Below are 57,671 nucleotides of genomic sequence, written 5' to 3'. Positions count from 1 at the left end.
AGAACTTGGCAAACATCAGCGACGATGCTGGCCGGCCCTTGCCGAGCTGCGTCAGTTCCTGAGTCGCCATGTTGTATACCCAGTAGTCACCGCGGGTGTCAAAGCGCCACACTTTCTTGGTGTTGGTATTAAGCAGCGCCAACTTTCCATCCTCGGAGAGAGCGAAGCGGCTCACCTCCAGCGGAGCCGTTTGGCCGGCCGGAATGAGCTGCTTTTTGCTGATGACGGTGCGGGCCTTGGCTGGCTCGCGGGCATCGAGCTGCACTACCGAATCCTGCTGCACCCGCAGGTAACTGTAGCCGTCTTTGGTCCATTGGATGCCGGGGCCTACCTGCGCTTGTGCAGCACCAACGACGAATAAAACGGCCAGGGCTGTGCCCGCGCGGCGGACAACTTGCTGAATCATAATGAAGGAATAAGGAATGAATGGGCTGAAATTAGCCCTGCTTGATACATTCGACGCCGAATTTATTTCTGCCGCGCCGCCCAGGCGTCCATGCGGCGCTCGGCTACGGCCAGGGGCATCGCGCCACCGGCCAGCAGCTCGTCGTGAAAAGCGCGCAGGTCGAACTTCTTGCCCAGCTGCTTCTCGTAGCGGGCGCGCCATTCCAGGATTTTAAGCTGGCCAATTTTGTAGCTCAGGGCTTGGCCGGGGTTGCTCATGTAGCGTTCAACCTCAGCCGTAGCCAGCTGCTCGCTGATGACTTCGTTGTCCATCATGTACTTGATGGCCTCTTCCCGGGTCATTCCTTTGGCGTGCAAACCCACGTCGACCACCAGCCGAATGGCCCGGTGAATTTCGCCACCCAAAGAGCCCGCGTACTGGTATGGGTCGGTGTAAAGCCCCAGCTCTTTGCCCAACGATTCGCAGTAAAGCGCCCAGCCTTCGCTGAAAGCACTATAGCCCCCGAAGCGCCGGAACTTAGGCAGGGCGGTGTTTTCGTTTTGCAGCGAAATCTGGTAGTGGTGCCCCGGAATGGCCTCGTGCAAAAACATGTCTTCCATCGGCGGCAGCGACGTGACGTTGTACTGGGTAGCGTCGAGAATGGGCACGTAGAAAACGCCCGCCCGGCTACCATCGGGCGAACCTGCCATGTACTGGGCGCTGGCCGAAGCGGCGCGGTACGCCTCGGTCTGGCGTACTTCAAACGGGGTCTTGGGCGTGCGCCCGAACATCTTTTTCAGGTTGGGCGCCATGCGCTGGTGAATGGCCTCGAACCCGTCGAGCACTTCCTGCGGCGTTTTGTAGGGCCGAAACTTGGGCTCGTTCTTCATGTAGGCGAAGAAGGCGGGCAGGTCGCCCTGGAAGCCAACCTGCTTTTTCACGGCTTCCAGCTCGGTGCGCAGGCGCTTCACCTCGCTCAGGCCGGTTTGGTAAATTTCTTCCGGTGTTTTGGCGGTGGTGGTCGAGTACTTCACGGCGTAGCGGTAAGCCTCCGGGCCGTTGGGCAGGTCGCCAAAGCCGGAGGTGGTCCGGGCCTTGGGCAGGTACTCGTTTTTCAGAAAGCTGCTCAGCTTTTGGAAGGCGGGCACCAGCTCCGTGAGGATGGCCTGCTGGTAGGCATTCGTCAGCCGGGTTTTGTCGGCCGCGGGCAGTGTGGCGGGTAGCTTGGTGGTGGGGCCGTAAAACAGGCTTTTGGCGGGGTCGCTGACAATCATGGCCTCCAGCTGCGGAATCATTTTCACCACCAGCGCCTTGGGCAGCACCACGCCGCTAGCCATGCCCTGGCGGAAGTTGGCAATGGCCGAATCGGTCCAGGCCGTGAAGCCGTGCACCCGGCTCAGCCAGTTGTCGTAGTCTTTGGCGGTCTTGAACGGTTGCGCCGCCATGCCCGACCCGAACTGAGCCATAGCTTGCGGCAAGCCGCCGGTTTGCCCAAAAGGCATCAGCCACCGCTGTAGCTTCAGCTGCTGGCCTTCCAAGCTGGTTTCCAGCTGGTAGCGAAAAACGTCGTAGCTGACCTGGTCTTCAGCCGAAAGCTTGGCCCGGTCGAACTTCTGCAGCGACGTCAGGTACTGCTGGTAAAACCGTTGCTGCTGCTGCCGGAAGGCGCGGGTCTGGTCGTTGGGCAGTTGGTCGTTGTAGCGGCTATCGCCCTGCGCCGTGGCTGCAAACGGGAACAGGCTGGCCTGCTCGTCCCAGTACTTTTCAAACAGCGCGGCCAACGGTGCCGATGCCGAAACGCCCGTGGCTCTGGGCAAATCAGGGGCTTTGCCGCCTTGAGAAGCTTGCACCAACGCAAAGGCGCCGGGCATCCATAAGCCGGCAAGTAGCGCAATAGAAGTACTTTTCATTCAATGAATATTACTGTGCGCGGCAAGCTACAACTATCCCCGCGAAAAGCTAAACCAATTTAATGCGGCCAAAAAAAGGGTCGTGCTAGCACGACCCTTTTCCAGTTACTTCTTGCGGCACAGCGCTACTTCTGCTTGGCTGCCCAGGCGTCCATCTTTTTCTCCAGCACCGCCAGCGGCATCGAGCCGTCTTTCAACAATTCGTCGTGGAAGCTGCTGAGTTTGAACTTGGAGCCAAGCTGCTTTTCGTACTTGGTGCGCAGCTCCCGAATTTTCAGCTGGCCGATTTTGTAGCCCAGCGCCTGGCCCGGAATGGCCATGTAGCGCTCAATGGCCGACGTGGCCTCGTCGCGCGTGGTGCTCAGGTTGGCCAGCAGGTACTCAATGGCCTGCTCCCGGGTCATCTGGCGCGAGTGCAGGCCGGTATCAACTACCAGGCGCACAGCGCGCAGCATCTCATCGCCCAGGGCGCCCATGCGCTGGTAGGGGTCTTTAAACAAGCCCAGCTCCGGCCCGAGGCTTTCGCAATACAGGGCCCAGCCTTCGATGTAGGCGTTTTGGCCGCCGAACCGCCGGAACTTGGGCAAGTCGGTGCTTTCCTGCTGCAGCGAAATTTGATAATGGTGGCCCGGAATGGCTTCGTGCAAAAACAGCGACTCCATGCCCGAGGTGGTGGCAAACGTGGTGGCGTCGGGAATGGGCACGTAGAAGATGCCCGGCCGCGAGCCGTCCGGCGAGCCCTGGTTGTACTCGGCCGACGCCGACGCCTCCCGAAACTTCTCGGTTTGGCGAATTTCAAACGGCGTTTTGGGCGTGCGGCCAAACATCTTTTTCAAGTTGGGCAGCATACGCTGATGAATGTTCTCAAAAGCCGCCAGCACCTCTTCGGGCTTTTTGTAGGGCCGGAATTTGGCGTCGGTGTTCAGGTATTGGAAGAAGGCCGGCAAGTCGCCCTTGAAACCCACTTCGTTTTTAATCTGCTCCATTTGGGCCCGAATGCGGGCTACCTCGCTTTGACCGGTTTGGTAGATTTCGGCCGGGGTCTTGTCTGTCGTCGTGAGGTACTCTACCAGGTAGGCGTAGATGTCTTTGCCGCCGGGCACCGCGTCGATGCCGCTCGTGGCGCGGGCTTTGGGCAGGTATTCGGTGCGCAGGAACGTGCTGAGCTTCCTGTAGGAAGGCACTAGCTCGGTCAGTATCGCCCTCTTGTACTCGTCGGTCAGGCGGGTTTTGTCGATGTCCGAGAAGTCGGCCGGGAAACGCGTAATGGGACCGTAGTAAAGGCTCTTGGTGGGGTCCGATACCACAATGTCCTCGGCTTGCAGCTGCGGAATCATGCGCTCTACCAGCACGCGGGGCAACACCACGCCGTTGCGCATGCCCACCCGAAAGTTGGCAATGGCCGAGTCGGTCCAGGCCGTGAAGCCGCGCACGCGGCCGAGCCAGTTCTCGTAGTCCTTCACGGTTTTAAACGGCTGGTTGCCCTGGCCCGAGCCGTACTGGCCCAGGCTAATGGGCAGGCCATAGAACTGGTTGGCCGGCATCATCCATAAATTCAGCTTGAGTTCCGCCAGGCCGTGCTTCATCTCGTATTCAAAGATGTCGTAGCTGATTTTGTCATTGTCGCTCAGCTTTTCGCGGTCAAACTGCTGCAGCTGCGTCAGGTAAGTTTGGTAGAACGTGCGCAGTGTATCCCGGTAGGCGCGGGTCTGGTCGTTGGGCAGCTGGTCGTTAAAGCGGTTGTCGCCATAAGCTGTGGCATCCAGCGGGTTCAGGCGCGAGTTCTGCTCCCAGTAGCGGTTGAACAGGCCCGACAGGCCCGTGGTGGTGTCGGCGGCCGCTCCAGAAGCCGCGTTCTCATTGCTGGCAGATGAATCAGTGGTTTTGGTCTGATTGCAGGCGGAGGTGAGCGCCGCGGCTAAGAGGCCGGCAAGGGCAAGTTTTTTCATGAAGAAAGTAAAGCAGGGGTAAGGGTGCCAGATGGGAGCAAATAACGCGAAAATCCGGGGTAGGCTGCGTGGCGCAGGGGGCGCTTCCTGGGCTCAACATGTTTTGCAAAACAAAAGCCCGGCGTCCTTGAGCAGGACGCCGGGCTTTCGAATACGTTTCAACGGGTACTACTCGCGTACCACGCGCTGCATGGTGCTTTCAGCAGCACCCTTCAGCTCCAGGAAGTAGGTGCCTTTGTTGAGGCTGGTCAGGTCGAGGCGGTCGTTGCCGGCGGCTTTGCCGCGCAGCATGGTCTGGCCCAAGGCATTCAATACGCGGTACTGCACCTGGCCCACAGTGGCGGGCAACACCACGGCGTCGGCGGTAGGGTTGGGGAAAACCGTTACCTCCGTGCTGGTTTGCACCGCTACCACGGGCGAGAACGCGCTAGTGCCATCGGTGTCGACCTGGCGCAGACGGTAGTACGACTGACCCGCGAGCGGACGGCTGTCGGCATACGAGTACTCCCGCGCGCTGCTGCTGTTGCCCTGGCCTTTCACGCTGCCAATGGTTTGGAACAGCTGGCCATCGGCGCTGCGCTGTATTTCGAATCGGTCGTTATTCTTCTCGGTAGCAGTGGCCCAGTTTAGGGTTACGCCTTGCTGCTTGGCAGTCGCTTCGACGCGGGTGAGTTCAACGGGAAGTGGTGAAGAACCTGAAGCCAGCGTGACGTTGTCTACTACAATAGCATTCCTTCTCGAAGTAATGAGTGTTATCGTAACCGTTACGTTGGTTCTTTGAACAAAAGAGGGAAGATTTATAATAAAGCTTGAAATTCCAGGACCGTTAATAGGAACAACCCTAGTTTGTAGGGTCGTACCATTGGTGGTAATCATTTCAGATGTGGTTCCAGTTTGGCCAACAGTGTACACCGGACCGGAGTTGTTGCCATTAGAACTCAATGCAGCTGAATTTATAGACAGAACATTGGCAGTAGTGGCGGCTGAGGTTATGGTATTTACCAGAGTTAGTCCTACAATAACTTGACTTTGGTTGCCGAAGCCTTCATTGTTTGCACCTATTGCTGGGCTACCAATCTGAAATGAGAGTCTATTACCTGTGGAGCCCGCCTGAAAAGTTTGGGTGTCAAAAGTTAGTGTAGTATTCAGTCCAGTAATACCATTGCTGTTATTCTGAACGCCGTAAGTTCCAAAGGTTTGTGGAGCAGTTTCGCTAAAGTAACCCACCAACTCAGGGGCGTTGTTGGTGGTCGAAGAAGCGGAGAAACCTAATACGCTCCCAGTAGCAGGGGGAGTATATGCTGCGTTAAAGTTCTGAGTCTTGGTAAAAATTTGTGCAGAAGCATCAGCAGAACCCAAAAGGACAGCAAAGCCCCCTAAGAACATGGCTTTTCTGCAGTAATTCTTTAAGGAAAGAAGTATGATTGTTCGCATGAGAGCAATAGGTGTAGTTGATATGGAAAAATTTCTTTTAAGTGCTTAAAAAGTGCTGTTAGGCAGCGGTTTCGAACATTGTTTCTCTTCGGTTACTGCTTGCCAGAAATTGACATAGCAGAACACAAGTGAGTTTTAAATAACCAAGCCCCAGTTTTGAGTTAAAGAAAAACACGGAATAGGCTAATTTTTCGCAAGGTACCAATTCTTAGAGAACCATACAAAACCTTGCGAGCAGAAAGCCGTAGCGGCAACCGTATCCGAAACTTGAATAATGTAAAAATACGATATTTACTATTCGATTGGGCGATAGAATGTGGGTTTACCCTTGTCTTATTTGAAGAATAAACTATTTGTTAATTTTTTAGCGCAAACCTGTTTTGTAGCGTCGAAGCTTTTACCTCGGCCTTATAAGCGGCATTTGCCAAGAACAGTATGTCTTATTAGTATACCAATGAGTTCGCAGCGCTAAGCGCTACTTTCGCATCTACACTCAGCCTTTGCCCTTGTCATCCCTCAAGTCCTTTACGCTGCTGGCGCTGCTGTTTGTCGCGCCGCTGCTAGCTCCGGCCCAACGCCGGGCAGTGCCCGCGCCAAAGCCCTCGGTTTCCCGCCCGCAGAACCGGAACAAAACCCCGAATGTGGTCAAGAATGCTCGCCCCAAAACAGTGGCCGGCAAGAAGCCAGCCATGGGGGCGTTGCCGCCGGGCGCACCTGCCTTCACCCAATACCTGCACTCGCCCTGGGTCGATAGCCTGATGCGCGCGCTCACGCCCGACCAGCGGGCGGCGCAGCTGTTCATGGTAGCAGCGTATTCCAACCGCACTCGCGTTGATGAAGACTCCATTTCGGCCCTTATCAAGCAGTACGGCATTGGTGGCCTGATATTCTTTCAGGGCGGGCCGGGCCGGCAGGCCCGCTTGCTGAATCGCTACCAAAGCCAGAGCCGAGTGCCCCTGCTGGTGGCCATGGACGGCGAATGGGGAGTAGGCATGCGCCTCGACAGCGTGGTGAAATTCCCCTACCAAATGAGCCTGGGCGGGGGCATCGATACCTTTCTGCTATATGACATGGGCCGCGAGGTGGCCCGGCAGTTCAAGCGGCTGGGCATGCACGTCAACTTTGCTCCCGTGGTGGATGTGAACAACAACGCCGCCAACCCCGTCATCGGCTTCCGCTCCTGGGGCGAAAACCCGGCGGCCGTGTCGCGCGACAGCCGCCAGTATATGCGCGGCATGCAGGACGCGGGCATTCTGGCCGTGGCCAAGCACTTCCCCGGCCACGGCGATGTCGACGCCGACTCCCACTTGGCCCTGCCGACGGTGCGCGTCGACCGCCGCCGCCTCGACACCCTGGAACTGCCGCCCTTCCGCAGCCTGATTGCGGGCGGGCTGGGCGGCATGATGGTGGCCCACCTCAACGTGCCCTCGCTGGACACGGTGCCGGGTCCCAGCACCTTGTCGCGGCCCATCGTGACGGATTTTCTGCGCAAGGAAATGGGCTTTCAGGGGTTGGTTTTCACCGATGCCATGAACATGAAGGGCGTCATCACGAAGTATCCGCCCGGCGAGGCCGACGTGCGGGCCCTGATGGCGGGCAACGACATACTGGAGTTCAGCAAGAACGTGCCCCTGGCCATTAGAATGGTGCGCGCTGCCGTGGACAGCGGGCGCATTTCACAAAAGGAAATCGACGAGCACTGCCGCCGGGTGCTGGCCCTCAAGCAGTGGTCGGGCCTGAGCCGCTACCAGCCCATCGAAACCAAAAACCTCCACGAAGACCTCAACTATCCGCACGCGCAGTACCTGAGCCACCGGCTCACGGAGCTAAGCATTACGCTGCTGCGCAACCAAAAGAACCTGCTGCCGCTGCAGCGCCTCGACACCCTGCGCATAGCCACCCTGGTGCTGGGCGGCGGCTCCAATACGTCCGACTTCCAAAAAACCGTGGCCGACTACGCGCCGGCAGCCCACTTTCACGCCACCTCCACGCCCACGCTGGACGAGTTGATAAAGCTGCGCGAGGCGCTAAAACCCTACAACTTGGTGCTGGTAGCAATGCAGGGCCTGGGCCGCCTGCCCGCCACCAACTTCGGCATCTCGCCCGAAACCAACCTGCTGCTGCGCGAGCTGATAAACCAGAAGCAAACGCTGGTACTGAGCGTCTTCGGCTCGGCCTACGCCGTGGCCAAGGTGCGCGACCTGGACCGCGCCGCTGGCGTAGTGCTGGCCTACCAGGAAAGCCCGAATGCCCAGAGCCTAGCCGCCCAAGCCATTTTTGGTGGCATAGGCACCACGGGCAAACTGCCCGTCACGGTATCGGACCGGTACGCCCGTGGCTTCGGCCTGCGCACGGCCGGCAGCCAGCGCCTGGCCTATGCCTACCCTGAGTCGGTGGGCCTCGACGGCCGCCTTGAAGCGCGGGTAGACAGCCTGATAGGCCGGGCCCTGGCGGCCCAGGCCTTTCCCGGCGCCCAGGTGGTCATTGCCCGGCGCGGCACGGTGGTATTGCGCAAAAGCTACGGCAACCACACCTACGCCGGCTTTGGCAATGGGAGCGAAGAAGAGGAGATGAGCAGGGACCAGAAGCGCAAGAAGCGCGACCAGGCCGCGACCTCTACTACCGTAGCGCCCCCGACTACAGTACCGCGCCCGGTGCGCGACGGCGACATCTACGACTTGGCCTCGCTCACCAAGCTCATGGCCTCCGCGCCCGCGCTGCTCAAGCTGCAGGAGCAGGGCAAGTTCAGCCCGGACAGCACCATGGGTCAGTACTTTCCCTTCCTGCGCGGCACCAACAAAGCCGACCTGCGCATGCGCGACGTGCTCACGCACCAGGCCCGCCTGAAGGCCTGGATTCCGTTTTGGAAGGAGCTGACGAAGAAAAACGGCCAGCTGCGCCGCCGCTATTTCCGCGCCGATTCATCGGCCCGGTTTCCGCTGCCGGTGGCCGATGAACTGTGGGCGCGCAAGACCCTGCCGGCGCGTCTTTACAAAGAGATAGGGGAGTCGCCGCTGAACGAGAAGCCGGGCTACGTGTATTCCGACCTGTCGTTTATTCTCTACCCGGAGCTGGTGAAAGCCCGAACCGGGCAGACGTTCGACGCCTTTTTGCAGCAGCAGGTGTATGGCCCGCTGGGCGCCAGCACCATGGGCTTCCGGCCCACCCACCGCTTCCCGCTGCGCCGCATTGTGCCCACGGAAGTGGATTCGGCGTTCCGCCGCCAGCTGCTGCACGGCACCGTGCACGACGAGGGCGCGGCGCTGTTTGGCGGCCTGTCGGGCCACGCCGGCTTATTTGGCAGCGCCACCGACGTGGCCAAGCTCGCCCAAACCTATGCCTGGAGCGGCCGCTACGGCAATCAGCAGGTATTCAACAAGGAACTGATGGCCGAATGGACCCGCTGCCAGTTCTGCCCCGACAACCGCCGGGCCTTGGCCTTCGACCGGCCCGCCGCCGACCCTACCGTGAACTCAGCCAAGAGCGTTTCCCAGAGCAGCTTTGGCCACACGGGGTACACCGGCACCTATTTCTGGGTTGACCCCAAAGAGGAATTGGTGGTGGTGCTGCTCACCAATCGCGTGCACCCGACTCGGAACAACAATAAGCTGACGGAGATGAGCGTGCGCTCGAGCCTGCTGCAGCTGGCGCTGGAGGCGGTGCGGAAATAAGCGGTTTGGGGGAGGAGACAGGTAAATAATTCGGGGAATACAAGAACCTTGGCCTGCTGTTCGGTTCATATTTCAATATCCTGAAATATTGGCTAGCTTGGAAGCCTGCTTCTCCCGCCCACCCTTACCCCGACGACCCCATGCAAGGACTAATGATGGCCGACCAGCTGCGCGTAGCTGGCATTCTGGAACACGCCGCCAAGTGGCACGGTGATACTGAAGTGGTTTCGCGCCTACCCGAAGGCGGCATTCACCGCTACACCTACGCCGAGGCGCACCAGCGCAGCAAGCAACTGGCCAACGCCCTGCTGAAAATTGGCGTCGCCGACGGCGACCGGGTGGCCACCATTGCCTGGAACACGCACCGTCACTTCGAGCTGTACTACGGCGTGGCCGGCATCGGAGCAGTGTGCCACACCATCAATCCGCGCCTGTTTCCGGAGCAGCTCGTCTACATCATCAACCACGCCGAAGACCGGCTGCTGTTCTTCGACCTGACCTTTCTGCCACTGGTAGAGAAGCTGGCGCCCGCCTGTCTCAAGGTTGAGAAATGGGTGCTGATGGCCGGCCCCGAGCACCTGCCCGCCGCCTCGGCCATGCCCGGCCTGTGCAGCTACGAAGACCTGCTGGCTGCCGAAAGCGCCGACTACGCGTGGCCCATGCTCGACGAAAACACGGCCTGCTCGCTCTGCTACACCTCCGGCACCACCGACGAGCCCAAGGGCGTGCTTTATTCCAACCGCTCCACGCTGCTGCACGCCATGGCCATTTCGCTGCCCGACGCGCTCAATTGCTCGGCGCTGGACGTCATCATGCCCGTGGTGCCCATGTTCCACGTCAATGCCTGGGGCTTGCCGTATGCGGCACCGCTCAACGGCGCCAAGCTGGTGCTGCCGGGCGCGGGCATGGATGCCGCCAGTTTGTATGAGCTATTTGAGAGCGAAGGCATTACCTTTTCGGCGGGCGTGCCCACCATCTGGTTGGGGCTCCTGCAGTTTATGCGGGAAGGCAAGCGGCGGTTTAGCACGCTGCACCGCACGGTGGTAGGCGGCTCCGCGTGCCCGCCGGCTCTGATGAAGGCGTTCGAGGAAGAGCTGGGCGTCACCATCAAGCACGCCTGGGGCATGACCGAAACCAGCCCCTTGGGCACCGCCGGGCACCTGAAGTCGAAGCATGCCCACCTTAGCCCGGCCGACAGCCAGGCGGTGCGGGTCAAGCAAGGCCGGGTGGTATTTGGCGTCGACATGAAGATTGTGGGCGACGACGGCGAGTCGCTGCCGCACGATGGCGTGGCCTTTGGCGACTTGCTGGTGCGCGGCCCGTGGGTGGTGGGCGACTATTTCAACAGCGGCACCCCCGGCGAGCTCACGGCCGATGGCTGGTTCCGCACTGGCGATGTGGCGACCATCGACGCCGACGGCTTCATGCAAATCACCGACCGGTCAAAGGACGTCATCAAATCGGGCGGCGAGTGGATTTCCAGCATCGACCTGGAGAACCTGGCCGTGGGGCATCCGGCCGTGGCTGAAGCTGCCGTCATCGGCGTGCCCAGCGCCAAGTGGAGCGAGCGGCCCTTGCTCGTTGTGGTGCGGCGCCCGGGCATGGACGTATCGGCCGAGGATTTGCTCGCTTTCTTCAAAGGGAAAGTGGCCCACTTCTCCGAGCCCGATGCGGTGGAATTCGTGGACCAATTGCCGCACACCGCTACCGGTAAGCTGCTCAAAACGCAGCTGCGGAAAGATTTTGCTGGCTATTCCGTGGCTTAATACTTTCTCGCTGAGGTTCGCTGAGCTGTTCATGCAATTCTTATGACAACTCAGCGAACCTCAGCGGTTACCTCCGCGAACCTCAGCGAGAACTACTACAGCATTATTTCCCCAGCTCCTCGGCGCGGTTGCGGGCGGCCCCGGCGCCGGCCATGAGGCCTTCGCGCACTTCCCCCGCCCCGAAAGCCTTCATCGCGGCCTCGGTGGTGCCGCCTTTGGAGGCCACTTTGGCAATCCAGTCGGTGCAGCTCAGGCCCGATTGGGAGTAGAGCTCCACGGCACCGCGGAAGGTTTGGCTCACCAGCAGCTCGGCTTCGGCGGGGGAGAAGCCCATTTGGGTGGCGGCGGCCATCAGGGCATCCATGCAGTAGTACACGTAGGCGGGGCCGCTGCCCGATATGGCCGTGGCCGCGTCAATGGCCGATTCCTGCTCCACGTAAACGGTTTTGCCGGTGGTCGAAAGCAGGTTTTGCACTTGCACCAACTCGGCGCGGGTTACTTCGTCGGTGCTGGTGAAGGCCGTCATGCCCATGCCAATTTGGGCGGGCAGGTTGGGCATGGCCCGAATGATTTTGGGCGTACCCAGGGCTTCGCGTAGCGTGGCAATGCGCACCCCGGCCATGATGCTGAGTACCACTTGCTGCGGCTGCACCAGGCCCCGCAGCGTTTCGAAGAGGGCTGGCGAGTCCTGCGGCTTCACGGCCAGAATCAGGATATCAGCGCCCGGCACGCACTCGCCTGGGTGGCCCCACACGGTCCCGATTTCGTGGATGGCCAGGGCCGGCACCCGCTCGGGCGAGCGGGCCAGTAGCCGCAAATCGAGCCGCGAGGTGATGTGGGCCCGCACAAAGCTGCGGGCATAGGTCAGGCCCATGTTGCCGCCACCGATGATGAGAATTTTCATAAAGTTGAATCGAATTCAAGTGTGAGAAGGCCCTCTTTGGCATCGGGAAAGAGCAGGCCGCAATGACGGACTCCGCAGGGCTGCGGGCATGCAATCAGACCTTCAGGATAAACCTTTTTTTATACATCCAACTCAATATTCCCAGCCAGATAAGCACCAGCAGCACTGCCCCCACCAGCGAAGCCATGCGCGGGTCGGAGAAAAAGGGCACGATGCCCCACTCGTACAGCCATTCTTTGAGTCCCCCCGTTTTGCCATTGGGGCGAGGCAGGCTAAACAAGGCGAAAGTGCGCGAAAGCAGAGCCGAAAGGCAAAATACCAAAATGGCATTGACGCCGTACACCAGCGCCGGCTGCGTCCAGGACCGGTAGCCCTGCACATCGCAAATCCAGTAGAGCGCCGCCAAGCCGGCCATGGCCAGGCCCCCGGTGTAAAGCACATAAGAGCTGCTCCACAGCGCTTTGTTGATAGGAAACCACGGCGCCCAGCACAGACCCAGAATGATAATGGCCCCCGCGGCCACGAACAGCCACGCCACCTTGGCGGCAGGCTCGGGCCCCGGGCGCCGCAGCCACTGCGCCGTGAGTGCCCCCAGCAGCCCCGTGCCGAGGGCGGGCAGCGTGCCGAGCAAGCCTTCAGGGTCCCAGGTTTTGCTTGATTTCCAGAGATGAGCTTCGGTGAAAATGAGGCGGTCGAGCCAAGCGCCGAGGTTGGTGCTGGGTTCCAGATTGGCGGGCCCAAAGCCGGGCACGGGCACCAGCTGCATCAGCACCGCGTAGCCCACCAAAAAGACCACCACCAGCCATGCCTGCGTGCGCCAGTTGGTCTTCAAAAAGATGATGCTGCAGCCCAAAAACACTAGGGCAATGCGCTGTAGCACGCCCATTATCCGCACCGTAGTAAAGTCGAACTTTGGGTAAAGCGACAGCAGCAGGCCCAGGCCAAACAGCACCGCCGCACGTTTGAGCACCCGCAGCAGAACGGCGCCTTGCGGCTCGTTGCGGCGCTTCACGCCATCCAGCGCATACACCAGGCTCACGCCCACAATGAATAGAAAGAATGGGAAAATGAGGTCGGTGGGGGTGCAGCCGTTCCATTCGGCGTGTTCCAGCAGCGGGTAAATGTGGCCCCAGTCGCCGGGGTTATTCACCAGTATCATGGCCATGACGGTGAGGCCCCGGAACGCATCCAGCGAGATGAGCCGGCCGGGCTGGGAGGCCTCGGCCAGGGGCTGGGCGCCGGTGGTGGCCACGGCGGCTTGCGTAGTGGTTTGCATGGGTCGTGTGCGGCTATTGGGAAGGTGCGCGAGCACCAGCGGAATGGCTAAGGTCGTTATTTCCCTGCGCAACTGAACGCGTGCGGCGCAGGCTTAGGTAAATGAAAAGCGCCCACTCCATCTCTGGGGTGGGCGCTTGCGCTAATGCTCCCAAACAGTGGTCAACTGTGACGGTGCCGAGGGCTAGATGGTCGGGTCGTTGGGGGTGCTGGGATTGTTCACCCGCTCCTGTTGGGGGTAGGGGTAGAAGTTGCGGGTGCGTTCCAGAAGTCCCGGGGTTGGAGTGGGCGTGGGCGTCGGTCGCCCAAACCGGCGGCTGTCTTCCAGGCGTAAGCCACTAAGGTAGAGCTCGCTGCTGCGCTGCTTGTATACCTCGGTGAGCAAGGCCGGCACCGTGACCGGACCCGAATACGCTGGCAGGTTGGCGTGTACGCCAAAGGGGTCGCCGGAGCTTTGGGTACGCACGGCATTGATGTCGGCCAGCGCGGCAGTAAGGTCAGGCGTGGCTTGACGCAGGTACACTTCGGCCCGAATCAGGCGCATCTCATCGGGCAGGTAGGCAGGAATGGCAGCAGTCTGCGACGTGAAGAAGCCGGCCAGGTTGCGTAGGTTGTCGGGGCCGCCGTTGTTGCGGTCCACCACCACGGGGCCACTGAGGTAGAAGCCCAGGCGGCCGTCGCCTGCTTCAGCTAAGTTGGCGGGCAGGCCAAAGAAGTCGCGGGGCTTAAAATTGCCCACCTGCGTGGTAAAGGTGAACACCGGATTCGGGTTCTGGGGCGAATAAGTAAAGGCCGAGCGGGTGGATAAATTTACCAGGTTGGCGGCGGTCAGGGCGGCCGCATAATTGCCCGCTATCAGATTGAAGCGCGCCCGATAAGCTTGCACGGTATTGGGCAGGTTGAACTCCGTGCCTTGTACCTGGGTGTTAAAATCAGGCGAGGGAGGATTGGCGGCCAGCTCTTGAGCAGCCAAATCGAGCAGGCGCACGGCTTCGGCCAGTAGTTGCGCCCGGCTCACAAACGGCGTGGTGCCGTTGCCATCGGGGTTGGCCGTGAGGGGGCCTTGCTCGAAGCCCATAGCCACCGCGCCCAGCGCGGCCGCCTTGAACAGGTAGGCATGGGCTAGTACCCCGCTCCGGGTGCGCTCGTCGGCCGCCAGCACGGCGGGAGCGGCCGCAATAATTTGGTCGGCCACGTTGACCACCCGGTAATTGCGGGAAAACAGCGCCGTCGTATTGGCGTTGTTGGGCGAAAGCTGCGCGCCGCCTTGCTCCAGCTCAATCACATTGAAAAACGTGGTTACGCCCTTTAGCTCGCGGGCAGTGGTGCCCGTGGTAATGATGATGGGTTCGAGGGCAACCGTGGAATAGAGCTGGCGCAGCCCCACGCTCAGCGCCAATACGCCTTCGCGGGTGGTAAGGGTCTGTTGCTCGGTAGCGGCGTTGGGGTTTACCAAGTCAAGGCTGCAAGAGGGCAGGCCCAGGCCCAGCACGCCCACCAGAAGCAGCGCACCCAGGCGCCGCGAGCAAAAATCTATGTTCTTTTTCATATTTAGGTCCGACGATAGTTAAACCAATAAAAACTTAAAAATTGGCCGTGAAGCCCACCGAGGCAGACCGGGGAATTGGCACCTCCACAAAGTCGAAGCCCCGCACGGCGTTGCTCTGGCCGGCGGCGTTTACCTCCGGGTCGTACCCGTTGTATTTGGTGAACACCAATAGGTTGCGGCCAGCCAGCGAGAAGCGCAGGTCGCGCAGGCCCAGGAACTTAGGCTTAAGCTGGTAGCTGAGGGAGGCCTCGCGCAGCTTCACGAAAGAGCCATCCTGCACCCATTTGTCGAAGGTGGTATACTCGTTCACGCTGGTGCCTTTGGGTACCTCGCCCCGCAGCTCGGCCTCGTAGATTTTGAGCCCGCCAAACGTCTCGCGCGAGCCCACGCGCTGGGTGAAGTTGAACACCGAAACGTCTTGCTGGGTGTCGAACTGCAGGCGCAGCGTGAGGCGGTTGTTGAGCACGCTCACCTCGTTGATGAGCGAAGCGATATAGCGCGGGTTGGGGTCGCCAAGTACGTCGTTGAGCAAGGTGCCCGAGGGCTGGCCATCGGCCCCGCGCTGGGGCGTATTGGGGCGCCCAAAGGTGCCTTGAATGCCGCGTTCGCGTTGGGGCAGCCCATCGGGCGTGAGCAGGAGGGAGCCGTCGGGTCTGCGGGCCGAATAGGTGCCGTAGTACGTGCCCAAGGGCCGGCCCTCTACCGCCGCAACCAGCCCAAAGCCGTTGGGGAAGGTGACTAGGCCGCCCGGAATGTTGGTAATGGCGTTGGTGTTGTGCGTGAACGTGCCGGTGACGTTCCAGGTCACGGCCGTGGTGCGCACCGGCGCAACGCGCAGCAACACCTCCACGCCCCGGTTGCGCATGTTGCCGATGTTGTCGAAGCGGGACGAGAAGCCCGAGCTCAGCGCCAGGTCGCGCTGCAAAATCAGGTCCGTTACTCTTTTGTCATAAACCGAAAACTCTACGCCCACGCGGTCACCAAAAAAGCTGGCGTCGATGCCGGCTTCTATTTCACGCTGCCGCTCGGGGCCCAGATTTCTGTTGCCTTGCAGCGTGGCAGGCGCCAGGCCCGGCAACGAGCCCAGCACCAGGGGGTCGTAATTGGTAACGTTTTGGTAGGGGTTGATAGCGGTGAGGTTGCCGGCCTCACCGTAAGAGGCGCGAAGCTTAAATTGGGGCACTATTCGCGCCAGGGGGCCATCGTGCCAGAACGCTTCGTCCGACAGCACATAAGAGCCGCTGAGCTTGCGATACAATTGGGTGCGTTGCTTGGCACCGTACAGCGACGCCGCGTCGACGCGAAGCGCGCCCGTTAGAAAAAAGCGGTTGAACAAGCCAAAAGTCTGCTGTGCGAACGCACCAACGATGGTGCGCTCGCCACGAAATTCGCCGGACCGCCCCAGCGTGCCGCTAACGGTCGTGACCGGCCCCGGCGATAAATCGATGGATTGAATGCCTGTGTTCACGTTTTGCAGGTACTGCAGCGTGCCGCCCACCGTGGTGGTGCTGATAAAATTCTCGCTCAGGTCGCGCTTGTAGCTTGCAGTCAAATCATTGTTTACTAAGAAGGTAGTGGCATCGGCCCGGCGGGCGAGGCCCGTGCCAAACGTGGGCGCCGTGCTGCCTCTGGGAATGAAGCCGGTGGCCACTTGCGTGCTGGCATCGTAGCCGAGCACATAGTCGATGGAGAAGCCGGTGAAAGGCGTGAAGTTGAGTTGCGCGTCGCCGATGAAGCGGGAGGTGCGCTGCTGAAAATCGAAGCGGTTAATGGCTTCCAGCGGGTTGGTACGAACGATGTTGGCCGCCGTGCTGGGGTAGCGCCCGGTGATGGGGTCGGGAGCGGGGTTGATGTAGTTGTTGGAAAAAATGAAGCCGGTGAGCACGCCGTAAGCCTCGTTGATGCCGCCGTTGGGCCGCTCGTTGCTGCGGCTCAGCGTGTAGTTGGCTCCCACGCTCACGCGGGCCTTGTTGCCAATGGTTTGCTCGAGCCGCACCCGGCCGCCGCCGCGGGCAAAGTCGGTGCCGCCCACAATGCCTTGGTTGCGGAAGTAGTTGCCCGATGCGAAGTATTTGGTGCCGTTGGCGCCGCCGCTCACGCTGATGTAGTCATCGGTTCCCACCGCCGTGCGGAAGATGTCTTCCTGCAAGTCGTAGCGCGTCACTGCGGTTTGCGACCGGTCGGCGTTGGCTGCGAGCGTGCCCCCAAGGGTATTAAAGCGGAAGGGGTACTCGTTGTAATCGAGTTTTTTGCGAAGCTGAGACACCAGAAATTGTGATGACACCGTAACCTGGGGGGCACCGTCGCGGCCGCGCTTGGTAAAAATCTGCACCACGCCGTTGGAAGCCCGCGAGCCGTAGATGGCCGCCGCCGCCGCTCCCTTGATGACCTCAATCCGGTCAATGTCGTTGGGGCTGATGTCTACCAGCCTGTTCTGAGCATACCCGCCCAGGTCCAGCAGCTGAGGGGAGTCGTTGTTGACCAACACGCCGTCGATGATGTAGAGCGGGTCGGAAGAGCCGGCCACGGTGCTCGGCCCCCGCAGGCGCACCGAGATGCCGCCGGCTGGGTTGCCCGAGTTCTGGGTGATTTGTACGCCTGCAAACTTGCCCTGCAGGGCCTGGTCTATCTGCGTGGGCACGGTGGTGCGCAGCTCATCGCCGCTCACCGTGGCAATGGTGTTGCCGAGCTGCCGCTTGCTGGTAGCCACCGAGGTGCCGGTTACCACTACTTCGTTCAGGCCCACCCGGTCTTCGCTCAAGGCCGCGTCGCCCACGGCTACGGTGGTTTCGGCGCCCAGCGTCACGGGCCGGCGCACCGGCTTGTAGCCCACCGAGGAAATTTCGAGTTGGTAGGCGCCCGGCGAAAGGGCTGCTTCCAGCGAAAAACGACCGTCGGCCCCGGAAGTAGTTCCCAACACTGTATTTAGCAGGCGCACAGTGGTGCCGGGCAAGGGCTGACCGTTTGCATCGGTCACGCGGCCTTGCAGCGAGTAGCGGGTATTCTGGGCTGATGCCGGTCCGCTAGCTAGCAGGAACAGCAAGACCAGCAGCCCCACGACATGATGTCGGAGACCAGATAAGGAGTAGGTGTGGGACATAGAAAAAAAGGTGAGAGTGAGAAAAGTAAATGGGCGAGAACAGCTTTCCAGCTATTGCTTAGTTAGGGAATAATTTAAAGTTAGGCAGAAAAAATATGCTTATTAAAAAGCAGAATTGATTCACCCTGGAAAGGAAATCTTACCCATGCTCACGGCCGGTACCCGCTGCCGTCCCGCCCCAATGGCCACTGGCTGCCCCGCCACCGCCTCGTTGGCCAGCACCGCAAACAGGATGGCTTCCTTAGCGTCGCCGGGCACGCCCAGCGTGTCGGTGGGCGCAAAGTCGGCCAGGGACAAATGGCGTTTCAGCGCCGCCATGAGCACGGGATTGTGAGCGCCGCCGCCGCTGGTGTAGATGGCCGTAGGGGCCAGCCGCTCGGCAAAAGCGGCTTCCACAGCCCGCGCCACGCCCATGGCGCTGAACTCGGCCAGGGTAGCCAATGTGTCATCCAAGGGCAGCGTGATGGTGCCGCTGCGCTGCTGCGCTTCCGTCAGGTAGTCGGTGTTGAACAGCTCGGGCCCAGTGGTTTTGGGCAGCGGAGCCACGAAAAAGGGGTGCGCCAGCAGCGCCGCCAGCAGCCCCTGGTGCACGCGGCCAGCCGCGGCCAAGCGGCCATCCTCGTCGTACTGCAGGCCGGGCCGGAAGGCGCGCACGGTAGCGTCGAGCAGGGTGTTGCCCGGGCCCGTGTCGGTGCTGAAGGCGGAGCTGGCATCGCCACCGGCGCGGGGCAGGTAGGTGAAGTTGGCAATACCGCCCAGGTTGAGTAGTAGCCGTTCCTCGTCGGGGCTGCTGAGGAGCAGGAAGTCGCCGTAGGCGGCCAGGGGAGCGCCCTCGCCGCCGGCAGCTACGTGCTTCTGGCGGAAGTCGCTGAGCGTGATAATGCCCGTGCCCACGGCCACGTGGTCGCCATCGCCCAGCTGCAGGGTGGCATTAAGTTGAAAATCGGGGTGGCTATGCTGGTGCTGCGGGGCGTGGTAGATGGTTTGGCCGTGGCTGGCCACTAGGTCGATTTCTTCCGGGGCGATGTTCCACTCGCGCAGGCATTGCAAAACGGCCCCGGCATGCAAACTGCCCAACCACGGATTCAGCAGCGTCAGGTATTCCAAACTCACCTGCTCCTTCGCAAATACGGTGCGGATGCGGGCCCGCGTGTCGTCGCTGTAGGGCACCGTCCGAAACTGCTCCAGTTCCAGTTCGGTACCGGGCCCGTGGCCAGTAAGACGGCACAAGGCCACATCAAGCCCATCGAGCGAAGTGCCTGACATGAGGCCAATGATGCGCCGACTGGGCTGGCTGGCGATTTGGTGCAAGCGGGCGAGGTGAGCATTCATGGCAAGGAGGAAGGGTGAACGACAAACTCCCCTCCTCAGCTGAGGAGGGGACGCTGGCGCAAAGCGCCAGCTGGGGTGGTTGAGTCGTTGAACGATGGACGTACGATTTAGGCGCGAGTCGTTCGGGTGTCGTTCAACGAGCGCAACCACCCCCGTCCGAGCCGTTGGCTCGAACATCCCCTCCTTAAAAAAGGAGGGGAGTTGGATGTTCTTGCTTTAAAACTCCCAGCGCACAAAGGCCTCAATGCCTTCGTATTCGGGCAGGCCCAGCTCGTCGTAAAGCTTGGCGGTGGTGCGGTTGCGCGCCTCGCTGCGCTGCCAGAACTCGCGCTGGTCGGCGCCGGGGAAAAGCGGCCGGTCCTTCTGCGACTGGTGTTTGAAAATGGCGCGGCGCTTGCGCGTGAGCTCCTGGGGCGAGAGCGGCACGGCCATTTCAATCTGGTCGATGTCCCATTCCTGCCAGGCGCCACGGTAAAGCCACACCCAACAGTCGTCGAGCCAGGGCGTGCCGGAGGCTTGCAACTGCTGAATGGATTGGAAGATGGCGGCCAGGCACACACGGTGCGTGCCGTGCGGGTCGCTCAGGTCGCCGGCCGCGTAAATCTGATGGGGCTGAATTCGGTTGAGCAGTTCCATGGTGAGGCGGATGTCCTCGTCGCCGAGCGGTTTTTTGCGCACCCGTCCGGTTTCGTAGAAGGGCAGGTCCTGGAAGTGGGCATTGCCTTCGGGCAGGCCGGCCAGGCGGCAGGCGCTTTTAGCCTCGCCGCGCCGGATGAGGCCTTTTATCTGCTGTACTTCATCAGAATCGACCTGGCCGGGCTGCTTGTTTTTCAGAAAGTCGGCCACGCGGTGGTAGATGTTGTCGGCGGGCTCGCCAGAAGTCAGGCGAAAGGCGTGGTCGTAATCGGCCACGAATTCGGCGAAGCGAATGGCTTCGTCGTCGAACACCGCAATGTTGCCCGAGGTCTGGTAGGCCACGTGCACCTCGTGGCCCTGGTCGACAAGTCGCAGCAGCGTGCCGCCCATGGAAATGACGTCGTCGTCGGGGTGGGGGCTGAAGATGAGCACGCGCTTGGGAAACGGCGCGGCGCGCTCGGGACGGTAGGTGTCGTCGGCGTTGGGCTTGCCGCCGGGCCACCCCGTGATGGTGTGCTGCAGCTCGTTAAACACCCGAATGTTGATGTCGTAGGCGGGGCCCGATTCCGCCAGCAGGTCCGAGAGACCGTTTTCGTTGTAATCTTCCTCGGTAAGCTTGAGGATGGGCTTGCTCACGGTGCGGGCCAGCCAGGTCACGGCTTTGCGCAGTAGGGCCGCGTCTTGCCAGTCGCAGGGGAGGCCCTGCAGCCACGGGGTTTTGCGGGGCGTAAGGTCGGCGCCGGCGGCTTCGTCCAGCACCACCTGCACGTCGGGGTGGCTTTGGAGGTAGGTGGCGGGCACGCTGTCGGTCACTTCGCCTTCTACCATGCGCTTCACCACCGCGGCTTTGCCTTCGCCCCAGGCCATGAGCACGATTTTGCGGGCTTCCAGAATGGTGCCCACGCCCATGGTCAAGGCTCGACGCGGCACGTTTTCCTCGCCGTAAAAGTCCGAGGCCGCGTCGGTGCGCGTCACGTGGTCGAGGGTGATGAGGCGGGTGCGCGAGGCTGGCCCCGAGCCGGGCTCGTTGAAGCCAATGTGCCCGGTGCGGCCAATTCCTAGCAGCTGCAAATCGATGCCGCCGGCCTCCTTAATCTGCTCTTCATAGCGGCGGCAATACTCGTTTATCTGCTCCTTGGGCACAGTGCCATCGGGAATGTGCACGTTCTCGGGTCGAATATCGATGTGGTCGAACAGGTACTCGCGCATGAAGCGCACGTAGCTCTGCAGCGAGCCGGGGGCCATGGGGTAGTACTCGTCGAGGTTGAAGCTGACCACGTTCTGGAAGCTCAGCCCGTCTTCGCGGTGCAGGCGCACCAGCTCTTCATAGACGCGGGTGGGCGAGGAGCCCGTGGCCAGGCCCAGCACACAGGGCTGGCCCTCGGCTGCCCGCTCCCGAATGAGGTCGGCAATTTGAGCCGCTACCGAAGCCGAAGCCTCTTCGGAGTCGGCGTAGATGCTGACGGGGAGGCGGGCGCCGGCCGTAGCAGGCAGCGTAGCGAGGGGAGGGGCCATGACGAAAGGGCTGATTTAGTAGCGGAGGGGGTGGAAAGTTGGTGAAACCCACGCGGGAATCAAAACCTGATTGGCAGCACTGCGGAAATAACCACTGAAAACGCGGCAACTGCGTGATTTTTATATTAATAAACTGCTACATTCGATAGACACCTGAGTGCGGTATTTCAGAGATTGTTGTGCATTTTTGACTCAGCAGCCCTTTCCTCTTCCGAGTTCTACTATTTTACTATGACCTCCAACGCCTTCTGTTGTAGCAATGTAAGGCTCACTTCCGACCATGCGGCCGGAACCCGACGGTGCGCCCGGTCGAGGTTCCGGTTTTTTTATTGACTTCATTTCCCTCGCTTTTCCCACCTAATTCTAATTTCCGATGACAAAAAAATACTGGCTACTCTTTCTCCTGCTGGGGGTGCTACTTGCACCTCCCGGCTGGGCCCAAACCGCCCGCACCGTCACGGGCGTCGTCACGTCTGCCACTGACCAAAGCCCGCTGCCGGGCGTGACGGTGCTGGTGAAAGGCACCACCACGGGCAGCACCACCGGCGCCGATGGCCGCTACTCGCTGCAAGCTGCGCCGGGGGGCGTGCTGGTGTTCAGCTTTATTGGCTATTCGCCGCAGGAGCGCACCATCGGTGCCGATGGCAACATTGATGTGGCTTTGAGGGAAAGCACTACCGGCCTTGATGAGGTAGTGGTGACGGCCTACAACATCGCCCAAGACAAGCGCACGCTGGTAACGGCCGTGCAGGAAGTGAAAAGCAAGGACATCATCGACTCGCGCCAAACCAATATAGTGAATGCCCTGCAAGGCAAGATTGCAGGGGTAAACATCACGTCGTCGGGTGGTGCGCCGGGCGAGGGTGCATCTATTGTTATTCGCGGCGGCACGTCGCTCGATGGCAACAACCAGCCGCTGTTCGTCATCGACGGCATGATAATGGACAACAGCTCGTTTTCGGAAAGTGCGGCGCCCGGAGCAGGCTCGCAGTTCAACGGCCTGCTGGGCCGCTCGGTGGGCGCTTCCAACCGCGCTGGCGACCTCAACCCCGAAGACATTGAAAGCATCACGGTACTGAAGGGCCCCGCCGCCGCCGCCCTCTACGGCCTGCGCGCTGCCGGTGGCGCGGTGGTGATTACCACCAAAAAAGGCGTGGCCGGCCGCACCACACTTAACTTCCGCACCCAGGTGTCGGTAGATGAAGTGAACCGCCTGCCCAAGCTGCAGGACCAGTATGGCCAAGGTTCCAACGGCTTGTTTGACGGCACCACCCGGGTTTCTTTCGGGCCGCGCTTTCTGCCGGGGCAAACCGTGTACGACAACCTGGAAAACTTTTACCGCAAGGGATACACCTACCAGAATTTCCTGAACATGTCGGGCGGCTCCGACAAGGCCACGTTTTTTGTATCGGCCTCCAACTTGCAGCAGAGCGGCGTGACGCCCCAAAGTAAGTACGACAAAACCACGGTGCGCATGTCGGGCACGGCCGAAATCTCGCCCAAGCTCAACGTTAGCGGTTCGGCACAGTACCTCACCACGGGCGGCGAGCGGCCCATTCAGGGGCCCGGCTTGTTTGGCTCGTCGGGTGGGTATTTGCTGAGCTTGCTCAACTGGCCGCGCGGCGATGATGCGCGCAACTACCTCAACCCCGACGGTACGCGCCGCCGGCTGCTGGCGCTAGGCAACGGCACCGACGCCGACGCCGACAACCCGTACTTCACCGTCGAGCGCAACCCTCAAACGGACCGCACTAACCGCTTCATCGGCAACACGCAGCTTAGCTTCAAGGCCTTCAAGTTTTTGACGCTGAGCCATAACATTGGTGCCGACGTGTACACCTCGCGCAACACCTCGGTTCGCGCCGTGGGTACTTCGCAGGTGGGCAACCAAAACGGCGGCATCGCCGAGACCGTGGAGCAGTTTCGCTTGCTTACGGCCACGACGCTAGCCAATTTTTCCCACAATTTTAACGACAACTTTGGTGGCTCGCTGATTCTGGGCAACAGCATTGAAGAGAATAAAAGCCAAGCCGTGGACTACATCGGCCTGATTTTTCAAAACCCCGGCTTCGTGGGCCTCAACAACACTGTGAACCGGAGTGCCCTGCAACGCGACAACACGCGCCGCCTCATCGGCAACTTCGCGCAGCTGAACGCCACAATGTTTAACCAGGTATTCCTGCAGATGCAGGCCCGCTACGACCAATCGTCGACCCTGCCGCGGCCCGATGAAAACAAGATTTACGGCAAAGGTTTCCTCTACGGCTCGGTGGGCCTGGGCTATGAGTTCACCAAAACCCTTGGCCTGGAGCAAAACAACATTCTGAACTACGGCAAAATCCGGGGTTCCATTGCCGAGGTGGGCAAGGACACGCAGCCTTACCGCATTCAGGCAGCCTTGGCTCAGAATACTTACATCGGCGGTGGTTTCCGCAACGACTTCTTTGGCTCGAACCCCAACCTAAAGCCCGAGCGCACCCGCACCTACGAGGCTGGCGTAAACCTGCAGTTTCTCAAAAACCGCCTCGGTCTGGACTTTAACTACTATTACTCGCGCACTTCGGAGCAGATTATTGCGCCCCGCGTGAGCCAGGCCGCTGGCTTCATCCTGCAGTACATCAACGGTGGGGTGGTAACCAACGAAGGCCAGGAAATTGCCCTGACCGGCACGCCCGTGAAAACTAAAGATTTCACCTGGGACGTCATTGCCAACTTCTTCCACAACACCAACCGCGTGGAGGAACTGCCCTTCCCGCTTACGGTGGTGTTCCAGTCCGATGCCTTCATTACCGATGTGCACCAGGGCGGCGCCTTTATTGGGCGGTCCATTACGGGCGTGGGCGCCTACGATTTCAACCGCGTAACCGACGTAAACAGTGAGTTTTTCGGCCAGGTGCTCATCGGCGCCGGCGGCTATCCTTCGGCTAACCCGCTGTTTACCTACGCCGGCAACCGGGCTCCGCGTTTCACCACGCAGTTCACCAACACGTTTACCTACAAAGGCTTGTCACTGACTTCGCTGCTCGATTTCCGAGTGGGCGGTGTGGTTATCAACGGCAACGACTGGTACCAGACCCGCGTGGGCACTTCCCAGCGCACCGCCGACCGCTACAAGACGGTGGTGTTCGACGGGGTGGTGCGCAACCCCGACGGCAGCTACACTAGAAACAGCCGTCCCGTGGAGCTTACCCAGAATTACTACGCCACCATACTGGGCGGTGTAGGTACGCCCTTCATCGAGGACGGCTCGTGGGCCCGCCTGCGCTACGTGACCTTGAGCTACGCCGTGCCCGCCAGCTTGCTGAGCAGCACCAAGTTCATCAAAGGCGCGGAGCTGAGCGTGACTGGTCGCAACTTGCTGTTGGTGACCAAATACAGCGGCGCCGACCCCGAAACGGCCGCGGCCGGTGCCGGCGTGCGCGGTGGCGGCTCCAACGGTTTCGACTTTGGCAATGTGCCCGCCACCCGTGGCGTGGACATGGCATTGCGGGTCAATTTCTAGGTGTTCAGAGCGGGCTACTAGTCACTCTGATGAGAACTGATAGCGGCCGCTGAATGTCTGACAACCAATAAACATCAAACCTGATATGAACTTGAACCGCTATATAATGAGCTTGGGCCTGCTACTGGGCGGCACTGCGCTAACTGCGTGCGAGAAATTTCTCGACGTGAACGACAACCCCAACAACCCAGTCGTCTCAACTCCTAATTTCATACTGCCGGGTATTATTGCCAACGGCATCCAAACCCAGATGTTTACGGCGTTGCGAACGCCATTTATCACGCAGTACGTGGTGAGCCGCACGGCCAACAGCGGAGGTAACGACCAGTTCTTTTTCACCAACGCGCAAAGCACCAATACCTTCAACCAGTCTTACTTCCAGGCGGGCGGTAACATTCCGGGCATGGTCAAGGCCGCTCAGGAAGAGGGCTCGTCCTACTATGTGGGCGCAGGCAAAATCATGCAGGCCATGATTTTGGCGCACGCCACCGACATGCTCGGCGACATTCCATACTCGGAAGCTTACCAAGGCGGCGCCAACTTCACGCCCAAGTACGACCCGCAGCAGCAGATTTACGCTACCATCAACCAGCTGTGCGACGAGGGCGCCGTGGAAATGCTGAAGCCCGCTAGCTCGCAGGCGCGCCCATTCTACAGCACCAACCCCAGCGAAAGCGGCGACATCCTCTACAAAGGCGACCCCTTGAAATGGGAGCGCTTGGCCTATGCCCTGAAGGCGCGTCAGGCTCAGCACCTCACCAAAAAAGCCAACTACGACGCCAACGCTGTACTGGCATTGTGCGACAAAGCGTTCCAGTCATCGGCCGACGACGCGCAAATCAACTTCCAGGTAGCGATAGCGCCCTTGGTAAACACCACGAACATATTCGGGGTAACGCGGGCCAACTTTGGCGGCGCTACCTTCTCCTCAAACGTGGTGAAGTACCTCAATGGCACCACTTTCCCCGGCGTAGTCGACCCGCGCTTTGGTATCCTGACGCCCACCACCAGCACCGGCATCGACCCTGCTCGCGGTACCACCGCCACGGCCAACCTCACGCCCGGTTCTACGCTCACCGACTTCTACGGCAGCTGGTATGCTCGCGACCTGGGTTACTACGAGGCCATAACCTACCACGAAGTGAAGTTCATCGAGGCCGAGGCTGCACTGGCTGCCGGCAACCGCGCACGGGCGTTGCAGTCTTTGCAGGAGGGCATTCGGGCACATATGCGCAAAGTGGGCAGGGGAGGAAGCTTCTCGCCGCCAGCAGTCACGTTCCCGAACATTTTCGAGAACCAGATTAATGACTATCTGGCCAGTGCCGCCGTGCCCCAAACCCCAGCCGACGTGACGCTGCGCTCCATCATGGAGCAGAAGTACATCGCCATGTTCCTCAACCCGGACACGTGGTCAGACATGCGCCGCCACGATTTCAGCCCCTCGCTCTACGTGAACCTCGTGTACCCCACCTACGGGGGCTCGCAGGTTCTGCCGCTTCCCAATGGGCAATATCCGCGTCGCCTGTTGCCCGGAGCTACCGAAGTCACCGTGAACCCAAACGCCGTGGCCAAGCTCTTCAGCGACGTCGGCGCCAAAGACAACAACGATTACGTGTCCAAACCGCTCTGGTTCGACCAGAGATAAGGCGGTTCATCTGACTTTTCCTGACTTTAAATCGCCTTATTATGAAATACTTTTCTTTGAAAATGCTGACCGCGGTGCTGGCGCTGGGCGCTACCCTTGTCGGCTGTAAGAAAGAGGAACTGGACGACCTGTACGAGTTGCGCGAAGAGCCCGGCTTTGCCGGCCTGGGCCTGCCCCGTGTGCCGCTGGCAGCGCGCTATGCTCCCGGCGAGACCGTGCCGCTGTTTGTAACCTTTTCCGAGACCGACAAGCTCCGCGATGTCACGGTGTTCCAAGTAATCAACCGGGCCGACTCCGTGCAAACGGGCGTTTACCCGGCTACCGGAAGTACCTTCAACGCGGACGGTAAGCTCCAAGCCCTGTCGGTCCCTTACGTAGTACCAAACGCCACCAACGGCGTTCCGGTACGCGTCGACGTTACCCTGAATTTTCAGGACGGTTCGAAGCGCATGCGGCGCTTCACCTACAACGTAGCCCGGGCCATTACCCTAAAGTTTGGCGCCACGCCCGCTACCTATCGCAATGGCTTGGCCGCCACCGCGCAGAGCGAGGGCGATATTATCGGTTACTCACTCATTCTGAATGAAACCGGCATTGGCGTGGTGCCCACGCCACCTATGTTGCCGACTGCCGCTGCGCCTTTGTTCAAAGCGGTAGATAGCCTCACCACATTCTACCGCCTCGGCACCGGAAACCCAGTGCGAGCTGGTGTGATTCGCAACCCATCCAACGGCGCTGCCAACACCCGCACCGTTGACGTTACCATACCGCGGAATGCCAACGGCCAGAACATAACCTACTCGTTTGTAGCATACGGAGCGGTGCAGGCCGTTACGGTGACGGCCCCATCCATTGCAGTAGGGCCGGCCACGGCACTGGCTACTCTGCGCACTGGCCGCATCAGCGGCGGTGCCAGCGCCACGCCCGATTCGTTGGCTTTTAACTTCCGTACTGGTTTAATTGAGCCGGCTGCTAACCCACCGGCAGCCAAAGACTTGGTGGTGAACTCTGCCAGCGGTACCGTGACCCTATCGGCCGCAAACAACACCCGCTACTACAAGGCCACACCTGCCCAGGTAGCCAATGGCTTCTTTACCACGCCTACGGTCAATACTGCTGCCACGACGCTTTATCTCAACAATTCAGCGCTAACCGCAGAGTTGGGGCCCGTAGCGGCTGGCGATGTATACGCCGTGCGGGTGCGTGGGGCGGAAGTTATGCTATTACGCATCTTGAGTGTTCGGCCCAGTACTGCCGGTTCTAGTGCACGAGTTCGGTTTGAGTACCGTTCACTTTAAAGCAAGTAGTAACGTGAGAAAAAGAGGCCTTCCCCAATTGGGGAAGGCCTCTTTTTTTACTCCAGTTTATACCACTCCAACAGCTTCAGCAACACCCCGTTGGTCCAGCCGAAGCCGTCTTGCAGGGGATACTCGCCGCCGCCCGCGGCCCGGTTGGGGTTCACCACGTCGTACTTCTCGAGCAGCTTGCCGGTTTGGGCAAACACCCGGCGGTTGAGACCGACCCAGCGGCGGGCAAGGGTATCGGCTAGGGGGCGCTGCTCATAGCGCCGCAGGCCATCTATGGCCAGGTATTGCAGCGGCGCCCAGCCGTTGGGAGAATCCCACTGCTGGCCGGTCTTGCTCAGGGTGGTAACGAGCCCGCCGGGCTTCATAAAGTTGTATTGCAGGTTGGTGGCCAGGCGCTTGGCTTGCGCTGGCGTGGCCAGGCCGAAGGCCAGCGGAAACACTCCCGCCAGCGTGCGGATGCTGGAGCGCTGCCGGGTGCGCCAATTATAGTCCTGAAACCAGCCAACTTTGGGGTCCCAGCTCAGGGCTAGTAGCGCGGTTTTGCGGCGGGTGGCTTTGGCAGTGTAGTCGCGGGCCTGCGCGGTCTGACCCGCCGTGCGGCAGGCTTCGGCCAGGGTCTGCTCTAGTTGGTAGAGCAGGCAGTTGAGGTCGACGGGTACCAGGTCGGTGGTTTGGATGGTGCCCAAGCCGCCGCCCGGCACAAACCAGCGGCTGCTGAAGTCCCAGCCCGACGCCGCTGCCGCCCTCACGTTGCGGTAGAATTGCGCGGGTGGCTGCTTACTAGTCTTGGCCGCCGTCACGTCTTCCACATACGATTCTTCGCGCGGCTGCGTGCTCTCGTCCCAGTAGCGGTTGAGCGCAGCCCCACCGGGCAGCTTCACCACGCGGTGGGCGGCGGTGCCGGGGGCAAGTTTGTCGGCCCCCAGCATCCAGTAGCGGTACTCGCGTTCCAGAGCCGCGCGGTAGCGGAGCAGGATGCCGTTGCCTTGGTCTTTGGCCAGCAGGGCCACCATGCTGCCAAAAAAGGGCGGCTGCGAGCGGGTGAGGTAGTAGCTCCGGTTGCCGTTGGGCACGAAGCCGTAGCGGTTTATCAGGAAGGCAAAATTGTCGGTGAGGTCCTGCACCAGTTCATTGCGGCCCGCCTCGGCCAGGCCCAGCATGGTGAAGTAGGAATCCCAGTAGTACACCTCGCGGAAGCGGCCGCCGGGCACGATGTACGGCTTGGGCAAGGGCAGCAGCGAGCGGTATTCCGCCAGCGAGTCGTTGGGGTCAACGGCGGGCGCCGCCGGTCGCGCCAGCACCGTCCAGAGGGTGTCGAGGTGGCGGCGTAAGCCCGCTTGCACGTTGCTTTGAAATACAGCGCCACCCTCAGCAGGCAAGTCGAAATGGGCTTCCACAAACGCTTTCAGCTGAAAGCCGGGCTGTTTCTTTTCGCGGTTCCAGGCTGTCAGAATGGTGGCCGGCCGCTGTCGGGGCGCGGCATCAACAAATGTTTTGTTGTCGGCGAAGACACGGCCCGTTTGTACTGCCTCAAACAGGCCCGGAAAAAGCTGCCGCGGCGAAGCCGGATTGGCCACGGCCGCTGGTGCCTGTTCGGCTACTGGCCTTGGCAGGGTAGAAGGGTTGGCCTGCTCTACCTGGGCGTGGCCCGGTAGACATAGCACCGTCATAACTCCCAAGAGCCAGCCAGATAAATTTGTACGCATTGCTAATAAGCTGGTGTTTAATATGGTTGCTCCATTCTCGTCTGCTTCTCCAACCTCAACCCACAAACAGGTACGAATTCTAAACAAAAAGATGCCTTTCGGACGATTTTCAGAAGCTGCCAAGCGCTTATTCCAATCGGTCGCTAAGCCGAGCAGAGCCGGGATATGAAGGTTGGCCTACAGGGATAGACTATTGGCATAAAAGCAAAAAGGGACGCTTCCCCTTGGAAAACGTCCCTTTTTGCTTGGTGTCAGGCAAGCCTCCTATTTCCCGAACAACCGGCCAAAAAAGCTTTTGCGTTTGCCTTTGTCCTTGGTTTTTTCTTTCGTCTTGGTTTTCAAAAGCTGATTAGAGCCGTCAGGCGCCTGGTTCTGCGCATCGGGGCGGAAGATGATGCTGGGCTGGGAGGTGCTAGTGCCGGCCGGTCCCGTAGTCGACGAAGGCTGGCCCGCTACCGCCCCGGGCAGCTGGCCCTGTGCCAACTCAGGCGACTGCAGGCCGTTGGTGATGACGCGCATCGGCCGGCTCTCGTTATGCAGGCGGTCGACGGCTGTCACGTAGTAGGCGTAGGCCTGGCCAGGCACGGCCGTGGTATCAACATAAGTGGCTGGGAAGCCGGGCGCGGGCCGGGGCAGCGCCAGGATTCGGCGGGGGTCGTTGGGCGTCGCCCGTTCGTTGGACCCAAAACGGTAGAGGACGTAGTAGGTGGCGGCATCGCCATCGGCCGCTATTGGGCCCGGCTGCCAAGTCAGCGTCACGCTCTGGCTGAGGCGGCGTAACACGAGGTTGGTCACGGGCTGGGGCGGCAGGGCGTCCATCCACGGCATGGTGGGCACCAGGGCCAGGTGGCGGTACAGGTCCTGGCGCAGGGTGTCGGTGGTGTGCAGCGGGTTGGCCAGTACCGACTTAGCCGAGAAAAACACGCTGCCGGTTACTTCGTCTTCGTAAGAGCGGTTGAGGCGGATTTGGCGGGGCAGCTCGCGCGGGTTGCGCCAGGTGGTATCGGAGCGGGTGCTTTCCAGCATCCGGTAAGTGCCGTGGCCGATGTAGAGGTGGCGGTCGAAGTGGTTGCGGGTCCACCATTCCAGCAGAATGGGGTAGGGCACCAGCTTAAAATTGGTGCTCCAGTACAGCTGCGGCACGATGTAGTCAATCCAGCCTTTCTCCAGCCACAGCCGCGAGTCGGCGTAGAGGTTGGCGTAGGAGGGCTGCCCAGCGCGGGTATCGGAGCCCAGCGGGTGCGCCGATTTGTTCATCCAAACACCGAACGGCGAGATGCCGAACTTCACCCAGCGCTTGGCCAGCCGAATGCTGTCGTGCAGGTCGTGAATGAGCACGTTCACATTGTTGCGGCGCCAGTCGGCCAGCTTGTCGAAGCCCTCGGGGTTGTGGTCGCGGAAGGCGTTTTCGTCGTGAAACACCTTGCCCGGCGCGGGGTAGGGATAGAAGTAGTCGTCGAAGTGCACCGCATCGATGTCGTAGCGCCGCACCACGTCCAGAATCACGCGGGTGATGTGCGAGCGCACCTGTGGCAGGCCGGGGTTATACAGCAGTTGCCCGCCGTAGCGCAGAAACCACTCCGGGTGCTGGCGATAGGGGTGGTTGGCGGCCAGCCGGCTCGTCACCGAATCCATGGTGGCCCGGTACGGGTTGAACCAGGCGTGGAACTCCATGCCGCGCCGGTGCGCCTCCGTAATGAGAAAGGGCAGGGGGTCGTCGCCGTTGGCGGGGGCTTTGCCCTGCGTGCCGGTCAGCCACTTGCTCCAGGGCTCGATGTCCGACTTGTAGAAAGCATCCGAGGCGGGCCGGATTTGCACAAACACGGCGTTGAGGCCGGCGCGCTGGCCGGCATCGAGCAGGCGCAAGTAGCTGCGGCGGTACTGCTCAGGCGTTTGGCCGCGCTGGGTGGGCCAATCGATGTTCTCCACAGTGGCAATCCACATGCCGCGCAGCTCGCGCTTGGGGGGCAGCGGGGCCTCTTCCTCCCCCGCAGTCTGAGCCTGAGCTGAGGCCACCAGGCCGCTCAGGGCAAAAGTTAATAAAACAAACAGGCAGCGGCTAGCGGTGAGGAAACGGAGCATCTAGGGAAATCAACAACACGAATAGGTGCTGCAAATTACGGCGCCCCGCACCTAATGAGGAGCTAGAACTCCTCAGCTGCACATATAACTGCAGCGAGAACCCACACTTTGCTGAGCAAATAAGCCGGTCTTAATCAGATATATCAGGCCGTGATGCTTCTGGGTAAAACGGAACGTCATGCCGAACGCAACCGAGGCATCTCGACCGCGCCTCGTGTCATCCTGAGCTTGCGAAGGACCTTCTCACCATAGAACAGTTCGTTCAGGCGTGATAAGATGCTTCCTCCGTCAGCATGACACGAGGCGCGGGCGAGATGTCTCGGTTGCGCTCGGCATGACGTTTTGCTACTGTAGGCTCAATCAGGAACCGGTCAGCTCGGTATCGGTTTTGGGCGAGTCCGGGCCGCCTTCCATGCCGTTGGTTTGGCTGGCGTTGCCATATTCGCCGCGGATGCCAGCGCCGTCGCCCATATTTTCCTGGGTGCTTTCGGGGATGGCGCCATCGGCGGCCGTGCCGGCCTCGGGGTTGCCGCTGGCGTTTTGGTCGGTATCAGCGTTTTGCGAAGTGGTCACGCCGCCGGTGCTGGCTTGGTCGGGACGGGGGTCGGTGGGAGTTTCTTCGGGAGACATAGGTATGGAAATAAGGAATGAGCTTCGGGACGCGGTTGCGGCTCCTGTTAAGCTTTACGGCGGCAGCGCCCCACGGTTGGGAGCGGCTTATTCGCCAGCATTTGCGAACTTGCTTGCTGCATTCATTCTTCAGCCCCCACCTACTGCCGTGTCTGACACAGTTACCGATTTCTACCACCAGAAAACCGATGCCGAGCTGCTGTATTTTCTGGAACATCCCGAACAGTACCAGCCGAGCCTGGTAGAGGCGGCCCGGCGCGAACTGCAGCGCCGGGGCAAAGCGCCGGTAGTCAACACCGCCCCTTACCAGGACACCACTACTCCCCGCCACGAGGAAGTGCCGACCCGCTCCTGGGGCCGAATGATAGCGCTGGGCCTAGGCCTGTTGGTGCTGGGTGGCGGCAGCTACTGGCTGCAACAGCGCAGCGAGGCCCAACAAGCAGAGTTGCGGGCCCGCGAAGAAGCCCGCCGTCGCCTGCCTCCGCCCAAGCTCACCGAAGTGGCCACCAGCGCCATTCCCAACTACGACGGCGTAGTGACCCGCATGGTAACCGAGCAGCTGAACAAAGTGCCGGCTTCTGAGAAAGCAAACCCCCAGCACCTGCGCCAGTTCCGCCTGTTGAGCAAGCTGTTCTGGAGGGCCCAGACTCAGAGCGAATACCTCATCAACCAAGCTTATGAGGGCGACCCCTCGCCCAGTTTTGCCGACCAGACATTGGTGGTTCGTCAAACCTGGGATGCTTGGAACCAGGCTGCCGTGTACACCTATAAGTTCGGCCCGGAAATGCAGGAACGATACACTCGTATGCAAAAAACAGCCAGCCACCAGCAGCACATTCTCGACATCCTGCCCAAGCTGCTGCCCAATCGTCAGTTTCTGCAAGACGATGATATGACCACGCGCACCAAGGAGGTGCAGGATTTGGTGGGCTACCTGACGCCCATATCGCCCGTTACGGGCCAGCGCTACAGGCGCACCCTGATAAAGATGAAGCTGATATAACCGCTGGAGCGTTCTCGCAAACCAATAGCGCGGGGCGCTAACAATCCTGCGAGCGCCGCGTTTACCATGGGCGCCGCCAGCCAATGGCTGGCAAACTGACCGGTTGGCAAGGGTGGCGCATTCCTTGCCGCGCAACGCGCCTATGGAAGCATCTGCCCCTGAAAATGGCTCCCCCGATACGGGCTCTACCGCTGCGCTGGCTGCCCAGCTCTTTGCCCAAAAGCCCGAAGCTGAGCTGCTGTACCTGGCCCAGAACGCCGCCCGCTTCCCGCCGGCCGTGGGGGCGGCCGCAGTAGCCGAGCTCCGGCGTCGCGGCCTGCTGCCCGACCCCGCTCAGCCAACCCCGCCACCCGCCGCCACCCACGAAACCTGGCCCGAACTGCTGGGCCAATTGCTGCGCGGCTTGTTCATTCCGTCGCGCCGCTTCCTGGCCACGCCCATCCTGCTCGACCTTAATCTGCTGATATTCGCGTTGATGGTCTTTAGCGGCGTCTCAGCCTCCGAGCCAACCGGCCAGGAGCTGGTGCAGTGGGGCTCCAACGTATCGGGGCGCACCCTACACGGCGAACCGTGGCGCTTGGTCAGCTCTTTGTTTGTGCACGCGGGGCTGGCCCACCTGCTGATGAACATGTTTTCGCTCTGGCTCTTGGGCCTGCTGATTGAAGACCGGGTGGGCGCCCTACGCCTGGCGCTGGTGTACCTGGCCAGCGGGATAGGAGGCAGCCTGGCCAGTTTGTGGTGGCACTTCCAGGGCGTTAACTCGGTGGGGGCCAGCGGAGCTATTTTCGGGCTCTACGGATTCTTGCTGGCCATGCTGGTAAGCAAGAAGCTGGTGCTCAATAAGTCGGACCGCCGGGCTATGCTGGGGCTGGTCGTTTACCTAGTGCTCAGTAACCTGCTCTCAGGCCTCACAGGTAATATTGACAATGCCGCTCACCTCGGCGGGCTGCTCACGGGCTTGCTGGTAGCTGGCCCACTTGCTTTGGCGGGGCTAAAGAAGAACGTTGAGGAATAGTCATCCGTGGCGGCTGGGTTCCTCTGTCCGCCGCCGCTCTTGCGTACACGATTCGTTGAACAACAGCCAACGATATTAATTACAACTGCTCACCTCTCACTGAATCCATGCAAGCCCTCCAGCTCGACGCCATTCATCAGCCCGCGGTAGTTCGCGATGTGCCAGCTCCAACGCCCGCGGACGGCGAAATTCTGGTGAAACTCCACGCCGCCGCCCTGAACCACCGCGACGTCTTCATCCAGCAGGGCAAATACGCAGGCATCAAGCTGCCCTGCACCCTTGGTGCCGACGGCGCCGGCGAAGTAGCAGCGCACGGCGAAAACGTGCCGACCGATGCCCCGGCCGTGGGCACGCAGGTGCTCATCAACCCCGGCCTGCGCTGGGGCGATAACCCCCGCGCCCAGGCCAAAGATTTTATAATACTCGGCATGCCCGACCCCGGCACCTTCGCCGAGTACATCACGCTGCCAGCCCGCTACATCCGCCCCATGCCGGCGTATCTAACCTTTGAGCAAGCGGCAGCGCTGCCCCTGGCCGGCCTCACCGCCTACCGCGCCGCCTTTACCCGGGCGCAAGTGCAAGCCGGCGAGCGCGTGCTCGTGACCGGAATAGGCGGAGGCGTAGCCCTACTGGCCGCCCAGTTTTGCGCCGCCCGCGGGGCCGAGGTCTGGGTTACGTCGAGCTCCGAAGAGAAGCTAACCCGCGCCCAAACGCTGGGTGCCAAAGGCGGCATCAGCTACAACGCCGAGAACTGGGTGAAAACCCTGGTGCAGCAGGCTGGCGGGCCGTTCGACGTCATCATCGACAGCGCAGGCGGCGATGCGTTCAACTCCCTGCTCGATGCGGCGGCTCCTGGTGGCCGTATTGTGTTCTTCGGCGGCACGCTGGGAAACATTCCCCAATTGCCGCCCGCCAAAGTATTCTGGAAGCAGCTCAGCCTCCTGGGCTCCACCATGGGTAGCGAGCAGGACTTCGACGACATGCTACAGCTGGTTACGGAAAAAAGCATCGTTCCTGTCGTGGACGAGGTGTTCCCATTAGCCGAAGGCGAAGCCGCCCTGCGCCGTCTCGACGCGGGCGCTCAGTTTGGCAAAGTGGTGTTGAAAATTGTCTAGATTTTGGCTTAATGCCCAAGCGCGGAGATGCTGAAAATCTGTTTTTAACGCATTGATTTACAGTTATAAAAATTGTCGTAAATCAACCCATTAGAGGAATGAAAACAAGGCCTTTTTGGTTAATATAGCACGCCGATATTGACGACAATTCAGCCAAATTATTAACCATGAAGTCTGCTGCCGAATACCTCGAAGCCCATGTTTTCGAAGCCCGCCGTCCGCGTCGCGAGTTGCAGCCGGTAGTGGCCTATTCCGATGCCGTGCAAGCCATTGAGCAGGCCCTGGCCGATGCTGAGAAATACAAGTACCTGCTGATGCGCGCCCTGCGCCGCCACGCCGATGATGCGGCCGTTACCGGCCCGGCTCAGGCTACCACCCCCGCGCCCTCCTTCTTTACCGAAGCGGCCCCTGTGCTGCCACTGTATACCAACTCAGAGCGCATGGCCGCCTAAATTTAGACATGCTGGCGCTCTGCCAGCTAGTCAAATGCCAATGAAAAGCCCCGATTGCCAAGAATGGTAATCGGGGCTTTTCATTGGGTTTGTTTTCTCAGGAGGCCACTCGCTTGGCCAGCTCCACCGCAAGAGCTTTGGCCTGCTGCCGCAGTTCCGGCACGGCCGTCGACTCAAAATAGGCAGGCCGGCGGCTGGGCCCCAGCGTGAACAAGGTGCTGGAAACCTGGCCATCGGCTCCGCGCAGGGCTCCGTGCTCGTCGGTGAGCAAGCCCAGTCGCAGGGAGTCGGCCGTAAGCTGGCCGGCGTCGCGCAGGCTCATCACGAGCGGGTCGGCAATGCGGCTGTAGTCGAGCAGGGGGCCGGTGCAGCACACCACATGCTGGGCCACGTGCCAGCTGCCCAAGGCGCCATGGGGCCGCACGCGTACCCGCAATGCGGGTCCGTCGGGCAGTATTTCGCGCACTGTGCCCACGTGCAGCTGCACCAGGCCGGCGGCTTCCAAGGCTGCTACGGCGGCAGCGTTTTGCGGCGGGCTGCGGTGCCGCGTTACGGCCCAAATTCCGGCCAGGTGGCGCAAGAAACGACGCTGCTCCTGCAGCGGCCACGCGCCCCAGATGCGCCCCAGGTCGGGCCGCAGGGCATCGAGCACCGGCCGCCAATCGGTGCCTTGGGCGGCAGCTGCGCGCAGGTGCCGCTTGAACACAGCCAGCACACCCATCACGGTCGTTTCGCTCGCCAGCTCCGGATAAAAATTTGGATAGTGGGCCGTAGCCGGGCCGTGGGCGGTGGGCCAGCGGCCGTGGCGCGCCACCACGGCCACGGGGGCCCGGTGCCCGTCCTTGCGCAGGGCCAGCAGCACGTCCACGGCCGTCAGGCCCGAGCCGATGAGTAGCACAGAGTCGTCGGGGCCAATACGGCGCAGGCTGCCCGCTGCCCACGGGTCGGCGTGGTAGGCGTCGTGGTGGAGGTAGCGGTGGTCGGGCCCGGCCGGTGGGGGAGGGGGGAAGTTGCCAAGCGCCAGCACCACAAAGTCGCTCACCAGCGTGGTGCGATTGGCAAGAAGTACGCCGCGGCGGCCATCGGGCCGAAGGCGGGCTACTACCGCGCTGCTCTGGTGCCATATCAGGCTGCCGCCACCAGTTTGAGAAGCCGTGAGGGCTTCCGTCAGCGCCTCGTTCAGGTAGCGGCCGTAGCTGGACCGCGACGCAAAATCGGGCAGGCCAGCGGCCCCCTCGGGCTGGCTTTGCAGCCAGGTGGCAAAGTGGCTGGGCTTATCGGGGTAAAGACTCAGGCCCCCAGGGCGTACGTTGAGCAGGTATTCGGGCCGGCGCGCAGTGTATGCCAGCCCCGGGCCGGGGATGTTCCGGGGCTCAATCAAATGAATTTGAGCCTGCGCCAGTGCCGGCTGCTGCCGCAGCTGCAACACCAGTGCCGTGCCCGAAAAGCCGCCGCCCACAACTGTAATAACGGGTGGGGCTGAATGTGTCAAATGGGTCAGAATGGAAAACGCAGTAAAAGTCCGAAGGCGCTCAGCGCCGAAGTCAGGAGCGGTAGAGAAGTGGCAACCACCAAGCCCCCGGATGGTTTTGGGGCCATTTCCTCCACGCAAACTAAAGAAATCAGCCTACATGTACATGCCTGGCACCAAGTAATTCTGCACATAATCGGCAATCCCATCTTCCAGGCGGGTGAAGGGCTTGTCGTAACCGATGCTCTTGAGCTTGCTCATGTCGGCCTCGGTAAAGTACTGGTACTTGTCGCGAATGTCCTCGGGCGTGTCCTTAAACTGGATGTCGACCGTGCGGCCCAGGGCGTTGAAAGTGTTCATGGCCAAGTCGAGGAAGGTGCGGGCCTCGCCACTGCCCAGGTTGTAGATGCCCGAATCTTTCCGGTGGTGCAGCAGGAAGTAGCACACTTCCACCACGTCTTTCACGTACACAAAGTCGCGCATCTGCCCGCCGTCGGTGTAGTCGGGGTGGTGCGACTTGAAGAGCATCATCGAGCCCGTTTGCTGAATCTGATTGAAGGCGTGCATGATAACCGAGGCCATGCGGCCCTTGTGGTACTCATTGGGGCCGTACACGTTGAAAAACTTCAGCCCGGCCCAGAAATACGGCTTCTCGGTTTGCTCCAAGGCCCATTTGTCGAAGTCGTTTTTGGAATCGCCGTAAGGGTTCAGCGGCCGGTAGAGCGGGAACAGAGCTTCCTCAGTATCGGTGTAGCCCAGGGTGCCGTCGCCGTAGGTTGCAGCCGAGGAGGCGTACACCAGCGGCAGCTGGTATTTGCAGCAGGCCTGCCACATCCGCTTAGAGTAGTTGAGGTTGAGCAGGTCGAACACGGCTGGGTCCATTTCAGTCGTGTCGGTGCGGGCCCCGAGGTGAAACACGAACTCTACTTGCGCATGGTTGGTGTCGAGCCAGTCAAAGAACGTTTCCCGGTCCACGTACTCGCGCAGCTTTTTGCCCCGAATATTGGGCAGCTTCTTTTCAACCGAAAAATTATCAACCACCACCACGTCGTTGAAATTGGCGGCATTGAGGCGGGAAACTAGGCAGCTGGCAATGAAGCCGGCCGCGCCGGTGACTACTATCATAGGAGGCGGGTTTGGAACGGGGCAAAGGTAAACCGTTGCACTTGGCCGATGGGCATCGGGCCTACCTTTGTCCCATGCGCTTCTTTTCTCTGCTTTTAACCCTCGGCTTGCTGGCCGGCTGCCAGTCCCAATCCAAACAAGCCGCCACGGTGGCCGTAACCGACGGCCTGGGCCGCACCCTCAACCTGCCGGCCAATCCGCGCCGCGTAATGGCCCTGGCCCCCAGCATGACCGAAATGCTCTACGCCATCGCCGATACCGCCACCATCGTGGCCCGCGTGCCGCAAGACAATTACCCCGCCATCGTCCGCCAAAAGCCGGTAGTGAATAATTACCCCATCGACATGGAAAAGCTGGTGCTGTTGCACCCCGACATCGTCTTCACCGTGGAAGGCATCACCTCCGTCGACGACGCCCAACGCCTGCAGGAGCTAGGTATTTCAGTGTACTACCAGCGTTTTCGCAAGGTTGAAGACGTGTTCACGGGTATCGAAGACATGGGCCGCCTGCTGGGCCGCCAGCCCCAGGCCAAACACCTCGCCGATTCGCTCCGTCTGGAGTTAAAGGCGCTCAGTGCCTCGCCCACGCCAGCCACCACTGCCCCCAAAGTGCTGGCCATCACCTGGCAGGACCCCATCTATTGCTACGGCCAGAACACGCTCTTTACCGATGAAATCCGGCTGGCCGGGGGCCAAAACGCCGTCACCGAAACTTTCTCCCAGCCCTACCCAGCCCTCACCCGCGAGTACATCCTCAAGCTGAACCCCGATGTGCTGCTCGGCGGCAGCTTCGGCAAGCTGGACAGCACCTTCTTCAAGAATTACCCCGAGCTACGCCGCATTCGCGCCTACCAGACCCGGCGCGTATATCCTATTACCGGCAACCTCATGGAGCGCCCGGGCCCCCGCGTGGTAGAAGCAGTGCGCGAGCTGCAGAAGCTGCTTCAGCCACCCCTCGTGTCTGCGCAATAATGGCTGTCCCTCGCCCCGCTCTGTGGTTAGCCTTTGGCGTAGTGCTGCTGGTGCTGCTGGTGCTGCTGGGCCTGCGTGTGGGTAGCTACACTACGCCGTACTCCTTCATGTGGAGCACGTTGCAGCACTACAACCCCGCCGACCCAGCCCAACTCGTGCTGGTCGAGTTGCGCCTGCCGCGCATCGTGTTGGCGCTGCTGGCCGGCGCTAGTCTGGCCGTGAGCGGCTATTTGCTCCAAACCTTGGTAACCAATCCCCTGGCCGACCCTTATCTGCTAGGTACGGCCTCGGGGGCTTCGTTGGGCGCTATTATATCTTTTGTACTGGTGCCCTCACTCACCGTAGCCGGCGTGTACCTGCCACCGGTGGCAGCCCTGGTGGGGGCCTTTGGGGCCACCCTGCTGGTAGTGGCGCTGGGCACCCGACGGGGCAAGATTTTGCCCGCACCGCTGCTGCTGGCCGGTGTGGCGGTAGGGGCGCTAGCGGCGGCCATTGGCAGCCTGCTCACCTTCCTGGCCAGTGCCGAAGGCAACTTGCGCAGCATCGTGTTCTGGGCCTTTGGCAGTTTTGAGCGGGCCAGTTGGAGCGTGCTGCCGTATCCAGCGGGCGTTTTAGGCGTCAGCCTTTTCCTGTTGGCCTTCCTGCAAAAAGACCTCAACTTGCTGTTGCTGGGCGAGGAGCGAGCCGCTGCCCTGGGCCTGCCCGTGGCCCAACGGCGTTGGCTGCTGGTGCTGCTGGCGGCAGCCCTCACCGGGGGCGTGGTAGCGCTGTGCGGCCCGGTAGGGTTTGTGGGCCTGCTGGTTCCGCACCTCACCCGGGGGGTGCTGGGCACTACGGGGCGCTACAATTTGCTGGTGTGCGCGCTGCTGGGCGGGTGTTTTCTGTTGGCCTGCGACCTATTGGCCCGCGTGCTCTACCCGCCAGCTGGCTTGCCGGTGGGCTTGGTCACGGCCCTGTTCGGGGTACCCTTCTTCGTATATTTGCTGCGGAAAAATAGTTAGGCTACTAGCTTTTAGCTACTGGCCGTTAGCTACTTTTTAGAAGGACTGTTTGAAAGCTAATAGCTGACAGCCAGTAGCTAAAAGCTCAAAATCAAAATGATATACGTTAGCCGTCAGGAACATTTTAACGCCGCCCACAAGCTGCACAACCCCAAGTGGAGCGACGAGCGCAACCGCGAGGTGTTTGGCCCCTGCGCCAACACCAACTGGCACGGCCACAATTACGACCTCATTGTGACCGTGAAAGGTCAGCCCGACCCCGAAACTGGCTTCGTTGTAGACCTTAAAGCCCTATCTGACCTCCTGCGCACCCACATCACCGAGCAGGTCGACCATAAAAATCTCAACCTCGACGTGCCCTTCATGGCCGGCCAAATGGCCAGCACTGAGAACCTAGTACTCGCCTTCTGGCAAATTTTGGAGCGCGAGCTGCCCACCATCACCGAGGCCAAGCTACACTGCGTGAAGCTCTACGAGACCCCACGCAACTTCGTGGAATACTACGGGTAACCTCATTTAACATCTATCAAGTAACATTTAACAGGCGCATGCGTCAGTTGCAGGCAGCCGGAAAATGTTGATGATAAGAACTGCGTGTTAAATGCTAATTGATAATTGTTAAATGAAATATTACCTAATTGCCGGCGAGCGGTCGGGCGACTTTCACGCCGCCCACCTCATGCGCGAGCTGCAAGGCCAAGACGCCAACGCGCAGTTTCGTTTCTGGGGCGGCGACCAAATGCAGGCCGTCGGCGGCGAGTTGGTGCGTCACTACCAGGACCTGGCCATCATGGGCTTTGTGGAAGCAGCCACCAGCGTCCTCAAGTTTCGAGGCTACCTGAAGCAGTGCCAGGCCGATTTGCTGACGTACAAGCCCGACGTGTTGATTCTGGTAGACTATGCTGGCTTCAATCTGCGCATGGCCAAAGTGGCCAAAGACAATGGAATCAAGGTGTTTTACTACATCTCACCCAAAATCTGGGCCTGGAACCAGGGACGCGTTGAGAAAGTAAAGGCCCGCGTAGACCGGATGTTCGTCATTCTGCCTTTCGAAGAAGAGTTCTACAACAAATTCGGCTACGGCGTCGACTACACCGGCAACCCCACGGCCGACGCAGTGGCCGAGTTTCAGCCCACGCCCGACTTCTTCGAGCGCAACCGTATCGACCCCAACAAGCCGATTATCGCCGTGCTACCGGGCTCGCGCAAGCAGGAAATTGAGGAAATGCTGCACGAAATGATTGCCATTTTGCCCGGCTTTCAAGAGTACCAGTTTGTGGTGGCCGGCGTCAGCAACCTCGACCCGAACTACTACCGCCACTTTGAGCGCAACGGCATTCGCTTCCTGTTCGAGCAAACGTTTGACCTGCTCAGCCACGCCAAGGCGGCCCTTGTCACCAGCGGCACGGCCACGCTCGAAACGGCCCTGTTCGGCGTGCCCCAGATTGTGTGCTACCGCACCAGCAACCTGAGCTACGCCATTGGCAAGATGGTCATCAAAGTGCCCTTTATATCCCTCGTCAACCTGATTGCGGGCCGGGCCGTGGTGAAGGAGTTAATTCAGAACGATTTCAACGCCCGCAATCTGCTCGATGAGCTGAAGACCATGCTGACAAACGACGAATACATGGCCCGCATCAAGGCCGGCTATGCCGAAATTCGCGAAAAGCTAGGCCAGCAGCAAGCCGCCAGAAAAACCGCCGAGCTGATGGTGAAGTACCTGCAAGTTGGCTGAGCCGCGCCGCTCAGCTGCACGCCAGAAATAAGCCGTGAATCAAGAGGCCGCAGTGTCTGCAACGGCCACCCACATCCATTAAACGTGCAAAAGCTCCGGGTACTAACCCGGAGCTTTTTTGTTGGTTGCTTTGATACTTCCCAACAGCCGGAATTCGCTTTTTGAACTTCTGTTACGGTTAGCTGTCAGAATACAGAATTGCTCTTGAATTAAACCAATGCGGATTGAGCTCATGTTCAACTGCATTCTACATGCCCATTCAAGTACTCAACTCTGAAACAATCCTCATTGCTCCAGCCAATCAGGAACTTAAATTCGGAAAAATGGCTAGTGGTTTTTTCTTAGTTTTACTATTTCTATTCCAGGCCACCGCTGCATGAAAAAATCAAATACGCCCAAGCCGGTTGCTCCTTCATCCTCGGAGCGCTCTACCTTCAGAAATGGTTTTGGCCGACTGGGGGCTTGCCTGCTTTTAGCCCTTGGTTTTATATCCGGCGCTCGGGCCCAGCAACGGGGGGGGGCGGTGCTTTTTCAGGCCAATGCCGAAGCCCGTGCAGCAGCCGTGGCCTCGACGCTGGCGTCGGCGCTGTTTCGGTCTCAAGCTCTAACGCTCGATGTAGCCGCCATGCGCGGCACGCTGGCCACGGCGCCGGCCGAAGCTCAGGCCGGCGCGGCGCCGTTGGTGTTCGCCCTGCCTTTACCCGACGGCACTACCGGGCGCTTTGCCCTGCGCCAAACGGCGGTAATGGCTCCGGCCCTGGCCGCCCGCTTTCCCGAGATTAAAACCTACGCCGGCGTGGGCCTCGATGACCCCGCAGCCTCGGTGCGCCTCGACATGACGCCGCAAGGCTTTCATGCGCAGGTGCTCACTACGGCCGGCAATAGCTTCTACGTCGACCCCGTGAGCCAGACTGACATGCGGCATTACTTGAGCTTCTATCGGCGCGATATGAACCGCGCGGCGGTCCGAGTAGCTCCTTGCGGCGCAGTAAGTAAGCAGCCGAAATCAGCAGTTGCCAAGCAGCCCAACACAGGCACCAACGGCAGTGCCCGCCCGTCCGCTCCCAGCGGCTCGGTGCTGCGTACCTATCGCCTGGCACTGGCGTGCACACCCCAATACGCGCTGGTCAAGGGCAACACCGTTGCCAGCGTGTTGGCCAGCGAAGTATCCACGGTCAACCGTGTGGTGGGCGTGTACGAGAAGGAATTGGCCGTACGCATGGTGCTGGTGCCCAACAACAACCAGCTGGTTTTTCTGAGTGGCACAGGTCCCCAACCGAACACGCCCTATACCAATAACAACGCCAACGCCATGCTGGCCCAGAACCAGACCAATCTGGACGCCATTATTGGCACTGCCAACTACGACATTGGCCATGTGTTCGGCACGGGCGAGGGGGGCATAGCCTACCAGGGCTCAGTGTGCAACGCCACATTGAAAGCAGGCGGCGTCACTGGCTTGCCAAACCCTACAGGCGACGCCTTCGACATCGATTTTGTTGCGCATGAAATGGGGCACCAGTTTGGTGGCAGCCATTCCTTCAACGGCGACGCCGACAATTGTGCCGGTGGAAACCGCAATGCCCCTACGGCCTGGGAGCCAGGTTCGGGCACCACCATCATGGCCTACGCGGGCATCTGCGGCCCCAGCAATAACGTGCAGACCGCTTCCGATGCGGTTTTTCACACCGGTAGCTTCCAGGAAATGCGCACGTTCATCGAAAGCACGACCTGCAACACCGCCGCCAACTTGCCCACCGGCAACACGGCCCCTGTGGTAACGGCCCCAGCCAGCGGCAGAACCTTGCCCATCGGCACGCCCTTCAAGCTCACGGCCACGGCTACCGACGCCGAAAACGACCCCCTCACGTACTCGTGGGAGCAAATGGACACCGGCCCGCAGTCTGCGCCTACGGCTGCCCAGGTGCCCGGCCAGAACGTGCCGCTTTTCCGCTCTTTCAACCCCACTGCTTCAAGCACGCGCTATTTCCCCCGCCTAATCGACCTCGTAAATAACACCACTACGCTGGGCGAGCGGCTACCAGTCGTAACGCGCACAATGCGGTTTCGCTGCACGGCCCGCGACGAGCACAGCGGCCCGGCCGGCGTAATTGGCGGTGTAGACTTCAGCCCTTTCGTCAACCTGGCGGTAACCAGCACCTCGGGGCCTTTTGTCGTGACTGCCCCCAATACCGCCGTGTCCTGGACCGGCGGCGCGGCCCAAACCGTAACCTGGGACGTTGCCGGTACCACCAACGCCCCCGTTAGCTGCGCCCTCGTCAACCTGCGCCTGAGCCTCGACGGCGGCCTGACCTACCCCGTGCTGCTGGCTCAAAACGAACCCAACGACGGCTCGGCCGTGGTAATAGCTCCCAGCCCCACTTCGACCCAAACCCAGGCCCGCGTAATGGTGGAGGCCGCCGACAACTACTTCTTCGACATCTCAAACGCCAACTTCACCATCACGCCGCCCACGGTGGGGCCGTCCATCAGCAGCTTCACGCCCACCGGCGGGCTGGCCGGTACGGTCGTCACCGTGCTGGGCTCAAATTTCACGGGCGCCACGGCCGTTAGCTTCAACGGTGTTGCGGCAACCAGCTTCACGGTGAACTCGCCCACTCAGCTCACGGCCACCGTGGCAGCCGGCACCACCACGGGCCCCATCACCGTCACGGGCCCAACCGGGACAGCCACCTCCACTGCTTCGTTTATTGTTGGTCCTCCTCCAATTATCAGCAGTTTCTCACCGATGGCCGGTCCTGTAGGGACTAGTGTAATCATCACAGGGACCAACTTCAGCGGTGCCACCCGCGTGACTTTCAACGGCACCAACGCGCCCAGCTTTACGGTAAACTCGGCCACTCAGATAACGGCCACCGTGCCCGTAAACGCCACCACCGGCCCCATTTCCATTATCACGCCCATCGCTACCGGTGTTTCCGCCACCAGCTTCACGGTAATTCCAGCCCCTGTCGTTGTTTCGTTTACGCCTGCTTCCGGAGCAGCAGGTACGGTGGTGGTCCTAACCGGCAACTTTTTTTCCGATGCTACGCAAGTAACTTTCAACGGCACGGCCGCGCCCACCTTCACCGTGAATTCGGCCACGCAGATTACCGTGACCGTGCCCACCGGCGCTACCACCGGGCTCATTGCCGTCACAACTCCCGGCGGGGTAAGCGTTTCCAATACTGCCTTTGTGGTGCCGCCTGTCAATGATTTGTGTGCCAATGCCATCGCGCTGACTTGTGGCCAAACAGTCACCGGCAATACCGAGGGAGTGACCGATACCGGCGACCCCACCGGCACCTGCGACGAAGACATTCAGGGCGGTGGGGTTTTCTACACCATTGTGGGCACCGGCACCAACATTACCCTTACGACCTGCAACGCCGCCACCGGTTTCGACACCATGCTGTTTGTTTACACGGGCACGTGCGGTTCCTACACCTGCGTAATCGGCAACGACGATTCGTTGCCAGTCTGCACCGACGGGACTACAACTTCTACCGTCACGTTTCCCTCGGTGGCGGGCACGGTCTATCGCATTTTCCTGACCGGCTTCGACAACGGCCTCGGCTCCGAAACGGGTCCGTTCACGCTCACCGCTACTTGCACGCCCACTGTCACTGGCCTCAGCCCCAATAGCGGGCCGGTTGGCACCGTCGTCACCCTCTCTGGCACCGACCTGACCGGCGCCACCGCTCTCACTTTAAACGGCTTGCCTGTCACTGGCTTCACCGTGGTCAACAGCACCACCATCACCTTCACCATTCCGGTTGGTGCCACCACCGGCAATGTCGTTGTGACCACGCCCAACGGCTTCACCGTAGGCACCGCCTTCACCGTAACCACCGCCACCGCTACTGCCAATGCCAGCAAAAGCGAGTTCAGCGTCTGGCCTAATCCAGTCGCCGGCAAAGGCATTCTGAACGTACGCCTAACAGCTTCTACTGGCAAAGCCCAGCTCACCCTGCGCAACGTGCTGGGCCAGACCATCGCCACCCGCAGCTTCAGCGGCAACACCACCGAGCTAAGCACCGCCGGCCTGGCCAGCGGCACCTACTTGCTCACCGTGCAAATAGAAGGTCGCGCCCCGAGCATTCAGCGCGTGGTAGTAGAATAATAGCGCCGGGTCGACCATCTCCCGGCCGTTTCGCGCATAAAAAAGGCCCGCCAATTGGCGGGCCTTTTTTATGCGTGTAGCTGTAGTACTAAGCAGCCCGCATGTGGCGCAGCGTCGATTTCTCAAACTTGCTGCGGCAGTAGCTCAGGTTGATGAGCAGGGCATCGGCGCCTTCCTCTGAAGGCATTTCAAACATGGCATCAGTCATAATGCTCTCGCAGATGGAGCGCAGTCCGCGGGCACCCAAGCGGTACTCATCGGCTTTCTCCACAATGTATTCGAGGGCTTCTTCCGTGAAGTCAAGCTCAATGTTCTCCATGCCAAACAGGCGCTTGTACTGCCGCACTAGCGAGTTCTTCGGCTCGGTCAGAATAAGGCGCAGTGTGCTGCGGTCCAGTGGGTTGAGGTGTGTGAGAACTGGCAGGCGACCAATAAGCTCAGGGATGAGGCCAAACGACTTAATGTCCTGGGCCGATACGTAGCGCAGGAAGTTCTCCGTGTCCACCTGGTCGTCCAGGTTGGTCTTGGCGAAGCCCATCGGCTTGGTGTTGAGCCGGCTCTTGATAATGCGGTCGAGGCCCGAAAAAGCGCCCCCACAGATGAAAAGGATGTTCTCAGTGTTCACCGAAATCATCTTTTGCTCGGGGTGCTTGCGGCCCCCCTGCGGCGGCACGTTGATGGCGGTGCCCTCCAGAAGCTTCAGCAATGCCTGCTGCACGCCCTCGCCGCTCACGTCGCGCGTGATGCTGGGGTTGTCGCTCTTGCGGGCAATCTTATCGATTTCGTCGATGTACACAATGCCGCGCTCCGCTGCCTCCAAGTTGTAGTCGGCGGCCTGCAGCAGGCGCGTAAGGATGCTTTCCACGTCTTCGCCCACGTAGCCAGCTTCCGTCAGCACGGTGGCATCGGCAATGCAGAAGGGCACTTGCAGGATTTTGGCCAGCATGCGCGCCAGGAAGGTTTTGCCAGTGCCGGTTTCGCCCACCATAATGATATTGGACTTTTCAATCTGCACCTCGTCTTCCGAGGGCTTCTGCATCAGACGCTTGTAGTGGTTATACACCGCTACCGACATCACGCGCTTGGCCTCGTCCTGGCCCACCACGTACTGGTCGAGGTGCTCCTTAATGGCCTTGGGCTTGATGAGATTAAACTTGGGTTGCTTGCTGGCGTCCTGGGCTTTGGCTTCTTCGTTGAGAATGTGCTGAGCTTGGCCCACACACTTTTCACAGATGTGGGCGTTGATGCCCGAAATCATGACGGCGACTTCGCGCTTGCTCTTATTGCAAAAGGAACAGGATATTTCAGCCACGGAAAGAGGAATAGAATAGTAGGTGGTAAGGCAAGTTTTGAAACAAGCGGGCTCAAAGGTACAACAAGGCCAACGCCTACGACGAGAAAAATGGTGCCATCACAAAAAGTATGGATTAGCTATTATCTGAGTATGAAAGCGTTTCAACTCATAAAACCATCCCTGTTTGATAGGTGAAATTTTGTCATCTGCTACAGGCACTTGCTCAGCCAGGATATTATCGAGGACACGACTCGCCATCGGAGGGTTGCTTGAGCGCCAACGGCGCACAGGCACGCCTGATTTTCGGAGCACAACCGCGGGTTGGTTCATCTGGTTTTCTCAACGGCGTTGTTTTGAGAGCCAGCAAGCGCAGTACGGCATTCCAAAGTGTGTTCAAACACTTTCAAACAGCTTCAATAGCTGCCGAAACCCGCTCGACCTCGCTCTTTTCATTCCTGACCCTTTTACTTTGTAGTTCTATGAAGAGAGTCTTTCGCCTTTTAGTAGCAGCTGCATCGGTGGCTGCTCTTCCCCTTTTCGGGGCCCAGGCCCAAACCACCCGCAAACCAACCCCCAAGCGCACCGCCCGGCCCGCCAGCACCGCACCCAAGCCCGCTGCCAAGCCTACTTCCACTCCCGCGCCCCCTGCGCGCCCCACCACTCCCCCCGAGCCTGCCGCTGAGGCCGAACCCTCTCTTCTCGAAACCGTGCTGCCCACCACGTTTGCCGGCGGCCCTTTCGTAGCCGGCGACCAAGTGCTGAACTTCGGCATTGGCGTGGGCAGCCGCAGCAATTACGAGTCAAAAGCCATCGGCGGGAGCCCTTCAGCCTCTCCGGCGCTTAGCCTGTCATACGAGCGCGGCCTGCTCACAATCGGGCCCGGTGTGCTAGGAGCAGGCATTTTGGCGGGCTACCAAAGGGCTTCCTACGCCCTGGGCAACGGTGGCAACTGGAAGTACACCGACGTGCTAGTGGCCCTGCGGGGCGCGTTTCACTACCCCGTCTTGCCCGAGTTCGATGCTTATGGGGGCCTGGGAGTTGGGTTGCTATACACCAGGGCCTCATTTGAAGGCAGCATTGCCTCACCCGATGCCGGAAATAGCGTCAAGTTAAGGCCCGGCATTTTCGTGGGTGGCCGCTATTTCTTGCTGGAAAACCTTGGGGTGTTTACCGAGCTGGGCTACGACCAAACCTACCTCAAAGTAGGCATCACCGGCAAGTTTTAGCCCGTTCAAATACTGTCATTCTTCTTGATTAAAACAAAACAAAAAGCCCCTGCTGATGAAGCAGGGGCTTTTTCGATGCAAAATGAATTCCGAAGAACTCGACCAATTCGTGATTAGTCTTTCTTCTTCTCCAGTACCTCGTCAATCAGGCCGTACTCTTTGGCCTCGTCGGCACGCATCCAGTAGTCGCGGTCCGAGTTGTCGTGGATTTCCTGGTAAGTTTTGCCAGTGTGTTGGGCCAAAATGTCATACAGCTCCTTCTTGAGCTTCAGGATTTCGCGGGCCGTGATTTCGATGTCCGACGACTGACCCTGCGCACCACCCGAGGGCTGGTGAATCATCACACGAGCGTGGGGGAGGGCCGAACGCTTGTTGGCGGCACCACCGGCCAGCAATACCGCACCCATCGAAGCCGCGAGGCCCGTGCAAATAGTGGCCACATCGGGGTTCACATACTGCATGGTGTCATAAATGCCCAAACCAGCATATACCGAGCCACCGGGCGAGTTGATATACAGCAAGATGTCCTTCTTGGCATCGGCCGACTCTAGGAACAGCATCTGCGCCGTCAGAATGTTGGCGATATAGTCATCTACGGCAGTGCCCAGGAACACAATCCGGTCCATGATAAGGCGCGAGAACACGTCGATTTCAGCGAAACGCGTGGGACGCTCTTCAATTACTGAGCGGGTCATGCCAGTTGGCATGATGAGGCCACCGCGCGTCTGGCCTTCCACGTGTTGAATGTATTGGTCAACACCCAGCCCGCTGAGGCCCTGGTGCTTAACAGCAAACTTGCGAAACTCTTGTTTATTCAGCATTTGAAGAAAATGAGGCGCCCGCCGAAGCTTGCGCGGGTGAGGTTAGAAAGACGAACGAAGTAAAGGAATGTTGTCGGAAACCCAACAAAAAAGCCCTTACGGTGTCGTAAGGGCTTTTTGAAAAATAGGAAGCTGCGAGGCTACTACTAGCTGTGCAGGGTCCGGAATTCTTCGGCCGTTACGGGCTTTTCCGTAACAACAACTTTGCCGCGCAGGTTTTCGAGCACTTTCTCTGCCAGAATGGCCTCGTACTCGCTCACGTAGTTTTTGCCGTTTTCCTGCTTGAGGAATTGGTCAGCGTACTGACGCATCGACTCGCGCATTTCGTCGGGCATGTTGGGCATGTTGAACTGGCCCATGATTTTGTCGAGGGTACGGTCTACAATCTCCTCGTTGCTCACTTTCAGGCCGGCGTCTTCCACCACCTTGTTGCGAATCATGCTCCACTTCAACTCCTTCTCGTAGTCGTTGTAGTGCTCTTCTACCTTCTCGGGCGTCAGTTTGCCTTCGTTGGCGCGCACCAACCACTTCTTGAAGAACTCCGTGGGCACCTTGATGTCAACGGTGTTCACGAGCTGCTCCACAATGCTGTTGTTCAGCGCGCCGTCGCTCTCGCGGTCGTAATTCGACTGGATGGTCTCGCGCACCTTAGCATCGAACTCCTCCTGGCTCGAAACGGCCTCGGGGCCGAATACTTTGTCGAACAACTCCTGGTTCATTTCGGGCGCCGCCGTGCGGTTCACCTTCTCTACATTGAACACGTAGTCGCCGGTAGCCGCAGCTGCCTCGTCCTTGCTCAAGCCCGAGAAGTTCGAAATCGAAGCCGCATCGCCACCGAAAGCCGCCTGCAGGTCAAACGTAATAACGTCGCCACCTTTCTTGCCGATGAACTGCGACGCATCGCCCGTCACCTTGTTGATGGGCAGCAACACCGTGCGGCCTTCGCCTTCCTCGTCAGCCTTCTTCAGCTTGCCGAACAGGTAGTCGCCAGCTTCCGACTCGTCAGGATTAGTCGTCTCACCATACTGACGAGCAATCTGCTCATTGGTTTGGGTCAGCGTCTCCTCGTCGATGGTTACCTGGTGGCGCTCCACTTGCAGGGCACCCTCGGCGGGCAGCTCGAAGTCGGGCAGCAGGCCCAGCTCAAACTGGAAATCGAAGTCCTTATCGGTATCAAAATCCACGTTGCTCTGCACCGGCAGGGGCTCGCCGAGCAGCTTGATGTTGTTCTCCTTAATATAGGAGTCCACGGCCTTGCCCAGCATTTTGTTGATTTCCTCGGCCAGAATGCCTTTGCCGTACATCTTGCGCACCATGCCTACGGGCACCATGCCGGGACGGAAGCCCTTCACCTGGGCACGCTTGGTGTACTCTTTGATTTGCTTGTCAACCGTGGGAGCGTAGTCGGCTTCGGTCAGGTGCACGGTTAGCAGCCCGGTCAGCTGCTCGTCGTTCTTGTCGAGGGTAATGTTCAAAACAGGAGAGCCGGCTTCCGCTGGCCAGGTTGAAAAGTTGAAAAAAAAGCCTCCAGCCTATGCGACTGAAGGCCTACATCAAAAAAGTGCGGATAGAGGGACTCGAACCCACACGCCTTGCGGCACCAGATCCTAAGTCTGGCACGTCTACCAATTTCGCCATATCCGCATATGAGCGCCACGCGGCCGTTTGCTACGGGCCCGCAAAGGTACTCGGGAAATCCATTGCGTGCAAAGCCCAAGTGTAAGTAGTCTGCGTAATGAGTTTAAAGTGACCTTTTCCGCCCGTGCTTTGTTACTTTACCTATTATGCCTCCCGTTATCTCTCCCGAAGCTGAGCGCCAGGAAATCCTGCGCCACTACCGCCGACTGCTGCGTACTGCCAAGCCTTACCTGAATGATGGTGACCCTAAGCTGATTAAAAAGGCATTTAATCAGAGCCTTGAGGCACATAAGGAGATGCGTCGTAAGTCGGGCGAGCCGTATATTCTGCACCCGCTGGCGGTGGCGCAGATTGCGGTGGAGGAAATTGGCCTGGGCACTACCAGCATTGTGGCGGCGTTGCTGCACGATGTGGTGGAAGACACACCCACCGAAATTTCGGACATCGAGCGCGAGTTTGGCAACAAAGTGGCCCGAATTATTGATGGGCTGACGAAAATTTCGGGCGTTTTTGAGTACGGCACGAGCGAGCAGGCCGAAAACTTTCGCAAGATGCTCCTCACGCTCAGTGAGGACGTGCGGGTTATTCTCATCAAAATTGCTGACCGCTTGCACAACATGCGGACGCTGGACTCGATGCCGCGGCATAAGCAGCTGAAAATTGCTTCGGAAACACTGTATCTGTATGCTCCACTAGCGCATCGGCTTGGGCTTTATACTATAAAGAGTGAGTTGGAGGATTTGTATCTGAAATTTACGGATACTGAAACCTACACCGACCTCAAGGCCAAAGTGCGCCAGAGCCAGAGCGCGCGCAACCGCTTTATCAAAGAGTTTGTACAGCCGATAGATGACGAGCTGAAGGAGCAGGGCTTTGAATACGAAATAAAAGGGCGGCCTAAAAGCATCTATTCCATCCTCAAAAAGATAAAAAAGCAAAACATCACCTTTGACGAGGTGTATGATTTGTTTGCCATCCGCGTGATTCTGGACGTGCCGCCGGAGCAGGAAAAGGCGGCTTGCTGGCAAGTGTACAGCATCGTGACCGACTTTTACCAGCCCAACCCCGACCGGCTGCGCGACTGGGTTTCTACGCCCAAAGCCAATGGCTACGAGAGCCTGCACACTACCGTGATGTCCCGTTCTGGGCAATGGGTGGAAGTGCAAATCCGCTCGCGGCGCATGGACGACATTGCCGAGAAAGGGTACGCCGCGCATTGGAAATACAAAGATACTGGCAGCATTCAGCCCGAAAGCTCGCTTGAAGGCTGGGTGAACAAAGTGCGCGAGATGCTGGAATCAAACAACTCCAGCGCGCTGGAATTCATGGACGAGTTCCGCCAGAACCTGTTCGTGAAGGAGGTATATGCCTTCACACCCAAAGGCAAGCTTGTTATTCTGCCCGACAAGGCCACCGCACTTGATTTTGCATTCGAAATTCACACCCAGATTGGCTTGCGCTGCCTCGGGGCCAAAGTCAACCAGAAGCTGGAGCCGCTCAGTTACCAACTGCACAACGGTGACCAAGTTGAAATTCTGACCTCGCACAAGCAACGGCCCACGCCGGAGTGGCTGAACTACGTCATCACCACCAAGGCTCGGTCTAAAATCAAAGACTTCCTCCGCGACGACAAGCGTTCCAAAACCGAAGACGGACGCCAGATGTTGGAAAAGCGGATGGAAATCATCGGGGTGCCGTTCACCCAGGAGAACTTCAACCGGCTGCTGGCGTATTTTAATGTGCCAACAGCTCAAGAGTTTTATTACCGCTTGGCCATTGGGCAAGTTGATGGCCGTGCCATTCGGGAGCCGCTATTCAACGCTGATAAGCCGGTTACCAGCGTGCCCTCCGTGCTCGAGCCTAAAACGTTCGACCACGAGGTGCAGAAAATCCGTGGGGTGCGGCCCGACATGCTCGTGGTTGGCGAGAACACCGACAAGTTCAACTATAGCATTGCCCGTTGCTGCAACCCCATTCCCGGCGATGATGTGTTCGGTTTCGAAACCGACACTGGTATTATTATTCATCGTACGAGTTGCCCCCGTGCGGTTGATTTGATGTCGAATTACGGCAACCGCATCGTGCGTGCTAAGTGGACCGACCAGCTCGAACTGGCTTTTTTGGCCGGAATCCGCATAAAAGGTACCGACCGAGTCGGTCTGGTCAACGATGTGACGCGCATTATTAGCACCAGTCTTAAGGTGAATATGCGCGCCATCACGGTAGATAGCAACGACGGCATCTTTGAAGGAGAAATCATGGTGTTCGTGAACGACACCGACCACTTGAATAAGCTCATTCATCGCTTGAGCAAGGTAAACGGCGTGCTGCAGGTAGAACGGTTCGATTCGTTGAAGTGAAAACTACTGCCCCAACCATCTGCCACGGCACCGAGGTAAATGAGCGCACCCAATGCGCCCACTACCACTCCGAGCACGACATCATCGCCATCAAGTTTAAGTGCTGTAGTGCTTTCTACGCCTGCATCGAGTGTCATCGCGAAGCCGCCGACCACGACCCGATGGTTTGGCCCAAATCCGAATTTAACCAAGAGGCCATATACTGCGGCAGTTGCAGAGGTACGCTTAGCATTACGGAGTACCTGAGTTGCCAAAATACCTGCCCGATGTGCCACGCCGAGTTCAATCCGGGCTGCGCCAACCATTACCACCTTTATTTCGAGCAGTAAGAAACCTAAAGCTGCTGCTCTTGCTTACCTAGCTTGAATTTGACTCAGCATAAAGCCAATCAGCAAGCCACATCTGCTGATACAGCTTCTATTATTTTACCTTTGTCCGAGTTACACCTTATATATACAGTGAATTCCCCTCAAGCAGCTTCTCATGCTCACCAAGACCCAGCCAAAACGGCAGGGCAGGAGGTAGGCGGCTCGTCCGAGACGGGTTACGCTGCCAAGCACACGCCCAGTGCGGCCTCGCAAGCCACGCTCAATACCGATAAGCTCGACGAAGTGCGCAAGCTCTTCACTGCCCACCTCGAAAACAAAGGCCTGCGCAAAACCGGCGAGCGGTATGCTATTCTCGAAGAGATATATGCTCGAAGCGGACACTTCGATGTTGACGAGCTCTACGCCGGCATGAAGGAGCGCGGCCTGCAGGTGAGCCGTGCTACCGTTTACAATACCCTCGACCTGTTGGTAGAGCAGGGCCTCGTGAGCAAACACCAGTTTGGCCGCAACCTCGCTCAGTACGAAAAGAGCTACGGCTACCGTCAGCACGACCACGTCATTTGCACCGAATGCCATAAAGTGGTGGAGTTCTGCGACCCCCGCATCCACGGCATCCAAACCATGGTGGGCGAGCTTCTGAACTTCCATATCTTGCACCACTCTTTAAATCTTTACGGCATTTGCGGCGACTGTCGCGCCCAAGCCGCTGTCCGCAATCCCACCCTTCCCGCATGACCACCACCAGTTCTTTACAAGACGGTGTCCTGCTCGTTCGCCTCTCCGGCGACCTCATTGGCAGTCCCGACACCGAGCAACTCATCGCATCTGTCAACCAACACCTCGGCGAAGCTGTCACCAACTGCGCCGTCGACCTCTCCGAAATCCGATACATCAACAGCACCGGCATCGGCGTTCTGGTTTCCCTTCTCACCAAGTTCCGCAGTCGCGGTGGCGAGATGGTACTCATCAACCCCGCCGACCACCCCAAAAAGATGCTGGCACTTACCAAACTCAACAACATCTTCATCGTAGCTGCCAACGAAACTGCCGCCCGCGAGCAACTTATCCCAGCCGTCCAATAGGGCGGCTGTTTTTTTGCCCTTAGCGTCTTGCTCGTTCCACCGCCAAAGCAGAGCACAAGCATTCATAAGCGCAGGCGCACCCTAATAAGCTTTCATTTTCTCAAACGCACCAAGGGACTTACTTCCCTTCCAGTGCATACGACGACACCAACCACAGTACAATGCCAGTAGACGTATTAGTAGGCCTCCAATGGGGCGATGAAGGCAAAGGGAAAATCGTAGACGTATTAGCTCCCACCTACGATGCCGTAGCCCGCTTCCAGGGTGGTCCCAATGCCGGCCATACCCTCACCTTCGACGGCTTAAAGCACGTCCTTCATCAAGTGCCCAGCGGCATTTTTCATCCTCACATCCTCAATATTGTAGGCAACGGCGTCGTACTTGACCCCGTGGTATTCCGCACCGAACTCCAAAAGCTTACCGATAGGGGAGTAGACTGGGCCAAAAACCTCTACATCTCCAAAAAGGCTCAACTCATCCTACCATCGCACCGCGCCCTCGACCGCATCAACGAGGAAGCTCGCGGCGGCTCCAAAATTGGCAGTACCCTTAAAGGCATCGGCCCCACATATTCCGACAAAATAGGCCGCGTTGGCCTCCGCGTTGGTCATATCCTGCTTCCCGACTTCGAAACCCGATATAGAGAAGCTGTCGCTCAGCATGCCTCGCTAGCTTCTCATTATAATAAGCAACTGGAGGTCGAAGAATTCGAAGCAGAGTTCTTCTCCGCGGTCGATTTCCTCCGTACCCTCCAACTCACCGATACCGAGTACCTACTCAACGACCTCCTTGCCCAAGGCAAACGCATTCTCGCCGAAGGAGCGCAGGGCTCTCTACTAGATATCGATTTCGGTTCTTATCCTTACGTTACGTCGTCCAGCACCATCGCCGCTGGCGCTTGCACCGGTCTGGGCATCGCCCCACGGCACATCGATAAAGTCTACGGCATCACCAAAGCCTATTGCACCCGCGTAGGCAGCGGCCCGTTCCCCACCGAACTGCATGACGAAGTAGGCGAGCAAATCCGCCAGGCCGGCCGAGAGTTCGGCTCTACCACAGGTCGTCCCCGTCGTACCGGCTGGATAGACCTGCCTGCCCTTCGATACGCCATTATGCTAAATGGCGTCACCGAACTGCACCTGATGAAGGCTGACGTCCTCGATGCCTTCACCGAAATCCAGGCCTGCACTCACTACCGCACCGCCACCGGCGAAAGCACCCCGCAGCTACCTGACCCCGGCCAGCTTACTACCGTGACTCCCGAGTATATCACCCTCCCCGGCTGGAACACCGACCTCACTACGATTACTGACGCCGCCAAGCTTCCAACCAACCTACAGTCCTACCTAACCTTTTTAGAGCAGGAACTGCAAGTTCCCATTCGCATTGTGAGTGTCGGCCCCGACCGAGTTAGCACGCTCCACCGCTAATCTGAACCCGGAAGCACCACACCAACCAAAAAGAAGTGCCGAGGGCAAGCACCTGCACGCTTTGCAGGCGCTTGCCCTCGGCACTTCTTTTTGATGCAATAGTACTGTATGCCCTTATAAAGTAGCAGTGGTAGTGAATCGCTATTGCGGAGAACCAGAGGTAAGAAGAGTATCGACTACGAGGATATAGACTTCCCACAAAAGCACTTTCCCTAACGCAAAAGGTAGGTCAATCAAAAGACACAGTATGCCTGCTCGCATCAGATAGAAATTTTTCGTCGCATCAATCAGCTACTTACAACCTTCTCTGAAGTATTTCGTATCCGTCTCCTTGCTGCGCCAAAAACTCCTCCTACCTTTGCAGTCCCAAAACGTCAAACGGACCGCTGGGCGCTACGAAACGAAAGCTTCGGGCAAAATTTTGAAAGGACCGGAACTCCCGCACCAGTAGCATTGTCTACTCTCTGCGCTCGCTTAGAAAGCTTCGAGAAAAATTTATTTTTCGAACCACTTGCAAAGCCGAAAAGAGCAACCGTACCTTTGCAACCCGCTTCAAAAGGAGGCGACTAAACTTGAAAAGTCGAAAGAAAAAGATTAAAACTTTTTCGAATAAAACTTGCCAAATTATATAATCTTCGTACCTTTGCACTCCCAAATAACACAGGGCACTGCAACAGCAACGGAAAGGAGTTGAAACAAGCTCCACACTGTCACTTCAAATGGAAGTGACACACGTTCTTTGAATGACGGAAACAGACAAAATAGTAAGTGTTACACTTGGTGATTATTCTTCTGGAAAATCACAGTGAAACAAACCAAGCGAAACGAATTAGACGATAACGTCAAATATGTGAGCAGGTCAGCACTCGACATCAGCCCGTGTTCGCACGGGTGTAGGAATATTTTACAATGGAGAGTTTGATCTTGGCTCAGGATGAACGCTAGCGGCAGGCCTAATACATGCAAGTCGAACGGTTCTTAGCAATAGGAATAGTGGCGCACGGGTGCGTAACGCGTAACCAACCTACCCAGTTCTGGGGGATAGCCCGCCGAAAGGCGGATTAATACCGCATAAGACCATAGAGTGGCATCACTTCGTGGTTAAAGATTTATTGGAATTGGATGGGGTTGCGTGCCATTAGCTAGTTGGGGGGGTAACGGCCCACCAAGGCGACGATGGCT

The 57,671-nt window shown here is 59.3% G+C and carries 38 protein-coding genes, 1 tRNA gene and 1 rRNA gene (1 of these 40 running past the window's edge); 21 read left to right on the top strand and 19 right to left on the bottom strand.

Annotated elements, in window-relative coordinates:
- The 4 genes from BMZ66_RS18845 to BMZ66_RS25595 form a co-directional block, all read right to left on the bottom strand.
- Positions 1 to 406: the 5' end (the start) of a S9 family peptidase gene (locus BMZ66_RS18845; RefSeq protein ID WP_092677221.1), read on the bottom strand. The gene continues 1,763 nt to the left of window position 1, outside the view; 406 of the gene's 2,169 nt are visible here — the first part of the coding sequence; it begins with the start codon at positions 404 to 406; its stop codon lies beyond the left edge, outside the window.
- 62 nt (positions 407 to 468) lie between these two features.
- Entirely contained in the window at positions 469 to 2,295 is a 1,827-nt protein-coding gene (locus BMZ66_RS18840; RefSeq protein ID WP_092677219.1) for a DUF885 domain-containing protein, read from the bottom strand.
- Between the two features lie 125 nt (positions 2,296 to 2,420).
- Positions 2,421 to 4,244, bottom strand: a complete 1,824-nt coding sequence (locus BMZ66_RS18835) for a DUF885 domain-containing protein (RefSeq protein WP_092677217.1) — start codon at positions 4,242 to 4,244, stop codon at positions 2,421 to 2,423.
- 168 nt (positions 4,245 to 4,412) lie between these two features.
- On the bottom strand, positions 4,413 to 5,120 hold the full coding sequence (locus BMZ66_RS25595; protein WP_177204805.1) for a T9SS type A sorting domain-containing protein: 708 nt from the start codon (positions 5,118 to 5,120) through the stop codon (positions 4,413 to 4,415).
- Positions 5,121 to 6,178: 1,058 nt separating this feature from the next.
- Between BMZ66_RS25595 and BMZ66_RS18825 the strand changes: the two genes are divergently transcribed.
- The gene (locus BMZ66_RS18825) at positions 6,179 to 9,349 is read left to right on the top strand and encodes a serine hydrolase domain-containing protein (RefSeq protein WP_234795162.1); all 3,171 of its coding nucleotides are present in this window, start codon (positions 6,179 to 6,181) and stop codon (positions 9,347 to 9,349) included.
- Positions 9,350 to 9,489: 140 nt separating this feature from the next.
- The gene (locus tag BMZ66_RS18820) at positions 9,490 to 11,115 is read left to right on the top strand and encodes a 3-(methylthio)propionyl-CoA ligase (protein ID WP_214607030.1); all 1,626 of its coding nucleotides are present in this window, start codon (positions 9,490 to 9,492) and stop codon (positions 11,113 to 11,115) included.
- 103 nt (positions 11,116 to 11,218) lie between these two features.
- On the opposite strand, the gene proC is transcribed toward BMZ66_RS18820, so the two are convergent.
- The 6 genes from proC to nagB all read right to left on the bottom strand — a co-directional run bounded on the left by proC (position 11,219) and on the right by nagB (position 21,426).
- Complete coding sequence (gene proC, locus BMZ66_RS18815) at positions 11,219 to 12,019, bottom strand: pyrroline-5-carboxylate reductase (protein ID WP_092677211.1); 801 nt, start codon at positions 12,017 to 12,019, stop codon at positions 11,219 to 11,221.
- Between the two features lie 94 nt (positions 12,020 to 12,113).
- Positions 12,114 to 13,295 (bottom strand): acyltransferase family protein, encoded by a 1,182-nt coding sequence (locus BMZ66_RS18810; RefSeq protein ID WP_092677209.1) that lies wholly within the window; start codon positions 13,293 to 13,295, stop codon positions 12,114 to 12,116.
- A gap of 183 nt (positions 13,296 to 13,478) precedes the next feature.
- Positions 13,479 to 14,843 (bottom strand): RagB/SusD family nutrient uptake outer membrane protein, encoded by a 1,365-nt coding sequence (locus tag BMZ66_RS18805; RefSeq protein WP_234795161.1) that lies wholly within the window; start codon positions 14,841 to 14,843, stop codon positions 13,479 to 13,481.
- A gap of 34 nt (positions 14,844 to 14,877) precedes the next feature.
- Positions 14,878 to 17,943 carry a SusC/RagA family TonB-linked outer membrane protein gene (locus BMZ66_RS18800; protein ID WP_092677207.1) on the bottom strand — a complete coding sequence of 1,022 codons (3,066 nt, stop codon included), beginning with the start codon at positions 17,941 to 17,943 and terminating at the stop codon, positions 14,878 to 14,880.
- 120 nt (positions 17,944 to 18,063) lie between these two features.
- Positions 18,064 to 19,275, bottom strand: a complete 1,212-nt coding sequence (locus tag BMZ66_RS18795) for an anhydro-N-acetylmuramic acid kinase (RefSeq protein ID WP_092677205.1) — start codon at positions 19,273 to 19,275, stop codon at positions 18,064 to 18,066.
- A gap of 216 nt (positions 19,276 to 19,491) precedes the next feature.
- Positions 19,492 to 21,426, bottom strand: a complete 1,935-nt coding sequence (gene nagB / locus BMZ66_RS18790; RefSeq protein WP_092677203.1) for a glucosamine-6-phosphate deaminase — start codon at positions 21,424 to 21,426, stop codon at positions 19,492 to 19,494.
- A 373-nt stretch (positions 21,427 to 21,799) separates the two neighbouring features.
- Between nagB and BMZ66_RS18785 the strand changes: the two genes are divergently transcribed.
- The 3 genes from BMZ66_RS18785 to BMZ66_RS18775 all read left to right on the top strand — a co-directional run bounded on the left by BMZ66_RS18785 (position 21,800) and on the right by BMZ66_RS18775 (position 27,871).
- Positions 21,800 to 24,928, top strand: coding sequence for a SusC/RagA family TonB-linked outer membrane protein (locus tag BMZ66_RS18785; RefSeq protein ID WP_092677201.1), 3,129 nt, complete (start codon positions 21,800 to 21,802; stop codon positions 24,926 to 24,928).
- Between the two features lie 85 nt (positions 24,929 to 25,013).
- Positions 25,014 to 26,573 (top strand): SusD/RagB family nutrient-binding outer membrane lipoprotein, encoded by a 1,560-nt coding sequence (locus BMZ66_RS18780; RefSeq protein ID WP_092677199.1) that lies wholly within the window; start codon positions 25,014 to 25,016, stop codon positions 26,571 to 26,573.
- A 41-nt stretch (positions 26,574 to 26,614) separates the two neighbouring features.
- Positions 26,615 to 27,871, top strand: a complete 1,257-nt coding sequence (locus BMZ66_RS18775) for a hypothetical protein (RefSeq protein WP_092677197.1) — start codon at positions 26,615 to 26,617, stop codon at positions 27,869 to 27,871.
- 56 nt (positions 27,872 to 27,927) lie between these two features.
- Here BMZ66_RS18775 and treF read toward each other — a convergent pair whose 3' ends face one another.
- From treF to BMZ66_RS18760, 3 genes are all read right to left on the bottom strand, one after another.
- The gene (gene treF / locus BMZ66_RS18770) at positions 27,928 to 29,550 is read right to left on the bottom strand and encodes an alpha,alpha-trehalase TreF (RefSeq protein ID WP_177204803.1); all 1,623 of its coding nucleotides are present in this window, start codon (positions 29,548 to 29,550) and stop codon (positions 27,928 to 27,930) included.
- Positions 29,551 to 29,850: 300 nt separating this feature from the next.
- Positions 29,851 to 31,668, bottom strand: coding sequence for a glycoside hydrolase family 10-like protein (locus BMZ66_RS18765; protein ID WP_092677193.1), 1,818 nt, complete (start codon positions 31,666 to 31,668; stop codon positions 29,851 to 29,853).
- A gap of 360 nt (positions 31,669 to 32,028) precedes the next feature.
- Positions 32,029 to 32,298 (bottom strand): hypothetical protein, encoded by a 270-nt coding sequence (locus tag BMZ66_RS18760; RefSeq protein WP_092677191.1) that lies wholly within the window; start codon positions 32,296 to 32,298, stop codon positions 32,029 to 32,031.
- Between the two features lie 148 nt (positions 32,299 to 32,446).
- Between BMZ66_RS18760 and BMZ66_RS18755 the strand changes: the two genes are divergently transcribed.
- The 4 genes from BMZ66_RS18755 (at position 32,447) to BMZ66_RS18740 (ending at position 35,883) form a co-directional block, all read left to right on the top strand.
- A complete protein-coding gene (locus tag BMZ66_RS18755; RefSeq protein ID WP_092677189.1) occupies positions 32,447 to 33,301 on the top strand; it encodes a hypothetical protein in 855 nt (284 codons plus the stop codon).
- Between the two features lie 142 nt (positions 33,302 to 33,443).
- Positions 33,444 to 34,316, top strand: a complete 873-nt coding sequence (locus tag BMZ66_RS18750; RefSeq protein ID WP_092677186.1) for a rhomboid family intramembrane serine protease — start codon at positions 33,444 to 33,446, stop codon at positions 34,314 to 34,316.
- A 107-nt stretch (positions 34,317 to 34,423) separates the two neighbouring features.
- Entirely contained in the window at positions 34,424 to 35,431 is a 1,008-nt protein-coding gene (locus BMZ66_RS18745) for a zinc-binding dehydrogenase (protein ID WP_092677184.1), read from the top strand.
- 167 nt (positions 35,432 to 35,598) lie between these two features.
- Complete coding sequence (locus tag BMZ66_RS18740) at positions 35,599 to 35,883, top strand: hypothetical protein (protein WP_092677182.1); 285 nt, start codon at positions 35,599 to 35,601, stop codon at positions 35,881 to 35,883.
- A gap of 97 nt (positions 35,884 to 35,980) precedes the next feature.
- Here BMZ66_RS18740 and BMZ66_RS18735 read toward each other — a convergent pair whose 3' ends face one another.
- The gene (locus BMZ66_RS18735; protein WP_177204802.1) at positions 35,981 to 37,375 is read right to left on the bottom strand and encodes an FAD/NAD(P)-binding protein; all 1,395 of its coding nucleotides are present in this window, start codon (positions 37,373 to 37,375) and stop codon (positions 35,981 to 35,983) included.
- A 135-nt stretch (positions 37,376 to 37,510) separates the two neighbouring features.
- Positions 37,511 to 38,479 (bottom strand): ADP-glyceromanno-heptose 6-epimerase, encoded by a 969-nt coding sequence (gene rfaD, locus BMZ66_RS18730; protein WP_092677178.1) that lies wholly within the window; start codon positions 38,477 to 38,479, stop codon positions 37,511 to 37,513.
- Between the two features lie 74 nt (positions 38,480 to 38,553).
- Here rfaD and BMZ66_RS18725 point away from each other — a divergent pair, with 74 nt between their 5' ends.
- The 5 genes from BMZ66_RS18725 (at position 38,554) to BMZ66_RS18705 (ending at position 46,309) form a co-directional block, all read left to right on the top strand.
- On the top strand, positions 38,554 to 39,450 hold the full coding sequence (locus BMZ66_RS18725; RefSeq protein WP_092677176.1) for an ABC transporter substrate-binding protein: 897 nt from the start codon (positions 38,554 to 38,556) through the stop codon (positions 39,448 to 39,450).
- Positions 39,450 to 40,451 (top strand): FecCD family ABC transporter permease, encoded by a 1,002-nt coding sequence (locus BMZ66_RS18720; RefSeq protein WP_092677174.1) that lies wholly within the window; start codon positions 39,450 to 39,452, stop codon positions 40,449 to 40,451. Before BMZ66_RS18725 ends, BMZ66_RS18720 begins: the two co-directional genes overlap by 1 nt.
- A gap of 96 nt (positions 40,452 to 40,547) precedes the next feature.
- On the top strand, positions 40,548 to 40,961 hold the full coding sequence (locus BMZ66_RS18715) for a 6-pyruvoyl trahydropterin synthase family protein (protein ID WP_092677172.1): 414 nt from the start codon (positions 40,548 to 40,550) through the stop codon (positions 40,959 to 40,961).
- Between the two features lie 112 nt (positions 40,962 to 41,073).
- Positions 41,074 to 42,186, top strand: a complete 1,113-nt coding sequence (lpxB, locus tag BMZ66_RS18710; protein WP_092677170.1) for a lipid-A-disaccharide synthase — start codon at positions 41,074 to 41,076, stop codon at positions 42,184 to 42,186.
- Positions 42,187 to 42,562: 376 nt separating this feature from the next.
- On the top strand, positions 42,563 to 46,309 hold the full coding sequence (locus tag BMZ66_RS18705) for a reprolysin-like metallopeptidase (protein WP_092677168.1): 3,747 nt from the start codon (positions 42,563 to 42,565) through the stop codon (positions 46,307 to 46,309).
- Between the two features lie 88 nt (positions 46,310 to 46,397).
- On the opposite strand, the gene clpX is transcribed toward BMZ66_RS18705, so the two are convergent.
- Positions 46,398 to 47,621, bottom strand: a complete 1,224-nt coding sequence (gene clpX, locus BMZ66_RS18700; RefSeq protein ID WP_092677166.1) for an ATP-dependent Clp protease ATP-binding subunit ClpX — start codon at positions 47,619 to 47,621, stop codon at positions 46,398 to 46,400.
- A 461-nt stretch (positions 47,622 to 48,082) separates the two neighbouring features.
- On the opposite strand from clpX, the gene BMZ66_RS18695 reads away from it, so the two are divergent.
- The gene (locus tag BMZ66_RS18695) at positions 48,083 to 48,829 is read left to right on the top strand and encodes a hypothetical protein (RefSeq protein WP_143080282.1); all 747 of its coding nucleotides are present in this window, start codon (positions 48,083 to 48,085) and stop codon (positions 48,827 to 48,829) included.
- Positions 48,830 to 48,942: 113 nt separating this feature from the next.
- Here the strand turns inward: BMZ66_RS18695 and BMZ66_RS18690 are convergent, their stop codons facing one another.
- From BMZ66_RS18690 to BMZ66_RS18680, 3 genes are all read right to left on the bottom strand, one after another.
- The gene (locus tag BMZ66_RS18690) at positions 48,943 to 49,650 is read right to left on the bottom strand and encodes a ClpP family protease (RefSeq protein ID WP_092677162.1); all 708 of its coding nucleotides are present in this window, start codon (positions 49,648 to 49,650) and stop codon (positions 48,943 to 48,945) included.
- A gap of 146 nt (positions 49,651 to 49,796) precedes the next feature.
- Complete coding sequence (gene tig / locus BMZ66_RS18685) at positions 49,797 to 51,125, bottom strand: trigger factor (RefSeq protein ID WP_092677160.1); 1,329 nt, start codon at positions 51,123 to 51,125, stop codon at positions 49,797 to 49,799.
- Between the two features lie 87 nt (positions 51,126 to 51,212).
- Positions 51,213 to 51,294, bottom strand: a tRNA-Leu gene (locus BMZ66_RS18680).
- Between the two features lie 140 nt (positions 51,295 to 51,434).
- Here BMZ66_RS18680 and BMZ66_RS18675 point away from each other — a divergent pair.
- The 6 genes from BMZ66_RS18675 to BMZ66_RS18650 all read left to right on the top strand — a co-directional run.
- The gene (locus BMZ66_RS18675; RefSeq protein WP_092677158.1) at positions 51,435 to 53,648 is read left to right on the top strand and encodes a RelA/SpoT family protein; all 2,214 of its coding nucleotides are present in this window, start codon (positions 51,435 to 51,437) and stop codon (positions 53,646 to 53,648) included.
- Entirely contained in the window at positions 53,645 to 53,977 is a 333-nt protein-coding gene (locus tag BMZ66_RS18670) for a CHY zinc finger protein (protein WP_092677156.1), read from the top strand. Before BMZ66_RS18675 ends, BMZ66_RS18670 begins: the two co-directional genes overlap by 4 nt.
- 282 nt (positions 53,978 to 54,259) lie before the next feature.
- Positions 54,260 to 54,712: a Fur family transcriptional regulator gene (locus BMZ66_RS18665; RefSeq protein WP_092677768.1), complete on the top strand. Its 453-nt coding sequence runs from the start codon at positions 54,260 to 54,262 to the stop codon at positions 54,710 to 54,712.
- The gene (locus BMZ66_RS18660; protein WP_092677154.1) at positions 54,709 to 55,059 is read left to right on the top strand and encodes an STAS domain-containing protein; all 351 of its coding nucleotides are present in this window, start codon (positions 54,709 to 54,711) and stop codon (positions 55,057 to 55,059) included. The genes BMZ66_RS18665 and BMZ66_RS18660 overlap by 4 nt, the downstream gene beginning before the upstream one ends.
- A gap of 161 nt (positions 55,060 to 55,220) precedes the next feature.
- Positions 55,221 to 56,489 (top strand): adenylosuccinate synthase, encoded by a 1,269-nt coding sequence (locus BMZ66_RS18655; protein ID WP_092677152.1) that lies wholly within the window; start codon positions 55,221 to 55,223, stop codon positions 56,487 to 56,489.
- A gap of 906 nt (positions 56,490 to 57,395) precedes the next feature.
- Positions 57,396 to 57,671, top strand: a 16S ribosomal RNA gene (locus BMZ66_RS18650); the annotation flags it as partial.

It is taken from the genome of Hymenobacter arizonensis (assembly GCF_900115775.1).
In the GTDB taxonomy this organism is placed as follows: Bacteria; Bacteroidota; Bacteroidia; order Cytophagales; family Hymenobacteraceae; genus Hymenobacter; species Hymenobacter arizonensis.
The sequence above is the reverse complement of the archived record's forward strand: the minus strand, read 5'-3'. Positions and strand labels throughout refer to the sequence as shown.

Coding starts and splice junctions, on each gene's coding strand:
- BMZ66_RS18840 (WP_092677219.1), bottom strand. CDS start 2,295: ATGAAAAGTACTTCTATTGCGCTACTTGCCGGCTTATGGATGCCCGGC.
- BMZ66_RS18835 (WP_092677217.1), bottom strand. CDS start 4,244: ATGAAAAAACTTGCCCTTGCCGGCCTCTTAGCCGCGGCGCTCACCTCC.
- BMZ66_RS25595 (WP_177204805.1), bottom strand. CDS start 5,120: ATGATTACCACCAATGGTACGACCCTACAAACTAGGGTTGTTCCTATT.
- BMZ66_RS18820 (WP_214607030.1), top strand. CDS start 9,490: ATGCAAGGACTAATGATGGCCGACCAGCTGCGCGTAGCTGGCATTCTG.
- proC (WP_092677211.1), bottom strand. CDS start 12,019: ATGAAAATTCTCATCATCGGTGGCGGCAACATGGGCCTGACCTATGCC.
- BMZ66_RS18810 (WP_092677209.1), bottom strand. CDS start 13,295: ATGCAAACCACTACGCAAGCCGCCGTGGCCACCACCGGCGCCCAGCCC.
- BMZ66_RS18805 (WP_234795161.1), bottom strand. CDS start 14,843: ATGAAAAAGAACATAGATTTTTGCTCGCGGCGCCTGGGTGCGCTGCTT.
- BMZ66_RS18800 (WP_092677207.1), bottom strand. CDS start 17,943: ATGTCCCACACCTACTCCTTATCTGGTCTCCGACATCATGTCGTGGGG.
- BMZ66_RS18795 (WP_092677205.1), bottom strand. CDS start 19,275: ATGAATGCTCACCTCGCCCGCTTGCACCAAATCGCCAGCCAGCCCAGT.
- nagB (WP_092677203.1), bottom strand. CDS start 21,426: ATGGCCCCTCCCCTCGCTACGCTGCCTGCTACGGCCGGCGCCCGCCTC.
- BMZ66_RS18785 (WP_092677201.1), top strand. CDS start 21,800: ATGACAAAAAAATACTGGCTACTCTTTCTCCTGCTGGGGGTGCTACTT.
- BMZ66_RS18780 (WP_092677199.1), top strand. CDS start 25,014: ATGAACTTGAACCGCTATATAATGAGCTTGGGCCTGCTACTGGGCGGC.
- BMZ66_RS18775 (WP_092677197.1), top strand. CDS start 26,615: ATGAAATACTTTTCTTTGAAAATGCTGACCGCGGTGCTGGCGCTGGGC.
- treF (WP_177204803.1), bottom strand. CDS start 29,550: ATGACGGTGCTATGTCTACCGGGCCACGCCCAGGTAGAGCAGGCCAAC.
- BMZ66_RS18765 (WP_092677193.1), bottom strand. CDS start 31,668: ATGCTCCGTTTCCTCACCGCTAGCCGCTGCCTGTTTGTTTTATTAACT.
- BMZ66_RS18760 (WP_092677191.1), bottom strand. CDS start 32,298: ATGTCTCCCGAAGAAACTCCCACCGACCCCCGTCCCGACCAAGCCAGC.
- BMZ66_RS18750 (WP_092677186.1), top strand. CDS start 33,444: ATGGAAGCATCTGCCCCTGAAAATGGCTCCCCCGATACGGGCTCTACC.
- BMZ66_RS18745 (WP_092677184.1), top strand. CDS start 34,424: ATGCAAGCCCTCCAGCTCGACGCCATTCATCAGCCCGCGGTAGTTCGC.
- BMZ66_RS18740 (WP_092677182.1), top strand. CDS start 35,599: ATGAAGTCTGCTGCCGAATACCTCGAAGCCCATGTTTTCGAAGCCCGC.
- rfaD (WP_092677178.1), bottom strand. CDS start 38,479: ATGATAGTAGTCACCGGCGCGGCCGGCTTCATTGCCAGCTGCCTAGTT.
- BMZ66_RS18725 (WP_092677176.1), top strand. CDS start 38,554: ATGCGCTTCTTTTCTCTGCTTTTAACCCTCGGCTTGCTGGCCGGCTGC.
- BMZ66_RS18720 (WP_092677174.1), top strand. CDS start 39,450: ATGGCTGTCCCTCGCCCCGCTCTGTGGTTAGCCTTTGGCGTAGTGCTG.
- BMZ66_RS18715 (WP_092677172.1), top strand. CDS start 40,548: ATGATATACGTTAGCCGTCAGGAACATTTTAACGCCGCCCACAAGCTG.
- lpxB (WP_092677170.1), top strand. CDS start 41,074: ATGAAATATTACCTAATTGCCGGCGAGCGGTCGGGCGACTTTCACGCC.
- BMZ66_RS18705 (WP_092677168.1), top strand. CDS start 42,563: ATGAAAAAATCAAATACGCCCAAGCCGGTTGCTCCTTCATCCTCGGAG.
- BMZ66_RS18695 (WP_143080282.1), top strand. CDS start 48,083: ATGAAGAGAGTCTTTCGCCTTTTAGTAGCAGCTGCATCGGTGGCTGCT.
- BMZ66_RS18690 (WP_092677162.1), bottom strand. CDS start 49,650: ATGCTGAATAAACAAGAGTTTCGCAAGTTTGCTGTTAAGCACCAGGGC.
- BMZ66_RS18675 (WP_092677158.1), top strand. CDS start 51,435: ATGCCTCCCGTTATCTCTCCCGAAGCTGAGCGCCAGGAAATCCTGCGC.
- BMZ66_RS18660 (WP_092677154.1), top strand. CDS start 54,709: ATGACCACCACCAGTTCTTTACAAGACGGTGTCCTGCTCGTTCGCCTC.
- BMZ66_RS18655 (WP_092677152.1), top strand. CDS start 55,221: ATGCCAGTAGACGTATTAGTAGGCCTCCAATGGGGCGATGAAGGCAAA.